This is a genomic window from Bradyrhizobium sp. HKCCYLS1011 (assembly GCF_051167795.1).
Classification (GTDB): Bacteria; Pseudomonadota; Alphaproteobacteria; order Rhizobiales; family Xanthobacteraceae; genus Bradyrhizobium.
Genome location: NZ_JBNPTT010000016.1, coordinates 52479 through 105205 on the forward strand (window position 1 = coordinate 52479; position 52727 = coordinate 105205).

The window sequence follows — 52727 nt, forward strand, 5'->3', positions numbered from 1 at the left end:
TTGGCGTCCAGCGCAAGGAACGGCGGAGCGCGGATTTCATTGGCGCGAGCCCACCTCGACAAGAGAGCCTCCGCATGGACGACTTCGGTAGGCCGACATGTCTTGCCGACCTGTCTTGCAATGTCGCGGCGGAGGCGACCGGACGCACGCTCGCGGTGCGGCCTGTACAATTCGACGGCTGATCGCGGCATGCAGGACATGCTGAGCTATCTGATCGCGCGCGACACCATGCATCAGCAGCAGTGGCTTGCCATCATCGAGGATCTCGGTGGGGCCAATCAGCGTCCGATTCCGAACAGCTTCGATCGCAGCAAGCAAGCGACGGAGTTTGCCTACATGTTCATGGGAACGCGCGGAATGGCGCGCCGCCTGAAGCCGGGCGCTACTGCGAAGGTCCGTCGCTCCATGGTAACGGGCAGTTTACCATGCGTCCCGGGTTCGAGCGGCGGGGCGGGGTTCCGAATCGGTTCCGAATCTTGGGCCGCACGTCAGTGCGGCTCAGCGCGAGCAGATGAATCAGGAACCGAGGAGGAATGCGCTGACTTGATTCGGGGTGGTGCCGGCGACTCCGGCCCTCGGACCCGCACGCATAGCCGATCTGGCGCAATGGACCTGGCCTTGGCGATCTGGCCGCCGGAACATCGGAACTTAGCATCAGGGCCAAAGTTCCACTGGTATCAAAACGTTAGCGGACGGTTCTTTGGCGCCGACAGCTGCAGAGGCGGTTCCCAGGCGGTTGCAAATGCGGCTCACACAAGCCACGGGAGCGGATGTCAGAATAGAAAAAAGTAAACTTGAGGTTGTTGGCAACCTCCGGTAACATCCGGATACCCATGATGGTCATCATGCGCTAGACATGATGTAGCCCTCTTGGGCGTTTCCTCCCTGGACTTGGGCCGCCTGCACTTCAGGCGGCCTTTCTTTTTGTTTGCTCTCATTCGTTCTCGGCCGCTTGCCGTCCATCGCAGCCGCGCTTGTTTTGTGGAAGTCAGGAAGACCGGAGCGGATTCGCCATAAGGCAGGATTGGCGAGACCTATCAATTCGATCAGTCCGTCCAGGTCGCTTGTGAACGGGCCTCTGGTGAAAGCGTCTGAAGATTTCTCTTTCGTTTTTTCAGAAATCGTGTTTTACTGCTTGCATCCCGCCTCGTCGCGGAGGGGCGTATCGCGGTCGTCACGAACGTGGAGGCGGGGAGCGGTGGGTGTGTCGGATTGCAGCGCGTCTCTCGCGCGGACGAACAATTCGGCATGCACGGTCAAGTCGCGCGGTCCTGATACTCCGACGCTAGTATCACGTTTGCGACGACGTTCACGCGTCGTGCAGGCAACGGTGTCCAGAAAGCCCGGCGCACCGGGGAGAACGCGAAGCAGCCGTTAAAGCCATCGCGCAGGGAAGGTCGGGATGCCTCGGCCAAACCTGTGGTTCCTGCCGCCTGCATTTTCTTTCGCAGGCGGGCCACGGGCGCGGTCAGCGCCCGGCCTTCCCTGCGCCCTCTCGCTTTCAAGAGGGTTCCGTCTGTCAAAGGCTCGGGCGCGTTGCGCGGCGAGGTCGCGAACGGCTGCCGTCCCGATCACGCGTTCATCATCGTCGTGCAGTGCAATGCCTTATGATTTTCGGCTTAGTTGATCCGGCTGCGCAACTCGTGCGAAGAGTCGGGAGCGCACGTCAGTTGCCAAGAACAAGCCGCATCAAATGGCGGCGACCCGGAGGAAGAGACATGAAGCTCAAGACCATCGTGATGGGCTGCGTTGCTGCGTCATCTCTGATGCAGAGCGACCTCGTATCGGCGGCCGACATCGACATTTCCGCGCACGACATTGGCGGTCAGGTGACCGGCACCAATGGCCCTGAAGCCGGCGTCTGGGTGATCGCCGAGACCAAGGATCTGCCGACCAAATATGCCAAGGTCGTCGTCACCGACGACCAGGGGCGCTACGTCATCCCCGAGCTTCCCGATGCGAGCTACAAGGTCTGGGCGCGAGGCTATGGACTTTCGGACACCGCGCAGGTCGACGCGCGACCTGGCAGGACGATCGATTTCAAGGCGCAGCCGGCAGCATCTGCTGCGGCAGCCGCGCAGCTTTATCCCGGCATGTACTGGTATTCGATGCTCGATATCCCGAAGCCGGAGGAATTTCCCGGCACCGGCGACAAGGGCAACAAGATCGTGGAGACGATGAAGTCCCAGGCGCAGTGGGTGGATACGGTCAAGAACGCCTGCCAATCCTGCCACGCGTTGGGGTCTCGCGGCATCCGCGAGGTGCCCAAGACGTTCCTGGAAGGGCACAACTCACAGGACGCCTGGGCGATCCGAACGCAGGCCGGCCAGGCCATGGAATACATGGCCACAGTGCTCGGCAGCATGGGGCCCGACAGAACCTATGCGATGTTCGCGAACTGGACCGACCGCATTGCCGAGGGTGAGCTGCCGTTCGACAAGCCGGAACGGCCGAAGGGCGTCGAGCGCAACGTCGTCTACACGATGTGGGACTGGGCCTCGCCGACTCACTATCAGCACGATGCGATCTCGACCGACAAGCGCAATCCGACCGTAAACGCCAACGGATTGATCTACGGCTCGCCGGAGGAGAGCACCGACCTGATCCCGACGCTCGATCCGGTCAAGAACGTCGCTTCGACCATCACCGAGCCCTATCTCGATCCCAACACGCCGTCATCGGCGGATGCACCGCGCGGCACCTCGGCCTATTGGGGCGACGAGCCGATCTGGGACGGCCACACCAGCATCCATAACGTCATCATGGATGAGCAGGGCAAGGTCTGGTTCACCGCGCGGCTGCGGCCGCCGCAGAATCCTGACTACTGCAAGCAGGGCTCCAGCCATCCGTCGGCGCAGGTCGACCCGCAGGCCACCTCGGTACGCCAGCTGTCGCGCGTCGATCCCGCCACCGGACAATGGGATCTGATCAACACCTGCTTCTCGACGCATCATCTCTATTTCGGCCATGACCCGAACGACACGCTGTGGATGAGCGCGGGCGGCCCCGGGCTCGGCGGCGGTGTCGTCGGCTGGCTGAATGTCAAACAATTCCGCGAGACCCGTGATGGCGTGGCTTCGCAAGGCTGGACGCCGCTGGTGATCGACACCAATGGCAATGGCAAGCGGGATGCCTTTGTCGGGGCTAAGGATCCGCTGGATCCGGCCAAGGACAAACGTGTCGTCGCCTCCTTCTACGGCGTGATGCCAAGTCCGGTGGACGATTCGATCTGGGGCCAGTCGATGGATCGGGGCTTCTCGCGGATCGACCAGCCGGGCTACATCATTCGCGTGGTGCCGGGGCCGGATCCGGCCAGGACCGCGCTTGCCGAAATCTATCAGCCGCCGGAGGGCACGTTCGGTCCGCGCGGCATCGACATCGGACTGGACGGTCTGGTCTGGACGGCGCTCTCCAGCGGACACCTCGCAAGCTTCGACCGTAGCCTGTGCAAGGGGCCATTGAACGGGCCGACCACGGCCGAGGGCAAGCAATGTCCGGAAGGCTGGAAATTGTATCGGATGCCCGGCCCGCAGTTCAAAGGCCTGGACCCCAGGGGCAGCGCCAATCACGCCTATTATCTCTGGGTCGATCGATTCAACATTCTCGGCCTCGGCGCCAACGTGCCGATCGCAACTGCCAATGGCGGCGAGTCGCTGCTTGCCCTCGTGAACGGCGAATTCGTCACCTTGCGCGTGCCGTATCCGCTCGGCTTCTTCACCAAGAATGTCGATGGCCGGATCGACGATCCCGCAGCCGGCTGGAAGGGGCGGGGCATCTGGACCACCTCGGGCACCCGCGCCAACTTCCACGGCGAGGGTGGGAAGGAAGCCTATCCGAAAGTGTTCAAGGTCCAGATGCGACCTGATCCGCTCGCCCATTGATCTCTGACCATTCAGATGGAGTTATTGATGACAAATACATCTCGACGCGATCTTCTCACGGCAGCGACAGGCGCGGCGGCAGCTGCGGCGCTTGCGTCGGAAGTGCGGCCTGCGGTGGCGCAGGCCGGTGCGAAGCCGATCTTTGCGGTGCCGGCGACCACGATTCCGATCGTGGGCGAAGAGGGCGTGTTCCCGGTTCGCCGCATCTATTGCATCGGCCGCAACTATGCGGCGCATGCGATCGAGCGCGGCTCCGATCCGAACCGGCAGCCGCCCTTCTTCTTTCAGAAGCCGACGGACGCCATCCAGAACGTCGCGATCGGCGAGGTCGCCGACCACCCGTATCCGTCCCTGACCAAGAACTATCACCATGAGGTCGAGCTGGTCGCGGCGTTGAAATCGGGCGGCACCAACATCCCGCCTGAGAAGGCGCTCGACCATGTCTATGGCTATGCGCTCGGCCTCGATATGACCCGGCGCGACCTGCAGAACGGCATGGCGGCGGAGAAGAAGCCCTGGGAGATCGGCAAGAGCTTCGATCATGCCGCGGTGCTCGGCCCGATCCATCCGGTCGCGAAGGTCGGACATCTGGCCAAGGGCGCGATCTCGCTCGCGGTAAACGGCACGGTGCGTCAGAACTCGGACCTGGAGAAGATGATCTGGAGCGTCGCCGAGCAGATCTCCAAACTGTCTGAAGCCTTCGAGCTGAAGGCCGGCGACATCATCTATTCCGGCACGCCAGAGAATGTCGGCCCCGTCGTGAAAGGCGACGTGCTGTTGTGCAAGCTCGAGGGCCTGCCGGACATGTCGATCAAGATCGTCTAGGCTCGCATTTGGAGTGTCCATCGGAGCTGCCGACAAAAAACGCCCCGCTTGCTGGAAGAGCAAGCGGGGCCCAAGTCGTCAGGAAGGAACGCTTCAGAAAGGGCCGCCGACCGGCGACCCTTCGTATTGAGCAGCGGTGGCTACGCTGCTTTCGCTTTCGCCACGTGGGTGGCGATCGCATCCATCAGAGCCGGCGACAGGCAGTCATAAGGTTCGAGCCCGAGCTCCTTGAGCCGCGCCCTGATCGCACCCATCTGCTCCGGCTTGACACCGGACTCGATGACCGAGGAGACGAACGCAGCGAAGCCAGGCGCAGCCGAACCTTCTTCCTGGAACAGCTCCGGATGAATGAAGTCGAGGCCGTAGAACGGGTGGCCCGTGTTCTCGATCCGGCCGTACATATGCGTGCCGCATTCCCGGCAGGCGTAACGCTGGATCACCGCTGAGGGATCGACGATCTGCAGCTTGTCGCCGTTCTCAAGCACGGTCACGTTCTGCCGCGGCACCACCGCGACCACGGAGAAAGTGGCGCCTTGCGGTTTCCAGCACTTGGTGCAGCCGCAGGCGTGGTTATGGGCGACATCGCCCTTGATGCCGACCTTCACCGGCCTGTCGTGGCACTTGCAGACCAAGGTGCCGCCGGCAAAGTGCCCCGAGCCCTGTCTGACACCGTTGTCGACCGATGGATGGATGTGAACAGTCATGACGCAATCCTCCTAGTGCTTGCCGTTGGTGATTTAGAAGACGACGACGGAGCGGATCGACTTGCCCTCATGCATCAGGTCGAAGCCTTTGTTGATGTCTTCGAGCTTGAGCGTGTGGGTGATCATCGGATCGATCGCGATCTTTCCGTTCATGTACCAGTCGACGATCTTGGGAACGTCGGTGCGGCCGCGCGCCCCGCCGAACGCGGTGCCCTTCCAGACACGGCCGGTGACGAGCTGGAACGGACGGGTGGCGATCTCCTTGCCCGCCTCGGCGACACCGATGATGATGGAGACGCCCCAGCCGCGGTGACAGGCTTCCAGCGCCTGCCGCATGACCGTGGTGTTGCCGGTGCAGTCGAAGGTGTAGTCGGCGCCGCCGTCCGTAAGTGCGGTCAGATGCTGGACGATGTCGCCCGAGATCTTCTTCGGATTGACGAAATGGGTCATGCCGAAACGGCGGCCCCATTCCTCCTTGCTGTCGTTGAGGTCCACGCCGATGATCTTGTCGGCACCGACCATCTTGGCGCCCTGGATCACGTTGAGCCCGATGCCGCCGAGGCCGAACACCACCACGTTGGAGCCGGGGGTGACCTTTGCAGTGTTGACGACCGCGCCGACGCCGGTGGTCACGCCGCAGCCGATATAGCAGCTCTTGTCGAACGGCGCGTCCTCACGGATCTTCGCGACCGCGATCTCCGGCAGCACGGTGAAGTTCGAGAAGGTCGAGCAGCCCATATAGTGGTAGATGGTCTGGCCCTTGTAGGAAAATCGCGAGGTGCCGTCCGGCATCACGCCCTTGCCCTGAGTGGCGCGGATCGCGGTGCAGAGGTTGGTTTTCTGGCTCAGACAGCTTTTGCACTGGCGGCATTCCGGCGTGTAGAGCGGAATCACGTGGTCGCCGGGCTTGACCGACATGACACCTGCGCCGACCTCGCGCACGATGCCGGCGCCCTCATGTCCGAGAATCGATGGGAAGATGCCTTCGCTGTCGAAGCCGTCCAGGGTATAGGCATCGGTGTGGCAGATGCCGGTGGCCTTGATCTCCACCAGCACTTCGCCGGCCTTCGGACCTTCGAGGTCGAGCTCGACGATCTCCAGCGGCTTCTTGGCTTCGAAAGCAACCGCGGCGCGCGTTTTCATCTCTTCAACTCCTATTCTTTGCTGGGACCGCCGACAGCCGTTCGAGGCCGCGATCCCCCATCAATGTTTGCCCATGCAGGAATTTTCAGCCTGAGTATAGGCCTCAGGCTTCTCTTCGTGACTGGCAGGACGTGCACGTCCCCACGCATCATTAGCGCGGGCGCGCAAGTACACATAGATGTCGTCCATGTAGCAGGCGACATTTGGGTTATCGCCAAACGCCGGCATGACATTCTCCTGCGCGGTGCTGATGTTCTTGCGACCGCTGGCAACGACTCCAAGAAAATCGCCATAGCTCATGGTCTTCAGCGAATCCTTCAGCGCCGGCGCGTAAGTCGACCCCATTCCGTCCGGCCCGTGGCAGACGTGACATTCCGAATGGTAACGGCGGTAGCCCGAATAGGTGTACCAATCGACGGCCCCATCAGCGGCGATCTTGTAGGTCGGGTTTCCGTCCTTGTCGAAGTACTTCCCGTCCTCGGACTTCACGGCAGCCGGATCACCGGACCCATCGGCAAAGGCGCGTTCCGTCAAGGCCATTCCACCGGCTGCCACGCATATAGCGGCCACCGCGATAAAGATATTACGCAAAGCTTGGTCCTCGAATTTCGGGGCAAGGCAGACCGGCGCATGGACCAGGTCCATGCGCCGGAAGCAGCCATCCTCAGTTTACTGCGGCAGGGAGAACACGGTCAGCGTGCCACCGAGCGCGGTGTAGTTCGAGAGCGCAGCATAGCCACCGACTGCACCGAGACCTGCGGTCGGATCGGTCAGGCCAGCCGCGAGGCCGATACCGGCCCAGCCACCGACACCCGACAAGACGGCGACATATTGCTTGCCGTTGTGCTCATAGGTCGTGACGTTGCCGATGATGCCGGACGGAGTCTTGAACTTGTAGAGCTCCTTGCCGGTCTTGGCGTCGACCGCCTTGAGGTAGCCTTCGAGCGTGCCGTAGAACACCACGCCACCAGCGGTCGCGAGTGCACCCGACCACACCGAGAACGGCTCCTTGTTCGACCAGACGATCTTGCCGGTCTTGCCGTCCCAGGCAATGAAGTTGCCCATGTTGGTGTCGCCCTGAGGCGGATACATCGACAGGGTGGCGCCGACATAGGGCTGCCCCGCGGTGTAGCTCACCTTGAACGGCTCGTAATCCATGCAGACATGGTTGGTCGGCACGTAGAACAGCTGCGTGTCAGGAGAGTAGGCTGCAGGCTGTTCGTCCTTGCTGCCGAGCGCCGCCGGACAGACCCCCTTGGTGTTGTGATCCTCGCCGTTCTGGTCGGTCGAATATTGCGCGACCACCTTGGGACGGCCGTAGGTCGGCGAGTTCTTGTCCATGTCGACGCCGGTGGTCCAGTTGACCTTCGGGTCGTACTTCTCGGCGACCATGAGCTCGCCGGTCGCACGATCGAGCGTATAGCCGAGGCCGTTACGATCGAAATGCGTCAGCAGCTTGCGCGCCTGTCCGTTGACCTGCTGATCGGACAGGATCATCTCGTTGACGCCGTCATAGTCCCATTCGTCGTGGGGCGTCATCTGATAGACCCACTTCGCGACACCCGTGTCCGGGTTGCGCGCGAAGATCGTCATCGACCACTTGTTGTCACCGGGACGCTGCTTCGGATTCCAGGTCGAAGGATTGCCCGAACCGTAATAGACGAGATCGAGCTGCGGATCATACGACGCCCAGCCCCAGGTGCAGCCGCCGCCGATCTTCCACTGATCGCCCTGCCAGGTCTTCAGGCTCGAGTCCTTGCCGACCGGCTTGCCGAGCGCAGTCGTGCTGGCGTCGAACAGGATCTGGTCATCAGGCCCTTCCGAATAGGCCTTCCAGGCCTGCTTGCCGGACTTGATGTCGTAGGCTGTCATGCTGCACTGGACGCCGAACTCGCCGCCGGACGTGCCGACCAGGACCTTGTCCTTCACCACCAGCGGAGCGGAGGTGCCGGTCTGGCCCTTGGAGGGATCGCCATTGACTGCGCTCCAGACCAGATTGCCGGTCTTGGCATCGAGCGCGATCAGCTTGTCGTCGGCCTGATGCAGGAAGATCTTGCCGTCGCCGTAGGCGAGACCGCGATTGACCGTATCGCAGCACATCACCGGAATGACGTTCGGATCCTGCTTGGGCTCATAGCGCCAGACGATCTTGTTGTCCTGCGACAGGTCGAGCGCGTACACCTTGTTCGGGAACGGCGTATGCACATACATCAGGTTGCCGATGATGAGCGGGCCGCCCTCGTGACCGCGCAGCACGCCGGTCGAGAAGGTCCAGGCGACCTGCATCTTGCCGACGTTCTGGGCGTTGATCTGGTTGAGCTTCGAGTAGCGGGTGTTGGCGTAGTCGCCTGCCGGCATCACCCAATCTTTCGGGTTCTGCGACATTTTGACCAGTTCATCACTGGCCCATGCGCCACCCGCGGCAAGTGCCGCGACCGACGTCAGACAGGTTGCGAGCAGTACTTTTCGCATCGTCCATCCTCCCATTTTGAACACAGGTCCGCACGACGCGGCCCAGTCTCTTCTTCAGCGGCAATCCTTATCCAGTTCGAAATCGGGAAACTTGCCCAAGAGCGAAGCCGCTTTGCTCAAGAGTGAACCGAAACGAAGTTTTTGGGAACGATTTTACTTTGCTGGACCGCAACATAGGGCTGCATTTCTATTGTGCGGAGCATCAATGAACGTCCATGCTCAGCCTTCGCCCGAAGGTTGATCGTTCTTCTTGACGGCTTGGAAATGAAGGCGGAGGATTGTTCAGGGACTTGCGTTGCGGCACAACAGGCGCGAACGGGCTCAACCAGCCGGCCAGACGAAGAGGCTGCCAAAAAAAGGGAATATTTTGGCTTCACTTTTGTCACCCGCCTTCTCTGCGGCGGGCCGTTGCGTTCGATCTTCAAATCGGTGGATGGACATGCCCGATACGATCCGCTCGCTCAGCACCACGGGCCTGACGCCCAAGAGCCAGATCCAGCGTTGGTCAGACGCACTGACCGATTTGTGCGGCCGATTTGATGTTGACCCGCTAGAGGGAACATCATTCGACGGGCGCATCAACTACACCCTGATGTCTCGACTGAAGCTGTGCCAGATCGAGGCGAGTCAACATCGGATCGCGCACACGCTCGCACGGTCTCGCTCCACCGAGCATCCCTATATCAAGATCCTGTTCCAGACCTACGGCACCTCCTATTTCGAGCAGGACGGCCGGCACATCGAAATCGGACCTGGCGACTGCCTGGCCTATGACGTGTCGATGCCGCATACGATCGTCAGCCCGGCTCTGACCCGTCATGAGGTCGTGATCGTACCCAAGGAGCTGCTGCAGGAGCGCGGCTTTCGCCTCGACAAGATGGTGGCATGCAAGCTGTCGGCCCGCAGCGGAACCGGGCGGATCGCGCACGACGTGGCGCATGCCGCGTTTGACGAGGCCACCAAGCTCTCGCCGCACAGCGCCGTCGGCGTGGCCGAATCGCTGATCGATCTGCTGCTGTTGCCGCTGCGCGAAGCCGACGCGATGTTCGATCGCGGCGGCCCCGAAGCGATCTATATCCGCGCCCAGGCGTTCATCCGCGAGCATCTGCGCGATCCTGATCTAACTATTGACCAGATATCTGCAGCCCTCGGTTGTACAAAGCGTTACCTGCACATGGTGTTCAGCGACCGCGGCATGACGGTCAGCGATTATATCTGGCGGGCGCGGTTGCAGCACTGCCGCCAGGAACTCGAGACGCAGTCGGGAAAGACAATCACGGACGTGGCGTTCTCATGGGGCTTTTCGAGCTCATCCCATTTCAGCCGCGTGTTCCGAAAATATTTCGGCGTCGTCCCGTCTGCTGTCCATAGAGCCGCAGCACGGTGATCACTGGCGCGTTCGCCGCCGAGCCTGCCCGTCTCCCGATCGTCTGCACAGGCCCGCGAAGGGGGCGCTATTGCGCGCCGCTCTGAAGCACCTTCTGGAATGCGTCGCCCAGAATCGCGGGCTCGCGCGGCGGCAGATAGGTGAGGCCGGCCGCGCGGCCGAGCTCGGCCAATGTGCCCGACGCCTGCAGCTCTGTGAGCGCACCGTCGACCGCTGCCAGCAGCTCCGGATTGCCGGCGAGCCCGACATAGCCGCGGTTGGCGCCGATCGGATAGAGATAGCCGGAGCCCATCAGTCTGGTGTCCGCGTGAGCGGCGCGATAGGCGTCGAAACGCCTGATGTCGAGCAGGGTGGCGTCGAACCTGCCTTGCTCCAACTCGCCGAGCAGATCGTCGCGGCCGGGCACGAGATGGGTGATGTTGTCGATCAGGCGGCCCTTGTCGAAGGTCATCAGGATTGCGTCGGCAAGCGTCCCGCTCTCGATCGCGATGCGCAGGCCAGCGAGATCGCCGATCCCGGCAATCGGCCGCTGCTTCGCATCGGGACCCAGCACCACGGTCAGGGACGAGAACATGTAGGGCTTGCTCGGCCTGAGCACGCCGAGTGCCACCCGTCGCCGCCGATCCTCGCGGGTAGCGCCATCGAAGTCGGGCAGCTTGGCGGTCTTCACACCGGGCACGACCAACGCGTCCTGCGTCAAGGCGTAACTGCCGACCAGCCCGCAACGGCCGTCGGATAGCAACGCATTGGCTTCGAGCGCAGGGCTCGAGTCCTCGTCAAGCTTGCTCTCGAACCACTGGATCTCCAACGGACGGCCCAAGCGATCGGCGACAGCCTGCGCCAGCGCGAGGTCGAAGCCGCTTCCGGGCTTGCCGCGGTGATGAACCGAGAGCGGGGGCAGATCCTCGTCCAGGCATACGCGTAACGCCGGGTCAGCCGCATGCGCCGCCGTCGTCGCGAGGACCAGGGCGGCCGCACAAGCCGCGCGCCATGGCTTCATTGCGCCCTCCGGCTCGACACGTAGGCCCAGAGTGCTGCGATATCGTCGTCGCTGAGAATATCGCCCCAGGGCGGCATACGGCCGTTCTTGCCCTGCTTCACCGTCGTGACGAAGCGTGGCTCATCATCCGGAAATCGGCGCAGGTCAGGTGTGATGGTGCCCGCATTGACCATGTTGGGGCCATGGCAGTGCGAACATTTCTGGGCAAAGGTCATCTTGCCCTGGTCGATCTTGGCGTGCGCGTCGCCGCCATCCTGTTGCTGGGCGATCGCGACCGTCGATAGCGAGGCCACGAGTACCGCGACGGCGGCGCATTGCGCCGCCGCCCACATGAACGCATTCGTCTTCACGAGCATTCCACGCTTAGTTCTTGACCGCAAAGACCCAGAGCGAGCCACCCGCCGGGACATTGGCCAGGCGCTCGTCGCCGGAGAACAGCGAGTAGACGCCGCCGTAGCCCGAGGTCACAGCGACGTACTGCACGCCGTCCTGCTGCCACGTCACCGGCTGGCCTTCGATGCCGGAGCCGGTCTGGAATTGCCAAAGCTTCCTGCCGCTGTCGGCGTCGAAGGCTTCGAACTCGCCGGTCAGCTGGCCGGAGAAGACGACGCCGCCGGCGGTCGACAACACGCCGGAGAAGCGCGGAATATCGCTCGGCTGCTCCCACTTGGTCTTGCCGGTCAGGGGATCGATCGCCTTGAGTTGGCCACGCGGACCATTGCCCCATTCCCAGAGGTCGGTCAGGTCCATGCCGAGATACCATTCGCCGGCCTTGTAGGTCGCGGGCTCCGTCTTGTAGTGGCCGCCGAACACCAGCGTGTTGGCGTAGGCCAATCCGGTCTGCGGATTGAACGACATCGGCTCCCAGTTCTTGCCGCCAAGGATCGACGGAAAGACCACCACCTTCTTGCCCTCGCGCGCATCCCGCGTGACATCGGTCTCGATCGGCTTTCCGGTTGTCATGTCGATGCCGGAGGCCCAGTTGACCTTCACGTAAGGATTGGCCGCCAGCAGCTTGCCGTTGGTGCGATCGAGCACATAGAAGAAGCCGTTGCGGTTGGCGTCCATCAGCACCTTGGTGGGCTTGCCTTCGACATTGATGTCGGCGAGCACCATCTCGGCGACCGAGTCGTAGTCGAACGGGTTGTTCGGTGAGAACTGGTAGTGCCACTTGATCTTGCCGGTCTTCGGATCGAGCGCCAGCACCGAACAGGTGTAGAGGTTGTCGCCAGGACGCACGGCCGCGTTGAACGGGCCGGGATTGCCGATGCCCCAATAGACGGTGTTCAGCTCAGGATCATACGACCCTGTGATCCAGGTCGAGCCGCCGCCGAGCTTCCAGGTGTCGCCTTTCCAGGTATCGCCGCCGGGCTCGTCCGGTGAGGGCACGGTGTGGGTGCGCCACAAATGCTTGCCCGTGGCGGGATCCCAGCCGTCGATGAAGCCGCGGGTGCCGAACTCCGCCCCCGAAATGCCGGTCAGCACGACGCCGTCGGCAACCAGCGGCGCCACCGTCATCGAATAGCCTTCCTTGATATCGGCCGCCTTCTGCCGCCACAGCTCCTTGCCGGTCTTGGCGTCGAGCGCGATCACATTGGCATCGAGGGTCGTGCGGAACACCTTACCATCGAACAGGGCGGCGCCGCGATTGATGATGCCGCAACAGACGATGCGCGCAGTCTCGGCGGGATATTCGATTTTGCTTTTCCAGATCTGCTTGCCGGTCTTGGCATCGATCGCCATCGTCGCGTTATGCGTCGTGACGTAGATGACGCCCTGGTACACCAGCGGCTGCGACTCCTCGCTGCGATCGTCGGCGAAGCTGTAATTCCAGACCGGGACGAGATTCTTGGCGCTGTCCTTGTTGATCTGCGTGAGCGGGCTGAACCGTTGCAGGTTGTAGCCCATTCCGTAGTTGAGAACGTTTGAGGTATCTGTCGCACCCTTGACCAACTGATCGGCGGTCTGTGCGTTTGCGCCAAACGATGCACACATCGCGAGGCCAGCGGCCAGCGCAATCCGTTTCATTCATTTCCTCCCGAGTTTTTTTCTGCGCGCCTATTCTGACGCTGCATGGGCAACACTCTGCCCAAAACCAAAAACGCGTCAACACGAAAACGCAGGCAGCAATTTTCGCGGCCGCCAGCGATGTTCTGATTCGCTTCTGCCTGCGGCTCCAACTCTGCCCGCGGCTCTAACTCGTTGCGTTTATGAGAGAACGCCATGGTATTGATAATACCATTTGTATGCTGCAGTGCGGCATGAAGCTTGCTTTCTCAGAATCTGCCGGAGAAGCAGAGGAGAAAGTGGATGAGACAGACGATCCTTTGGCTCGGTGTGGTCGGTTGCCTCGGTGGAGTTGCGAGTGCGCGTGATCTCGGCCAATGGGGTGCAGTCGATCCGGCGCTGCGCGAATGGTATCAGGCCTTGATGCAGCCAGATGTCCCGACCGCGTCATGCTGCGGCGAGGCCGATGCCTATTTCGCCGACGAGATTCATGTCCGGCAGGGCAAAACCTATGCGGTCATCACGGATGATCGGCCCGACGAGCCGCGCGGCCGACCGCACATCGCCATCGGGACCGAGATCGAGATCCCGATCAACAAAATGAAATGGGACAAAGGCAATCCCACCGGCCACGGCATCGTCTTCCTCAGCCGCAACCGGTATGTCTTCTGCTACGTGCAGCCGGGCGGTGCGTAGGAGGAGCGCGCTCTGCGAGCTCCGCTTCGCGAGGGCCGGAGCTTCAACGGCGGAGCCGAAGGTTTGTCGAGCTGTATTGCAGCTCGCGGTTGCGAAGGTGCGGGCCCGCCGTGGCCCTTGACGGCGCCTCCCTCGCGCTGACACGATCATAGCAGATGCTGCGACATGAAATCCTGCGTTCGTGACAACACCGACGCGCGGAAACTAATGGAGATGAGCTATGATGTTGCGCCACGCGCTTGCGTCGTCCGCGATCGTTTTGATGTGTGCAGGTTTGCCGGTGCAGGCGGCGCCACACAAGGCGGACCCGGTCAAGCTATTTGATACTGATAATGACGGAACCCTTGACCTTCAGGAAGCCAAGAAGGCCGCCGCGGCCGCATTCGCAAAGCTGGACGTGGACCACGAGGGGACGCTCGACGCCCGCGAGCTGCGCGGCAGGTTGGGCGGCAAGGATCTGAAAGCGGGCGACCCCGACCATGACGGCACGCTTACCCTGGACGAGTACCTCGCCGTGGTGACGGAGCGGTTCAACGCGGCCAACACCGACAACGACGGAACCCTTGATGCCAAGGAATTGGCGACGCCAGCGGGCCGCAAGCTCTTGCAGTTGTTACGATAATGCGGCTCTCCGATTCGAACTATCAATCATCGTGAGGGTGCCAGACTTGCGTTCGCCCAAATGCGGCCCTAGCTTCAAGCCCGGCGTGAGCATCGCGCCAGCAATGACAGCGTGAACTTGGGAGCTTGAAATGGCCTGGAGAACTCCGAAAATTGTCGAAGTGCCGGTGGGCATGGAAATCAACATGTATGCCTGCGCAGCGCGCAAGTAATACCTGCAAATAGCGTCTAAGCGGGTCTGCCAAGCCTGATCGAACCTGACCGGTTCAAGACGGCTTGGCAGATTTCGTTTGGCTATCCCGCGCTCGAGTGTCAGGCGTTCTGGTTGTCGAAGAAATAGAGATCGACGCCGCCATCGGCGAAATTCGAAAGATCTGCCGCGGCAGCTTTGCCCTCTGCCGATCCCATGCCGGCTTTCAACGCGTCCATCGTATCGAACGTCAGCGTCGCAACGAGATGCAGGTTGCTCGAGCCCCCCGGTGCGGCAACCGCGCCGCGGCTGATGTCATAGGCCTTGAGACCCGGGATTTTCTTGGCTAGCGGGATGTGGACATCCGCATAGTGCTTGTCGAACGCTTCGGCGCTTTTTGGTGTTTTATACAGCACGAGAACCTTCGCCATCCGTTCATCCTCCCATTTGATTTTCGGTTGTAATGGTTGCTACCTTCGCAGTCCTCGCCGTATGGATCAAGCGCCCGCGCGCTGGCCGTGGATCGCGGATCTGTGATACGTTGCGGCTGCCGACTTCAATGCAGAAATTATCGATCGGCACGAGCTCAGGCCTATTCGTCGAGCCTGACCGCCAATGTTCAGCTCTTTGAGCGGTCACGCCTGACATTGGCCTGGGGCAGGGCAGGCCTGGGGGCGTCCCGTTGTCGCTCCGGCGGCTCTGATCTCACCAGTCTTGAGTGCCGCCGAGCGCGGAGTATCTTTGGCCTTGGTTTCTGATTTCAGGTTGCGTCCGGTCTTTGAGTCCTGATTCCGTGAGCAGTTAGAAACCCGATCGCCTCCAAATCGTATTCCAGTATAGAATATGGTTGGTTCCAAGGATTGCAGACATGAGCCCGATCGATCTCGTCATCACCATCTGCGCCGTTCTTTCGCCGACCACCTGCGAAGAGACGCACCTCGTGTTCACCGACGGCGGCTCGCTGCGCCAATGCGCAATGCAGGCACCGCCCTATATCGCGCAATGGATCGGCGAACACCCGAAATGGACCGCGGTGAAGTGGCGCTGCGAATATCCGCACAGCAATGACAAGGCGTAAGCGACGAGCCGTGTCGGGCGCATTCGATCTCAGTTCGTGCAGTCCTTCAGATCCTTGTCGGCGATCGAGACGACCGCATCGGCCTTGATCTCGATATCGCGTACAACGCACTGTTTCGACCCGGCATAGCTGACCTTGGCGTCGTAACGCCCGGGCTCGATGCCGGTGAGTCGCAGCCGCTCGTCGTGGTCCACCTCCTTGTCCTTATCGTTGAGTGTCTGGTTGGGACCCCAATTATTCTGACCCGCCGGCGACAGCTGAAACCCGGTGATGGTTGCTGTGGTCAGATTCCACAGCCGAATGCCCTTGCCCTGCGCGAGCAGGGCGCAGGGCACCGTCAAACATAAGGCTGCAGCGACTATCAGTGTCCTTGGCATCACGTCCTCCGAGCTCTCGTTCTTGTTGGCCTCTCATGATCAATGCGCGTCACGATCCCGCAACATTCAAGCGCGCCAGATCGGCCTTGATCGCCATGATCACCGCGTCCGTTCGGACTGCACGCGGCGTCTCGATCGGGACCGTATGGAGCAGCCGGGCCGGGCGCGAGGACAGAAAGAACAGCCGGTCGCCGAGCCGCGCCGCGTCGTCGAGGCTATGCGTGACGAGCAAGGTGATCATCGGTCGACTGCCGACGAGGGAGGCGATCTCCTCGCGCAGGCGCGCGGCCAAGGCGTCGTCGAGCGACGCCAGCGGTTCGTCCAGGATCAGAAAGTCGGGCTCGACCGCGAAGGCGCGTGCGATGGCCACCCGCCGGGCAAGGCCGAGCGACAGCTCGCCCGGGTAATGCTCGCGATGCGCGCTCAATTCGAGCACGGCCAAGATGGCGTCGAGTTTCGCCGCTTCGATGTCGGGCGCTGCCAGCCGGACGTTTTGTTCGACCGATCGCCAGGGCAACAGCCGCGGCTCCTGAAACACCATCGCGAGCCGGGCACCCTCGGGGCGGGAAATATGGCCTGCGAAATCATGGTCGAGCCCGGCAAGGATCCGCAGCATCGTGCTCTTGCCGCAGCCGGATGGTCCGACCACGACGCCGACTTCGCCGGAATCAAGCACGAATTCGATGGCCGCGAGCACCTCATGCCGTTTGCCGGCGGCGCTCGTGAAGCTCTTGCTGATGATATCGACCTCAAGCCGCACGAAGCCGCCACCGGGATGCGCGCCGCTCAAATGGCTGCACGAGTAAGGTCTCGATCACGAGCACGACCGCCGCAAAGCTCAAGGAATAGGCCAGCAGCAGCGGAATATCGAACAGCTGGAAGGCGACACCGATCTCGAAGCCGACGCCGTTCGGCCGCCCCAGCAGTTCTGCAACCAGTACGATCTTCCAGACCAAGGACAGGCCCGACCGAGCCGCGGCCGCGATGTAGGGCGCCAGCTGCGGCAGCAGCAAGTGGCGAAAGCTGCGCCAGCGCGAAAACACGAACAATTTCGCCATCTCATCCAGCGCCGGGTCGAGCGCACGCGCGCCTTCGCGCAAGGTCACGACGGCGGTCGGCAATTTGTTGATGGCAATGGCGCTGATGGCTGCGACCTCGGTCAGTCCTGCCCAGATGTAAGCGAGCACGATTACCACCAGCGCCGGAAGGTTGAGCAGCAGGATCAGCCAGGGATCGCCGAGGCGATCGGCGAGCCTGACCCGGCCCATCAGATATCCGATCACAGAGCCCAGGGCCATTGCGAGCGTGAAGGCGAGCATGACACGGGCGAGCGTCGCGCCAAGATGCAGAAACAACGCGCCGGACCTGGCTTCTGTGATCATGACCGCGAGCACGCTCGGAGGCGGCGGCAGCTTGCCGCTACCGCCGAGTGCGGCTGCAATCCACCAAATGGCGAGCAACAGCGCAATGGATGCCAGCCGCAGCACCTCAGTCCCTCGGATCAGGATTGTAGTAGGTGCCGGGGCTGAGCTGCTCTGCGGGTCCGACCAGATCGCGCCCGCCGATCTCGGCCAAGACGCGATAGAGCACGCGGCCATCCGCTTCTTCGTCGACGATTGTCCGCCGCGGAATACCGTCGCGGTAACGATCGCGATAGGCGTGCAGGGTCGCCGCGTCAGCCGCACCGGTGAGCGGTGCGATCGCGTCCCATTCGGCGTCGGAGCTGGCGAGGATGTCCTTGGCCTTTGCGGTTACCTCCAGGAAGCGGGCCACAAGCTCCCGATGCGCCTTGGCCCAGTCCTCGTCGAAGACATAGCCGACCATCGCGACCCGTCCCCTGGCGCCGAATTGCGGCAGCAGGTCTTCGATACCGATCAGGCGGCGAAAACCCTTGGCTTCAAGCGCGGCACAGAAATTCCAGTAGTTGATGCCGGCGTCCATTTCGCCCTCGGACAATTTCGCCGCGAGCAAAGGCGGCGCGCCATAGGTGATCGTCGCCTGCGACTTCAGATCCAATCCGCCCCGCTTGGCGGCGGCTTGCAGCAACAGCCAGCTTTTGTCGAGCGGCCCGCCGGCCACCGCAAGCTTGCGGCCTTTCAAATCCGCCAGTGTTCGGATCGGCGAGGACGGCGGGATCATGACGGCGCCGAGCGCGCTGGAATAGGGATAGAATTGCAGCTTCGCACCCAGCGCACGTTCGCGCGAGACCCAGAGCCAGTCCGAGACCATGAGGTCGGCATTGCCCGCGCGCAGAGCGATCTTGCCTGCTTCGGGGCTTGCGAGTTCGACGGCGTCGATTGTGAGGTCTGCCTCCTTGTCGAGACCGTGGGCGCGGATGACGGCCAATTCCCAGGCGAACGTCCCGGTCTTTTGCACTGCAACCTTGATCGTGTCGGCGGCGCAGCATGCCGAGATCGGGGCGATCGCGCAGATGAAAATGCCAACCAATAGACGAAGAACTTGCTTCATGAGGCCGTGAGCCGTTTCCTTGGAGATCGTCTTTTCAGATCACCACTCATAGCATAGCTTCACGCAAGTGCCGCGGAGGATCATCCTGATGTCGACTATCTCACTACGACCGATTGTCGCTGCATTGGCCGTCGTGATCGGGATGGTTGCGGCCGCGCGTGCCGAGGATCTCAACGACTATCCGACCTCGGCGCGGGCCGAATATGTCTTCGGCTGCATGAAGGCCAACGGCGAAACCCGCCAGTCGATCGAGCAATGCTCTTGCTCGATCGATGTGATCGCCTCGATCCTTCCTTACGAGCGCTATGTCACCGCCGAAACCGTGCTGAGCATGTCGCAGGTGCGCAGCACGCTTGGCTCGGAGTTCCGGACCTCCGAACAGGCGGCGAGCGCGCTCAACGATCTCAGGCGGGCGCAGGCCGAAGCGGAAGTCAGGTGTTTCTGACGTTCGTGCATCCCTCAGCTGCCTGAGCCGTCGACCGGCCAGTCGTGCTCGAACACGTGGCCCTGGGTATCCCTGGCCTCGGCGCGGAACCGCTTGGCACCATTCGACACGTAAGTGAAGCGGATGTTCGGATCTTCCGAGATCGAGATGCCTCCCTCCATCGCGAGCACGAGATTGCCATCCTCTGACAGCTGCAGCTGATCGATGAAGAAGGCCGGGATGTACAGCTGGGTCAGCTGGTCCATCTGGAGCCCGGAATTGTTGGGGTGCCCGATCATGATCTGCGCTTCGCGAATGCCGCTCGATGCGCCGTCCGCGGCCTGTGCGAACTGGCGATAGCGCATCTGGCCGATATGGGCCTTGGCTTCGTCGGGATTCTTCGCAGCCGGTGCCGAGCAGCCGCCGGACGCCTTCACAAAAGTCTTGATCACATAAAGCTGGCCGTCGCTCAGCTCGGCGACCGCGTGCACGTTGGTATAGTTATTGACACGCACCCGCGTAGAGATCGCCGTCACATTGGCGTCGGAGCCGAGCGTGAACTTCGCGGCCATCGGCGCCGGGTTCTGGTCGATCACCAAAGTGATCGTCTTGATGCGGCGGCTGTCGACCGGACCAAGCTTGCTGCGCAGGGTGACGGGAACAAGCGAGGCATCTTCCGCCCGTGCCGGCATCTCGATCGCCAGCACATCGCTGCCGTCATTCATGGGCCGGTTGGCAAAGATGTCCTGCACCAGACCCGGCCAGGGATCATAGCTCTGGTCGCGCGTTTCGTCGGCTTTTGCAGGTGCGAAGGCGATCGTGAGAAGAGCGCCGAGCAGCGCGGCACGAAAGAGACTGAGGCCTGTCATGTCGCGTTCCTCCGGAGGTCGTGACGTGAACTCACAATATAGCGTGGTATCGCGTTCATTCCCATTCAAGTTCCGAAAATGCCGCCGTGGCGTTACGCGCGTGATAGTCGTCGAACAACGCCCAATTCGGCCGTTCCGACACGGCCGCCGTGGCGGCCTCGGCGATCGGCCGGCCGCGCGCGATCAATCCCCGAATGTCGGCGGCCAATGTGTCGAGGTAACGGCGCTCATCCACCAGCGCCGCCGGCCATGGGCTGATCGGCCCGTGTCCAGGGACGACGCGCTGCGCCGGCAGCGCGGACAGCCTTGCCATATCGCCAAGCCACCCGCGGAGGCTGCCATCGACAACCGGAATATGGTGCAGGAAAACCAGATCGCCGGCAAACAAGGTCCGGCTTTGCTCGTCGTAGACAGTAAGGTCGCTGTCGCTATGTGCGGTATTCCAGGCCTTCAGCGTGATAGTCCGACCGCCGAGATCAAGAGAGAGGCTGTCATCGACCAGTGTCGTGGGAGGAATGAGGCGGACGTCATCGATCAACGCCGCGCCCATGATCCGCCTGAAGGCCTCAATATAATGAGGCCCGCGCGCGGCCAAGGCGCGTGGCAGGTTCTTGGCGCCGACGAACGTCGTTCCATCCTGCGCGAAGGCGGCATTGCCGAACACATGATCCGGATGGGCGTGGGTGTTGATGACGTAGCGGATCGGCTTGTTGGTGCGGGCGCGGATCGCGGCGAGGAGTTCTTGTCCTTCGCGAACGCTGCCGCCGGTGTCGATCACGGCAACCGCCTGATCGCCGACGATGAAGCCGACATTGGCGATGCCGCCCTGGTTTTCGGCCGTCATCAGCGCAATCTGGCCGATGTGAACGTACACGCCCGGCGCGATCTCGTTGACTTCGATTTTCCGCTGTTCCGCGCGTGCTCCGGCGGTCAGCGCGACGGCGAGCAGGGCGGCCAAGCAGGCGGAGAGGCGAGCCATCATCCCGTTCCCGTCGTTGTCTTCCCATGCCGTGATAGGTGTGCGGCCAGTTGGCGATGTTTGCGGCGCAGCAAGTGGTCACATCTTCGCGATAACAGTGGCTGTTGCGTAGCAACGGCGCTCAGCCTAGCATTTTCCAAAATATTCGGATGCGCCTCACCGGGGATGGAAACAAGAATGATCAGACGTCAAAACTATGTCCGCTTTCTACCGGCTGTCGCGGCCATCGTCACTTTGCTCGCGCCATATGCGGCGCGGGCACAAAGCAGCGATGGCACCGATCTGTCGATCGAACTGGTCGATCCCAAGGTGCTGAGGGTCTGTGCCGATCCGCGCAACATGCCGTTCTCCGACGAGAAGGGCGAGGGATTTGAGAACAAGCTGGCGGAGCTGTTCGCGGCGAAGCTGCAGAAGAAGCTCGATTATACGTTTTTTCCGCAGGCCACGGGGTTCGTGCGGATGACGCTCGGCTCGCATCGCTGCGACGTCATCATGGGATTTCCCCAAGGCGACGATCTGGTCCAGAGCACCAGTCCCTATTATCGAACCTCCTATGCCATCGTGACCCGGCAGGGCTCCGATCTGGATGACGTCGCCACGCTGGAAGACGCCAAGCTGAAAGGCAAGCATATCGGGATCGTCGCGGGGACGCCGCCGGCGACCAATATGGCCTTGGCCGGCCTGATGACGACAGCAAAGCCCTATCCGCTGATGATCGACACCCGCGTCGATTCCTCGGCGGAAGCCATGATCAACGATCTGAAATCCGGCAATATTGATGCCGGCGTGCTGTGGGGCCCGATGGCCGGCTATTACGCCAGGCAGGCGAACCCGCCTTTGCATGTGACGCCGCTGGTCAACGAGACCTCGGGACCGAAGCTGGTCTATCGTATAGCCATGGGTGTGCGCGCCGCGGATCAGAACTGGCGGCGGCAGCTCAACAAGCTGATCCAGGAGAGCCAGCCGGAGATCAACCAGATCCTGCTCGCTTACGGCGTACCGCTCTTGGATGAGAGCAATCATCAGATCACCGCGGAGGCGGCGACCAAGTCGCCATGAGCGACCGGCGGCTTTACATCGCGTTCGCGGTCCTACTGCTGAGTGCGCAGGCACATGCAGACGATCGCGCGCGCGAGCCCGAGGGCTATCGCACGGAAAACTATCGTGCGCCGGTGCCAGCGACGCTGGCCGGCGCGCGCGTGCTCTCGACGGAGGAAGCCGAAGCGATCTGGCGCGCGAAATCGGGTGCCTTCGTCGACGTGCTGCCGCGTCCGCCCAAGCCGAAGAGCCTGCCTGCAGGCACGGTCTGGCGCGACCAGCCGCGGCGCGACATTCCCGGCAGCATCTGGCTGCCCGATACCGGCTACGGCATTCTCGCAGCCGCAACCGAGGACTATTTGAAGCGCGGGCTCGAGCGGATGTCCGGCGGCGACCGGGGCAGGTTTCTGGTGTTCTACTGCCTGGCCGATTGCTGGATGTCGTGGAATGCGGCCAAGCGCGCGCTGTCTTATGGCTATACGAACGTTGCCTGGTATCCCGAAGGCACAGACGGCTGGGCCGCCGCTGATCTGCCGCTCGCCGACGTGCAGCCCGAGCCGCGGCCGGAGGAGTGAGCGGAGGCTGGCGCGGCGGTCTCCGTGTGCTCCCTCTCTCCCCGTTCTTACGGGGAGAGGGTTGGGGTGAGGGGCAGACGCAGCAGTGGTGCAAGTAGTTAGACCCGTACCCCCTCACCCGGATTGCATCTGGCGATGCAATCCGACCTCTCCGCGCAAGCGGGGCGAGGTAAGAAAGTGCGCGGCTTGATCGGCAAAAAATGTGTGCATGCCCTAACGGTGCGAGAGAACGGTGCGGCGAGGCAGCTGCGACAGCTAGTGCATTTCCGCTGGTCGCATCGGCGGGCACCAGCCAACTACTCCATATCCTGCTGGATCTCGCGCGCGAGCGCGAACAGGCGCTGGTCGATCGCGGTCGGCACTTCGCAGACGAATTTCATCACGCGCCGGCGATCCTCGAAAATGCGCGTCTCCCAGGTCAGCTGATTGCTGAGCTCATCGACCTTCGCCTGATCAGGCGAGGCCGAACTCTGCAGCTCCTGCAGCGTGGTCGTATCGGCTCTGACTTTGTCGACCGCCTCGCGCTGCCTGCGCATCGTGCGCTCGAGCCCGTTCATGACCGAGGTCCGTTGCGCATTCAGCGTGTCGAACAGCCCGGCGAACAGCAGCTTGCCTTTGCGGGTCTTCTCATCGGGCGAGCCGGTGAGGAAATCCGCGATGTCCTTCTGGGCCTCTTCCATCGGGGTGCGTCGTGCCGCCAGCTTGCTTACCAATGCGGAAACCTTCGGGTCGTCTTTCCAGCTGGTGCCGACATCGTCGAGCGACGGCCCGGTCCAGACGGCGGCGACGGAAATCTCCGGCACCTTGGCCTGCTGGCAGGGCCAGTCCGGATAGCGCGGGTCGGCAGCGACCGCCGCTCCCGTCGAGGCGAGGGATGCAAATGCCACTGCAATCAGAAACCGCCGGCTCATGTTTCGCCTCCTGGTGCGCGCCGGACGAAGCCGCGCGACGGATCGTAGGCAAGGATCGCCCCGATCATAAAGGCAGCCGTGCAGCCGGCGACCACGGCAAGCGAGATCCAGTTGATCTTGCCGTAGAGCGCGAAGCGGATGAGTTCGACCGCGTGCGTGAACGGATTGGCCTCGCAGACATAGGCGAGCCACGGGCTGCCTTCCTCGACTCGCCAGAGCGGATAGAGCGCGGAGGATGCAAAGAACATCGGAAAGATCACGAAGTTCATGACCCCGGCGAAGTTCTCGAGTTGCTTGATGCCCGAGGAGATCAGCATGCCCAGCGCGCCGAGCATCAGGCCGGACAGGATCAGCGCCGGCAGCACGGTCAAGTAACCGATCGGCGGCGGCGTAATGTCCCAGAACCAGGCGATCAGCAGGAACGCGTAGACCTGCAGCACCGAGACGGCGGTGCCCGCAAGCAGCTTGCAGAAGAGAAGATACCAGCGCGGCAGCGGGCTCACCAGCAGCGTGCGCATGTTGCCCATCTCGCGATCGTACACCATCGACAGCGAGGACTGCATGCCGTTGAACAGCTGGATCATCGCCATCAGGCCGGGCGCGATATAGACCTCGTAGAGGATGTAGGTCTCGTAGGGCGGGATGATGGAAATGCCGAGCACCTGCCGGAAGCCGGCGGCAAAGATGAACAGCCAGACCAGCGGCCGCACCAGCGCGGAGACGAAGCGCTCGCGCTGATGCAAGAAGCGCAGGCCCTCGCGCCAGACGATCCCGGTCAGGCAGGTGACGTATTCGCCGGCCGAAAAGCCGCTCCGCGACGGATTAATGGCAGTGACGCTCATGGTTCAGAACTCCGTGCCGGGCTCGCCTGCCGTGGTCAGGCGCGCAAACGCGGCGTTGAGGTCCGAGGCGCCGGATTCGGAGACGACGCGCTGTACAGGCCCTTGCGCCAGCACGCGTCCCTGATGCAGCACGACGAGATCATCGTTTGGTGCAATCTCGTCGAACAGATGCGTGGCCCAGAGCACGCCGATGCCTTGGTCTGCGACCAGCTGCCGGACATGGCCGACGATGTCGGAGCGTGCCTTGACGTCGAGGCCGACGGTCGGCTCATCGAGCAGCAAGAGCCGTGGCCGGTGCAATAGCGCCCGGGCGATCTCGAGCCGCCGCATCTGCCCGCCGGAAAGATCACGCGCCTTGTTGCCGGTCCGGTCGGAAAGCCCGATCCGGGCCAACAGCTCGTCCGCACGCACGCGTGCGTCACGGCGCGAGATGCCGTGCAGGGCGGCGTGATAGAGCAGGTTCTGCATCAGCGACAGGTCGAGATCGAGCGTGCGCGGCTGGAACACGACCCCGAGCAGCCGCAAGGCCTCGCTCGGTGCCTTGCCGATGTCATGACCGAAAATGCTGATGTGTCCGCTTTGAACGGCGAACAGCCGCGTGATCAGCGAGAACAGCGTGCTCTTGCCGGCGCCGTTGAGCCCGAGAAGTGCCGTGAAGCTTGCGGGCTGCACATCAAAGCTGACGTCGTTCAGCGCCTTGCGTGCCCCGTATGAATGGCTGACGCCGGCAATCGAGAGCGCAGCAACAGCGCCTTGCGCGGGCTGCTCCCCAGCATTGGATCTTTGGTCAAGGGCTGAAGCGTCGCGCGTTGTCATGGCTGTGCAATCGTGATGCCCCAGGGCAATTCGCCGACCTGGATGGTCTTGATCACCTTCTGCGCGGCGACGTCGATGACGGAAACGTCGTTGGAGACGCCGTTGGTCACCATGAGATATTTTTCGTCGGGGGTGAACGCCAAGTGCCAGACGCGCTGACCGACCAGCAGATATTTCTTGACCTCATGGCTGGTGGCGTCGACGACCGCGACGCGGTTGGCCGGGCCGAGCGCGACGAAGCCGGTCTTGCCATCCTTGGTGATGCTGATCCCGACTGGCTGGATGGCCTCGCTGCGCAGGCCGGGAATGGCGAATTTGATCTTGCCGGTCACCTCGCGTTTGGCCGGATCGATGATCGAGACCGTCCCGCCGATCTCGGCGGAGACCCAAAGCTCAGACCCATCCTGCTTGAACTCGGCGAAGCGCGGCCGCGCATCCACCAGCACGTTGGCGACGATCTGGCGCGTTCCGGTGTCGATAAAATGCGCCATGTTGGTGGTCTCTGACGTACAGATCAGGAACTTGCCGTCAGGGCTGACGGTCATGCCCTCGGGCTCCACCCCGACCTGGACGTCGCCGATGCGCGCGCGCTTCTGCAGGTCGATGATGGTGACGGTGTTGTCGTTCTCATTGGCGACGTAGAGGGTCTTGCCGGCGGCATCCTGGGTGAACAGCTCGGGATCCGGACCGGAGGGCAGGGTGTCCGTCACCTCCTGCGTCTTGGTATCGATCAGTTGGATCGTGTCGTCGTCGCCGACCGCGACCATGACGAACTTGCCGTCGCGGGTAAACTCGATGCCGCGCGGCCGCTGCCCGACCTTGATGGTCTTGGTGACGGTCCAACTGTCGGTGTCGATCACGGAGACCGTATTGCCCTTCTCGTTGGAGATATAGGCGACGAAAGCGGACACGGGCGCGGTTGGCGCGAGCCACAGCGCGCCAGCCAGTGAGGTCGAGATGCATGTTGCAACGAACTTGTTGGCCGACATCTTCGGAATACGCCTCACTGCAATTTACATTTCGTTTCGGGGCGATCGACGCCGAGCGTGTCGAGCTCGGAGAACTGGTGCAGGAAGCCCTCCTGCGGCGAGACCGAGACGATCATGCGCCCGTCGGCCAAGAGAATGGGCTGGCGAAGCTGCAGGTTCCAGTCGCGCAGGGTCAGCCTGGTGCCCTTGAAGGCGGCGATCGAGAAATTCGGTCCCTTGATGAAGTCGCTCAGCGCCTTGGCATCGCCTGAGTTGGTGCGCGAGGCCGCTTCGCCGATCATCCGCACGGCCGTCCAGGCCTGCATGTCCAGCGCGTTCATGCGACGCGACGCCAGCTTCACGAAGCGGTTCTGCAGCTGCGTTGCGCCCCACTGGTCCTGCGCAGGGTCCCAGCTGGTTGGCTTCAGTCCGGCCGAGCCGGCCACCGGGCGCGGATCCCAGGTCCGATAGGGCAAATAGGAGGCAAAGACCTCGCTTTCGTCGGCCGCGACCAGCACGTCATAGCTCGGAGCCCGCTGCGTGAACACCGGCATCTGCCGCTGGATCAGGGTGACGCCGCTATCTGTGCGGCGTGCGCCGCCGGTGTCCTCGAAGGTGCGCTCCTCGACGATCTTGGCGCCGAAACGGGTGGCGGCGCGGCGCAACGCATCGGCGAACAACTTGTCGTTGTCGTGTGAGCCGGTCACCAGCAGCCAGCGCTTCCACTGCTTCCACACCAGATATTGCGCGAGACCGTCGGCGAGCATGGAGCGAGTTGGCGCGACATGAATCACGTTGGCGCGGCAGTCCTGCTCGCGCAGGCGGTCGTCGGTGGCACCGACATTGAGCAGCGTGACACCGCGCGCGCGCAATGCGTCCGCAACCTTCAACAAGGCATCGGCGGGCAGGTCGGCCAGGATGAAGCTGGCCTTGGTGGCAAGATCGTTGGCAGCTTGCGCAGGATCTTCTTCATCCTTCACACGGCGATCGAGCAGCGTGAAGCGCTGGTTGAGAAACTTGCCAGTGGTGTTGTTGTCCTCAATCGCGAGCCTTGCGCCGGCGACTCCGTCGTCCGCGGCCGGCTGGTCGACCGGTGACAAGGTTTGCGGCACGGTTGCGCGACCCAGGTAACCGATCGCAATGTCGACCGGCTCCGCCGCCACGGCAGATGTTGCAAAGGCGGCAAGGCCGATCGCGCCGATCAGCAACCGGATTGCAGGTCCTCCCAATGTTCCCTCGCTTCTCCTGGAGCGTTTCTCCTTGCAAGATGAACGAATTGGCCTAGCTTGCAACCCCACTTTCGTTTGCACGACGCTATTTCGGATCACGACCGTGAAATTGGCCGCCTTATCGACTTTGTTGATGCTGCTCGTTGCGGCCCCGCTGCGCGCCGAACCGCCGAAGGTCGTGGTCTTCGACTTCGAACTGATCGATACCAGCCTGCAGGGCGAGGTGCAGGGACCCCGGCAGGACGAGGCGGCGCGCATGGCCCGGGCAGCGGAGCAGCTGCGCCAGGCGTTGGAGCAGTCCGGCCGATATCGCGTGGTCGATCTCGGCCCGGTCAGGGATGCGGCGCACAACAGCAATCTCCAGGCCTGCGGCGGCTGCGACGTCAAGCTGGCCGCGCAGTTAGGGGCCGATCTCGAGATCACCGGCGTCGTGCAGAAGGTCTCCAACCTCATCCTCAACATGAACATCTATCTGCGTGACGTTCACACCGGCTCGCCGGTTGCGGCGATGAGTGCCGACATGCGCGGCAATACCGACGAGTCCTGGTCCCGCACGATGGATTGGCTGGTCCGCAATCGGGTGCTGGCGCCGAACTACGGTGCGCCGCAGGCGCAGTGAATCAGGAGCTGGCGAATGGTGATCAGGGCGCGGGTGATCACCGCTTTTTGGCCGGCCGCGAGACGCCTTCAGCTGCCGAGCCGTGCTGCGTGCCAGCGCAGATGATCGCACATGAAGGTGGAGATGAAGTAGTAGCTGTGGTCGTAGCCTTCCTGCCGGCGCAGCAGCAGCGGAATGTTGGCCTTTTCGCAGGCGGCCTGCAAAAGCTGCGGCCGGAGCTGCTCGTTGAGGAACTGGTCGGCATCGCCATAATCAACCAGGAGATCGGAGAAGCGCGCGCCGTCTTCAATCAGCGCGACGGCGTCGTGCTTGCGCCAGGCCTGCTTGTCATCGCCGAGATAGCCACCGAGCGCCTTGTTGCCCCACGGCACCTGGGAGGGTGCGACGATCGGCGCAAACGCGCTGGCCGCGCGATAGCGATCGGGATTGCGCAACGCCACGGTCAGCGCACCGTGTCCACCCATCGAGTGGCCCATGATCGATTGACGGCGGGAATCGATGGGGAAATGCGTTGCGATCACGCTCGGCAGTTCCTCGGTCACGTAGCTCCACATGCGATAATTGCGCGCATAGGGCTCCTTCGTCGCATCGACATAGAAGCCGGCGCCAAGACCAAAATCATAGGCGTTGTTTGCGTCGCCCGGCACGCCTTCGCCTCGCGGGCTGGTGTCGGGCGCGACGAAGACGAGGCCGAGCTCGGCGCAGGCGGCGCGGAATTCACCCTTCTCGGTGACGTTGGCGTGCGTGCAGGTCAGGCCGGACAGATACCAGACCACGGGAAGCTTGGCGCCTTCGGCATGCGGCGGCACGAACACCGAGAAGGTCATCTCGGTCTTGGTTTCGGCGCTGGCGTGCCGGTAGACGCCCTGCGTGCCGCCGTGGGATTTGTTGGTGGAAACCGTCGTAAGCGTCATCGTTGATATCCTGTGAGGGGAGGGCGGCCGCGTGGATCAGCCGACGCCATGCGCGATCGCGAGACGGACCAGCTCGCCGGAGGTTTTCACCCCGAGCTTGTGACGAATGATCGAGGCGGTGTTGGCGACGGTCTTGTAGGAGGACTGAATGAGCCAGGCGATCTCCGACAGGCTCTTGCCGGCGCTGAGCAGCCGCAGGATCTCCATCTCGCGCGGATTGAGCTTCGCAAGCGGACTCTGCGCAAAGGTCGGGCCGGCAAAGGCGATGCTGCGCGCGATCGCGGGCGGCAGATAGGTCTCTCCGCGCCCGACCTGGCGGATCGCCTCGACCAGATCGTTGGGATCGCCGCTCTTCGAGACATACCCCTTGGCGCCGACGTCGATGGCACGTGCCGCGAAAGCCGGATCGTCGTTCATGCTGAACATGATCAGCCGCGCACCCGCCTCGTGCGCGAGGATGCGGCGTGCGAGTTCGAAGCCCGAGACGGTCGGCAGGTTGATGTCGATGACGGAAACCTCCGGGCGCTCGGCAAGGAAGGCCTGCTCACCGCTTTCGGCGTCCGAGGCTTCGAGCAGCACCACATCCGCCTCGCCCGAGAGCACGGCGCGGCAGCCAGATGCGACAATGGGATGATCATCGACGATCAGAACGCGCATGCCTTGGGTTCCCACAGTGTTGCATCGCTTGTTGCAGTGCATCAAAGGTGCATCGCGTGCAATGTCGTGCTTGGATTAGATCGCCCGCCGATTTGTCTGTCAATGTCGGCGGGCTAAGTGAAACCAGACGCATCGCGGATCAACAAATGTGGCACAATTTGTCCTTGCGCGCGCGGATCAACCTGCTGCTTGCACTGGTGCTGACGCTTGGACTTGCGGTCAACATCGGCAGGCTGGTTTGGGAGGCCGGTCCGCGCGTGCGCGCGGAGGATCAGAGCGTGATCCGGCTGGCGCGCGGCTTCGTCGAGACCATCGTCACGGGGCTGAACGAAGCACAGGATCCGGACGCACAACTGAAGCGCATCGTCGGCGATCTGAGCCAGCTTCGTCACGTCAGCGTCACCAGGCAGAATGCTTCGCTGGTACAGAGCACCGATCGCTCGGGTGAAGACATGCGGGCGGCGCCGGATTGGTTCGTCGCGTTGGTGCATCCGGCGAAAACATCCGTCGTCGTTCCCGTTATGATTGCAGGACAGCCGGACAGGTTGGTGATCACGTCGCATCCCGACGATGAGATTGCCGAGATCTGGGACGGCATTCTGACCCAGCTTGTGGTGGGATCGGTCATCGCGACCGTTTTGTTCCTGATCACCATGCGCGTCGTCGATCGCGCGCTGTCGCCACTTGCCGACCTGTCGCGGGCAATGGCCGAGATCGAGGGCGGCGCCTATGACGCCCGGGTGAAGCCGGGTGGATCGCCGGAGCTCGCCGCAATCTGTCAGAAGCTCAATCATCTCGCTGCAACTTTGGGGGAGGCGGTGGACGAGAAGCGGCGCCTCGCGGAACGTACGGTGTCGTTGCAGGATCACGAACGCAAGGAGATCGCCCGCGAATTGCATGACGAATTCGGGCCACACCTGTTCGCGCTGCGCGCGCATGCCAGCGCCCTGATGCGGCTCGCCGAAGCCGGCGCGGTCGATGTCGCGGCGATGCGCAGGCACGGGCAGGCGATCCTCGACCAGGTGAACGCCGTTCAGCAGTTCAACCGCCGTATTCTGGAGCGGTTGCGGCCGATCGGGCTCGCTGAGTTGGGTTTGCGCGAGGCCTTGGGGGCGCTCGTCCGGCTATGGCGAGAGGCGCGGCCTGAGGTTGCGATCAAGACCCGGATTTCGGATGCGCTCGGCGCGCATGGCGAAACCGGCGATCTGACGATTTATCGCGTGGTGCAGGAATCGCTCACCAACGTGTTTCGCCACGCTGAGGCGACCGCCGTCGATGTCGCCATCGAGCCGGCGACGCCGGAGAGCTACCTACGTGGCGGCCGCAGCTACACGCGTGTTTGCATTCGCGACGACGGCCGCGGATTGTCGCCCGATCACAAGCTCGGCTTCGGCTTGACCGGCATGCGCGAGCGCTTGCTTGCGCTCGGCGGCAACCTGACTGTCGCGTCGGTCGAGCGCGGGGTTGTTGTCGAAGCCATCGTTCCTGCGGACGCGGCCTGATGCCGACCTTTCCTGGCGAGCGATCCCAAACGTCCGCGCAGGAACCATCATTGGATCAGCGAATTTGACGAGCAAGACGCGGCAGGCGTGACCCGTATTCCCGGGCCAGTGACTGCCTTTGCTTTGCGGTGATCAGATGATGAAGAGGTTGATCGCGTTAGGCCTCCCCGTCTTGCTGGCGGCGTGGCCTCTCCATCACGCGCTGGCGCGCGACGATGGCCGCTATGCCAACTCGCCCCTGAAGGCCTGGTTCGATAGTTTGAAAAGCGGACGCGGACCGTGTTGTTCGGACGCCGACGGTCTTGCTGTGTCCGATCCCGACTGGGACATGCAAGGCACGCATTATCGGGTGCACCTCGATGGGGAGTGGATCGTCGTACCGGACGATGCCGTCATCACGGAGCCCAATCGCTCGGGCCGCACAATGGTGTGGCCGATCAAGGGCTCGCTCGGCACCTCGATCCGCTGTTTTATGCCGGGGAATCTCAGTTGAACGAGCGGGACTGCCCGCGCGATGACCGACCTCGATCGGAACAAGGAGCTGAGTCCTCGCGGGCAACGGCGCGGGATCGGGGCCACCATGCTGATCGCGGTGATTGCAGCCCTCGTCATCGTCGCGGCCCTGTTCTGGCTCGCGCCGTGGCGCAACCAGACCGCGAGCGACAGCGCCAACAGCTACACGTCGACCATCGGCCAAGGCGCGGGCGGGCCGACCGGTCCGGCGCCGACCATGCCGGGGCAGGCTGCGCCGAACGACAGCCGCAAGCGTTAGCGATGGCCGGCCTCTGCAACGGCGGGCTGAATCGGCGCTAACTTGCTTGGAACTACATCCCGTGCTGGACATTGCTGTCTCGGGTCGCGTCTACAGGACGTGCCTGCACGGCCTAGCCTCGCTGCGCCAGCCCCGGAGGGGCGGGCCGTGCACCGCCTCTCGGGTGAGATCGTGTTCATGGACCAGCCGACGGACGAAAAGCTGAGTGAGCGGGCTCATCAGCTCTGGGAACAGGCCGGCCGGCCCGAAGGCCGACAGGATGAGTTCTGGTATCAGGCCGAGCAGGAGCTGCGGGAGATGGAGCGGCTGCGCGAGCAGGCCGAGGCGCCGCCGCCGACCATCCTGCCCGGTTGAGCTCCTGTAATCGAACGTCATTTCCGACGTGGCCAGGCTCCTCCGCGATCAGGCGGTGTGGCCAGGATCGACGTGGTCAGGCGTCTTCTTATTGCGTTGCGGTGTCATCTTCGCCGGATCGGGTCCGCCGGGAACGCCGCGCGGGCCGAGCTGGTCACGCTGAATATCGTCTTCCGAACGTTCGGGTTCGCGGCCGTTGGGCTCAACTGGTCTGATCATGCCGATGGTCCTTCCCGGTGGATGTCAGGAGCAATGCGCCGCTGGGCTGCGTGTTCCGAAGCGCCGAAGCACAGGACATTTGGAACGGCCGATCCTGCTCTGCGTCTGCAGTGCCGAGAGCCACGGAGATCGATGCCCGTGCGGAACCATGTCGAGGAGAATCCCATGAAGGTCTCTGACGTGATGACCACTGACGTTCAGCTTTGCACCCCCGACGACACGTTGAAGGATGCCGCCGAGGCGATGGCGGCGCTCGATATCGGACTGTTGCCGGTCACCGATCATGACCGTCTGGTCGGTATGATCTCCGACCGCGATATTGCCGTGCGCGCTGTCGCCGCCGGCCGTGGCCCGGAAACCAAGATCCGTGAGATCATGACGCCCGAGGTCAAATACTGCTTCGACGATCAGGAGCTCGAGGACGTATCCTGGAATATGGGCGATATCCAGGTGCGGCGATTGCCGGTGCTCAATCGCGACAAGCGGCTGGTGGGCATCATCTCGCTCGGCGATATCGCGCGCACGCGTGACGGCGATGCGACGGCTGCCTCTCTCAATCAGATTTCGCGGCCGGGCGGCCAGCATTCGCAAGCACTTTGATTCGCCGCGCGACCACATCGATCCAGCGTTGTCAGCAGGAGCGCCTGATGTCCGATTATCCTCGCCCGCCATTTCCGCCGCAGTCGCAGGACATGCCGGGGACGAGCGCGGCGATGCAGCCGCGTCCCGATTGCGGCGAAAGCAGCTACAAGGGCTGTGGCCGCCTGCAGGGCAAGAAGGCCGTCATCACCGGCGGGATAGTGGGATCGGGCGCGCCGTCGCGATCGCCTATGCCCGCGAAGGTGCCGACATCCTGATCGCCTATCTCAACGAGCATGAGGATGCCAAGGAAGTGAAGGCGTTGATCGAGAAGGAAGGACGAAAGGTCGTCCTCGTCGCGGGCGACTTGCAGGATCCTGCCCATTGTCGCGCGGTGATCAAGCGTGCAGTCGAAGAGCTCGGCGGCATCGACATTCTCGTCAACAACGCCGCGCATCAGGCGACGTTTGCGGACATCGGCGATATCTCTGACGAAGAACGGGAGGCGACCTTCCGCACCAACATCCACGCGATGTTCTACCTGACCAAGGCTGCTGTGCCGCACATGAAGCCGGGCAGCGCGATCGTGAATACCGCGTCGGTCAATTCGGACATGCCCAATCCCAGTCTGCTCGCCTATGCAACCACCAAAGGCGCGATCCAGAATTTCACCGGAGGCCTGGCGCAGATGTTGGCGGAGAAAGGCATCCGCGCCAATGCGGTCGCGCCCGGTCCGATCTGGACGCCCTTGATCCCTTCCACCATGCCGGAAGAGAAGGTGAAGAGCTTCGGCCAGCAGGTGCCGATGAAGCGCGCCGGACAGCCGGCCGAGCTTGCGACCGCCTATATGATGCTTGCCGACCCGCTCTCCAGTTATATGTCGGGGACCACGGTCGCCGTGACCGGGGGCAAGCCGTTCATTTGAACGCTGAGTGCTGTTGGATTGCTTGTGCAGCTTGAGATCAGGAGCCCTCAAGCTCGTTGAAGGCTTCGCGCGTTGCGAAACGTGCTCGATGAGCGCACGCTGTATGATCGCGAATGCGCCTTGCAAGATCTCATGCGGAGGTCTCGCGTGCGCGGTGCAGCCCCGACGACATCTCGCGCCACCAGGCGTCGAGCGCGTCTCGCGACGGCTGCAAGGTCGTTCCGCAATTGGCCGTGAATGCCTGCCATTCTGCGACGCATTTCTCAGGAACGGCTGTCAGGACCGGTATTCCCGATACAATCGCTTGGGCGAGTTCATCGCGCAGCCCGCCACCGGCCGCTTCCTGCTTGGCGAATTTGTTGACCACAATCAGGTCGACCCGGGCGTCAATCGCCCGCTGAACGGCCACTGCGGCCTCGGCAAGACCGCCGGCGTCGAGCGTGCACGCCATGGCGCCGCTGCCGAGCGGCTGACAGATGGAGATCGCATGACCGTCCGCCAGATCGATTACTTCCATGCCGGTTTTCTTGCCGACGGCATCGCGGACATTGTTCTGGACGACACCGCCGACGCGAACACCCTGGCGCAGCAGTGCTTGCGCGAAATCCGAGAGTAGGCTGTCGGCATCGTCGGTCGGTCCATAAAGCACGGCCGCGAGGGGACCGAGATCGAGGTCAGCAGGATCTTGGATCATGGCGTCGCCTCCGCTTGCTTTGGCGTCATACGCTTTGCCGGCTCGGCGAGCCCGGAGATGTGATCGTCACGACGACGCTACGCGACCCGTCGCAGGTCTGCAACTGATGGCGTGCGCAATCGATGCTTATGCAACTGATGCGCCGATTCCCGGGCCGCGGCGGTATTGCTCGATCTCCGTGAAAAGCCCGCGGCCAACAATGTCAGGCCGCGGGCTTTTGAGACGCTTGCGGCTACTCGGCTGCCTGAACGAGGGGAAGCGCGGCCGCTTCGATCGCCACCGCGACCGACTGGATGATTGCGGCGAAACGGACCGCGGTCTGGATCGTGGCGGCGCTTACTCCGGCATCGTTCAGCGCCTTCTCATGCGCATCGATGCAGGTGCCGCAGCCGCTGATGGCGGAGACCGCCAGCGACCACAGCTCGAAATCGGCCTTGTCGACGCCCGGGTTGGCGATCACGTTCATGCGCAGCCGCGCCGGCATCGTGGCGTAGTCCTTGTTCGAGGCAAGGTGCACGAAGCGGTAATACACGTTGTTCATGGCCATGATCGCGGCCGCAGACTTTGCTGCCGCAAGTGCAGCCGGCGACAAGTGCTCGACGGCAGCCGCTTCCAACGCAGCCACGACAACCGGATTGCGGGTCGCGATCGCGCAAGCCACGAACAGGCCGTATTTCGCCTGCGGCGACAGGGTCTCGTCCGACGCCATCGACGACAGGTTCAACCTGACGTCCTTGGCGAAGTCCGGGATCTGGTCCTTCAGCTGGTCGATCGACATGATCAGGCGACCTTCAGCGTCGCACCGCCCACTTCACGGTTGCAGGGGCAGAGCTCGTCGGTCTGCAGCGCATCGAGCACGCGGAGCGTGTCCTTCGGGGCGCGGCCGACGTTGAGGTTGGTCGCATAGACGTGCTGGATCGTATTGTCGGGATCGACGATGAATGTGTACCGATAGGCGACCCCGTCCGGCGAACGCACGCCGAGACCATCGACCAGAGTGCCCTTGGTGTCGGCAAACTGCCAGATCGGCAGCTGGTGCAGGTCCTTGTGGTCGCGCCGCCAGGCCAGCTTGCAGAACTCGTTGTCGGTCGAACCGCCGAGCACGACGGCATCGCGATCCGCGAAGTCCTTCGACAGACGCGCGAATTCCGCGATCTCGGTCGGGCAGACGAAGGTGAAGTCCTTGGGATAGAAGAAGATGATCTTCCACTTACCGGGAAAGCTGCTTTCCGTCAGGGTTTCGAAGGCGCTCTCGCCCTTCTCCTCCTGGAAGTGAAAACCGGGCTTCACGCCGACGATTTCGAACGATGGTAACTTACTTCCAATTCCGAGCATGGTGCACTCCAAGAAATTACTGCGCTGCAATAGCGAGGCGTATTGTGCATTGCAAGCGATATGCCATTCACTTGCAACATCAGTGGATTGTCAGGAAAACAACAATCGGCAGCGTTATGCTGCCACTGCGTATTGTTGGCGTGTAGACCTGGAGAGGGCACACCGTTCCAGGCACCTCGGCCATGCATCAAGCGCATGCTGCAGTGCAGCTGCCGGGTGATCCGACGACGCGCTGATGAGTTGGTCTCGCTCCCGAAACTCGAAGGGAGAGAGCGGGCATGCAGGAATTGGTCGAGCGGATCTCCGGCCTGGCACCACAATGGGTGGTCGGACCTGGTTTGATTGCGGGCGCCATCATCGGCGCACTCTTGATCTACAAGGTCATCCGCGCGCTGGTGAGACGGACCATCGGTGCACGGAACTCGATCCTGCTGCCGATCCTGCAGCGAACCGCCGGACCTGCTCGCCTTGCTCTCTGTCTGATTGCCGTTGCGTTGGTCCTGCCGCTGGCGCCGCTGAGCGACGGCTGGCGACCGGCGCTGACGCATGTTTTCGCGGTCGCGACCATCGCGCTGATCGGCTGGATCACGATCCGCGTCGTCGATCTCGCCGCGACGCGCTATTTGCAGCGCTTCCGCAACGACATTGCCGAGAACTTCCTGGCGCGCAAGCATGTCACCCAGGTCCGGGTGTTCAAGCGCGTCACCGATACCCTGATCATCGTCGTCGCAGTATCGACTGCGCTGATGACGTTCGATTCGGTCAGGCAATATGGGGTCAGCCTGTTCGCCTCGGCCGGTGCCGCCGGTGTCATCGTCGGTCTCGCAGCGCGGCCGCTGCTCAGCAATCTGATTGCCGGCGTGCAGATCGCTGTCACCCAGCCGATCCGGATCGAGGACGCCGTGATTATCGAAAACGAGTGGGGCTGGGTCGAGGACATCGCCTCTACCTACGTTGTGATCCGGCTGTGGGACTGGCGGCGGATGGTGGTGCCGCTGTCCTATTTCATCGAGCGCCCGTTCCAGAACTGGACGCGCGATGCAGCCTCCTTGATCGGTTCGGTGATGTTGCATGTCGATTATGCGGCCGACGTGCCCAGGATCCGCAAGCGGCTCGAGGAGATCGTGAAGCAATCCAAATTGTGGGATGGCGCGGTGGTCAATCTGCAGGTCACCGACACCGACTCGCGCACCATGGAATTGCGTGCGCTGGTCAGCGCCCGCAACGCGCCTCAGGCCTGGGATCTGCGCTGCGAAGTCCGGGAGAAGCTCATCGCCTTCCTGCAGAAGGAGATGCGCGACGCGCTGCCGCGCGACCGCGCCGACATCTCGCCACCGCTTGCCGTGTACGAGGATCAGGCGCCGACGCGTTACACCGGCGCATCGCACTGAACGCGCGTTATCGGGCAGCGCTGCTCGCGAGCGGCCAGGCGCCGATGATGCGGAAGCGCGTGGCCGGATCGGATTGACGGAACAGGGCGATCGAATCGACGGCGAGCCGCGCGAGGCCGATCTCCGCAAAGCGTGCCTGCAGCATCGACAGGATCGACTCGCGACGCGCGGCCTCGAGCCGGCACGTCAATGTCATATGGAAGCGGAATTCCTCCATGACGTACGGGTAGCCCCAGGCATCGAGATATTCAAGCTGGCGCGGCGGCAGCGCCTCCGGTCGTCTGCGCGCGCGATCCTCTGACGTGATCGGCGCGCGGAAGGCGTCGAAGGCGCGGACGCAATCCGCTGCGAGTGCCTGAAGCGCGTCAGATCGATCGCCTGGCACGACCGCAATAAAGCCGCTGATCGCCGCCACCACCGGTCGGATGATCGGGATCGTGCGCGGCCTTGCTGCGAAGGCCGCGCACGCTGCGATCAGGTCAGCTTCGCTCTTTCCCATGGCGAGTCCGAACGGCGCTTTCAACGTCGCATGGAAGCCATATTTGCGCGCGTCTTCGGTCAGGTCGCGCCAGTCGGGGACGGCTTTCACAATCCGATCGGCAAATGCCACGTCACGACCGCTTCTTGCGTCATAACCGAGCAGAGCGTTGCCGAAGCCATCGAGCGGGCTCGCTGTGGGCGCATAATAGATCGCATAACGTGGAAATTGGGCCATTGTCGTCGACTTACTCCGCGGCCGCCGCGCGAGCGTATCGTGACGCTGTGAGCCGGTCTGCTTCAGTCAGGTAAGTCAGACGGCCGTTAGAGATCGCGGCGACGATGCGCGGCCGCATCGGCAATCGATCGTCGACCAGGATGATGTCCGCGCGGCGACCATCGGCAATCGTGCCGCGGTCGGACAGGCCCGCCGCGCGTGCTGGTCCGCCCGAGACAAGGTCCCATGCGCGAGCCAATGGCAGCACGCCGTCGGCGGCGAGGCGAAAGGCGGCAAGCAGCGGCGCCGGATAGTAATAGTCGGAGGCCAGCACCGAGCAGAGGCCTTTTGCGATCATGTCGCTCGCCTTGGTCCAGCCCGTGTGGCTGCCACCGCGCACGACATTCGGGGCGCCATAGACGATCGCATCGCCGCCCGCTGCTGCTGCCCGCGCCGTCTCCTCATTGACCGGGAACTCAGCAATGGTCACGCCCTGCGCGCGGTAGGCCTTGCGCATAGCCGGCGTATCGTCGTCATGCGAGAGCATCCGCACGCCGGCGTCGCGAGCGATGGTGGCCAGGCGCGCAATCGACGCAGGCACCTCATCGGCGCGCGAGACGATTTCGGCCACCAACCGATCGAAGGCCTCGCCGGATAGCCCGGTCCGGTCGACCATGCGCTGGCGCTTCTGCGGCTTATCGAGGGAGGCGAGCGTCGAATCCATGTGATCGTTGAAGGCGAAGACGTCTATCCGCCCCGCTGCCAGCCACTGTCCGATCTCCGCCTCGGCATCGAGATTGTAGGTTTCGTGACGCAGATGGAAACGCGTGTCGGCGGCAAGCTGCGGCCGCAAGGCTTCGATCGCTTCGAGCAGGCGGCGTGCATTGTCGCCGCTGCGGAGGCCGGGCTCCCACGACCAGGTCGTCGCGTGAAATACTGTGGTGATGCCGTTCGTGATCGCCTGGCGGTCGCTGTCGATCAGCGCCACGTCGACCGGGAAGCCGACGCCGGGACGCGGCTCCATCTGGCGCTCGAACGCGTCGCCATGCAGATCGACGATGCCGGGAAGAACGAGAAGCTCGCGCGCGTCGAGTTCGAGATCAGACCCGCGGCGGATTGTGCCGATTCCGGCGACCTTACCTTGGGCAATTAAGAGAGATGTTTCGACGAATTCGTCGCCGAGCAGTGCCCGGCCACCTGAGACAATGAAATCAGTCATGAGAGGCACTTTGCCGCACCCGGTCTCTGACGTCGAGTGCTGACTCATATTTGCTCAGAAAATCACCGATCGCCAACTGCCGGAAGTCCGGCAATGCCGCGCGCAGCGCCTCGTGATCCCAATCCCACCACGCCAGCCGGACAAGCCGTTCGGCGATCTCTTCCGGAAAGCGACGTTTGATTGGGCGGGCGGGATTGCCGGCGACGATCGTATAGGCCGGCACGTCCTTGGTGACGACGGCTCCGGCCGCAACCACCGCGCCAGTCCCGATGCTGCGGCCGGGCAGCACGATCGCGCCATGGCCGATCCAGACATCGTGACCGATCTTCACGTGATGTTGCTTGCGCCAGGCAAAGAACTCGGCGTCGTCGCTTTCGCCAGGAAAATAGGCGCTGGCGCGATAGGTGAAGTGGGCTTGCGTCGCCCGATGCATCGGATGGTTGCCGGGATTGATCCGCGTCATCGCCGCGATCGAGCAGAATTTGCCGATGCTCGTATAGGTGATCTGGGCGTCGTTCACCACGTAGGAGTAGTCGCCCATCGTGACGTCGAGTAGCATCGTGCGTGCGCCGACTTCGCAATAAGCGCCAAGCGTCGAGCCCTGAACGCTGGCGCTGGAATCGATGGTAGGGGCTATCCCAAGCATTTTGCCGGCCATCTCGATCTCTATTACCTCTTTACCTGCTGCGGATCCCGTCTTCTATCACGGTAATGACGGTGAGGTGACAAGTCCGTGACGTGTGCTCGCGGCGTGTGGATCGTCCTGCGACGCAGTGGGACTGTCACATAACTGTAGAATCCCGGCGCTAGCGGAGTCCGGAAGCGAACCGGTCCGGAGAACCCAATGCTGGTGGTAGATGGTCTGACGTGCCGTTTCGGCGCGAAAGCCGCAGTTGACAACGCATCCTTCTCCATCATGCCGGGCAGCTTCGTCGGCGTCATCGGGCGCTCCGGCGCCGGTAAATCAACTCTCTTGCGGTCGATCAATCGGCTGAGCCCCGTCAGTGGCGGTCGGATCCTGTTCAAGGATGTCGATGTCACCGCGCTGCGTGGTCGTGAGTTGCGGCAATGGCGCGCCCGCTCGGCGATGATCTTTCAGCAATTCAACCTGGTCGGCCGACTCGATGTTCTGACCAATGTTCTGATGGGACGGCTGGCGCATATCCCATCCTGGCGCTCGCTGGCGCAGCTCTGGCCTGGGCAGGACGTTGCGGTCGCCCTCTCGGCGCTCGAGCAGTTCGATATGGCCGCGCTGGCGGCTCAGCGCGCTGACCAGCTCTCCGGCGGTCAGCAGCAGCGCGTTGCCATCGCGCGCGCCCTGGTGCAGGAGCCTGAGCTCATTCTCGCCGACGAGCCGATCGCCTCGCTCGATCCGCGCAATACCAAGATCGTGATGGATGCGCTTCTACGCATCAACAAGCATTTCGGCATCACGGTGATCTGCAACCTGCATTCGCTCGATCTGGCGCGCGGCTATTGCGACCGCCTGATCGGCATGGCCACCGGCCGCGTCGTCTTCGACGATGTGCCTGTGGCGCTGACGCCTCAGATCGCTCGCGAGCTTTACGACCTTGAAGCCGACGAAGTGATGGATGCGACGCTTCCTTCGCCAGCCGAAACCGTTCCGGCCCTCGGCCAAGCGGCCGTGGCCTGATTGTCCGTGTTTCCAAAGTGGCCGTTCATGACGAGCGGCCGTTTTAGGAAAAATCGAGTCCCACCTGATCCCAGAGGATACATCATGATCAACCGTCGAGTCGTTCTGGCCGGCATGGCGTCCATCGCATTCACTGCGTCCGCTTCCGCGGAAGATTGGCGTGCGAAATATCCCGAAATCACGTTCGCGGCGATCCCCTCCGAGAACGGTTCCGGCGTCGTCGAGCGCTATACGCCGTTCGTCAACTATCTCTCCAAGGAGCTCGGTATCAAGGTGACGCTCCGAGTCGCCAACGACTACGCTGCGGTGATCGAAGGCCAGCGCGCCGGCAACATCCATATCGGCTATTATGGCCCAGCGTCGTTTGCTCGCGCCCGTCTCACCGGTGTCAAGACCGATGCCTTCGTGATCGACGTTAATTCCGACGGTTCGAAGGGCTATTACTCGGTATTCTACGTTCTTGCGAACAGCCCCTATCACAAGGTCGAGGACCTCAAGGGCAAGAACCTCGGCCTCGTCGATCCGAACTCGACGTCCGGCAATAACATGCCGCGGTTCAAGCTGAACCAGCTCGGCCTTGACCCCGAGACCTATTTCTCCAAGGTGGTCTTCACCGGCAGCCATGAGAACGCGGTGCTGGCTCTCGCCCAGGGTACGGTCGAGGTTGCCGCCAATTGGTGGAACAGCGAAGACGATTCCAACCTGACCCGTATGCTCACCAAGAACATGGTGAAGACGGCGGACGGCAAGCCGATGACGAAGGATGACTTCCGCATCATCGTCAAGTCCGACATGATCATCAACTCGCCTTACGCTTATCTGTCCGACCTGCCGGATGACATGAAGGCTGCGATCAAGCAGGCGTTCCTGGATGCCGCGCAGAAGGATCCGGAAGCCTACAAGAAGCTGTCCGACGGCAAGAACCGTCCTTGGGAGCCGATCACGAACGAGGACTACAACAAGACGATCGAGCTGATCAAATTCGTCGACAGCCTGCGCAAGAAGGCGTCCTGACGGGTCATAGGCGTTCCAGGGCCGGGTCGATCGGACCCGGCCTTTTTCCTTTGCTGCCGCGCGGGCCCGCAATGACATCCGCTGTCTCCATTCTTCCCAGCCAGCAACTGGACGCGCTCAACGCGGAGTATCGCGGCGCTATCGCGCGCAAGCGGCTCCGGTTCTACGTCGCAACCATCCTCTTCATTGCGCTGCTTGTGCTGGCCGGCATCGGCGCCGAAGTGAACTTCCGGACCTTCTTTACCTATTTCGGCAATTTCGTCAGCTATTTCGATCGTATCCTGAAGCTCGATGACGGCAGCCGGGTCTGGACCAATATTCCAGAGTGGTTCTGGGGCTTGAAAAAGTGGCTCAAGCTGCTCGGCGAGACGCTCCTGATCAGCTATGTCGGCACCTTGACCGGGATGGTGTTTGCGTTCTGCCTCAACTTTCTGGCTGCTGAAAACACCTCACCAGCTCCCTGGCTGCGCTTTTTGGTCCGACGTCTTTTGGAGTTCGCCCGAACCGTTCCGGGTATCGTGTTCGCGCTGATCTTCGTCATCGCGTTCGGCCTCGGGCCAATGGCCGGCGTGCTCGCGATCGCAGTTCATTCGACTGGCGCGCTTGGCAAGCTGTTCTCGGAAGTGGTTGAGAATGCCGACATGAAGCCGGTCGAAGGCATCCGTTCGACCGGGGCGAGCTGGTTGTCCTCGATGCGGTTTGCGGTCTTGCCGCAGGTCATCGCCGGCTTCGTCAGCTACACGCTGTTGCGCTTCGAGATCAACGTCCGCGAGGCCTCGGTGATGGGTTTCGTCGGCGCCGGCGGCATCGGGCAGGAGCTCGTGGTTGCAATCCGCAAGTTCTATTATTCCGATGTCAGTGCGATCCTGGTGATGATCGTGGTCACGGTTTTCCTGATCGATATCAGCACCGGTTGGCTGCGCGCGAGGCTGTTCGGCGCGGAGGCGCGCACATGAGCCAGCTGGAACGGCCGGATCCACAGCAGCTGCGCGGCCGCTATCCTCACGTCTTTGACCGGCCCATGGCCGCGCGCCTCGCAACGCCGCTGATGCTGGTGCTCGCGCTTGCGATCTTCGGGTTCGGTCTGGTCGATCTGGAATTTTCCCCGAGCCGGATGCTCTCGGGACTTAGCCAGCTCGGCTGGATCGCACGGATGATGCTGCCGCCGGATCCCGGTTCATCGCTGCCGCTTTATCTCAAGGCGCTGGGCGAGACGCTCTCGATCGCCCTGTTGGGGACGACGCTCGCGGCACTCGCAGCGCTGCCCATCAGCCTGCTTGCCGCACGCAACGTCGTGCCGTCCGCGATCTTCCGTTTTCCGGTGCGGCGGATATTCGACACCATCCGCGGCGTCGACCAGCTGATCTGGGCACTGGTCTGGATCAATGTGGTCGGGCTCGGCCCGTTTGCCGGCGTGCTGGCCATCGCGATCTCCGACTTCGGCGCGCTCGGCAAGCTGTTCTCGGAGGCGATCGAAGCCGCGGACCGGAAGCAGGTGGAAGGCATTTGCGCCGCCGGCGGCAGCAGGTTGCACGAAGTCCGCTTCGGCCTGATTCCGCAGGTTCTGCCCGTGATCGCGGGGCAGGTGCTCTATTTCATCGAGTCCAACACCCGTTCGGCGACAATCATTGGCATCGTCGGCGCTGGCGGCATCGGCCTGCAGCTTGCGGAGCAGATCCGCGTGCTCGAATGGCAGACCGTGTCGTTCCTCATCCTGATGATCCTGGTGGCGGTTGCGGCGACCGACTGGATCTCCGGCAAGCTGCGCTTTGCCATCATCGGCCGCCGCGCCGTCGCGTAGCCTATGAACCTGCGATCTCGAACGTGACGCGCTCGGCGGCGAAGCGCGAGCGCTTGGTGACCAGCGGCTTGCCGTCGGCATCGACGTCGGTGCTGTCGACGACCAGCACGGGCCGCCCAAGTGCCAGGTCGAGCCGCGCAGCGTCCGTGGCCTCAGCGATGGCGGCGGTGATCCTGGTCGCGCCGCGACGATAATCGCGGATGCCGTAATGCGCGAGCAGCGCAGTCATCGAGCGGGTCGAGGCAAAGATGCGGCCCGCATCCGGAAACCGCTCCGCCGACAGCCAGGATGTGCTGACGCAAATCGGGATCTTGTCGGCGAAACGCAGCCCCTCGATTCGCACCAGAGGTGCGCCGGTCTTCAGTCCGAGCTCCCGCGCAAGTTCCCGTGATGCCGGCTCCTGCGATTCCGCAATCAGCTGGCCGCGCGGCTCGCGGCCCTCAGCGCCGACGATCTCGGAAAACCGCGTCCGCGAGCTGAGCGGGTAGGCCAGGCGCGGCGTTTCGACATAAGTGCCGCTGCCGCGCGCGGCGCGCACCAGCCCGCGTTCGGCGAGCGCTGCCAGCGCCCGCCGCACGGTATGGCGGTTCACGCGATAGATCTCGGCAATTTCGGTTTCGCCCGGCAGCCGTGCGCCGGCCGCAAAGCGGCCCTCGGCGATGTCGCGTTCGATTCCATCGGCGACCTGACGCCACAGGGCCACTCCAGAAACTGCATCCTGCATGCTCATCGCCGCGTCTCGTCGGAGGTGGTGAAAATCACGCCCATGTCATCAGACCGTCATTGCGCGGGCTTATCAAGTTGTCTAGTATCATAGACAACTTGAGGCCGGCAAGATCGGAAAATGGCGATGAAGGCAGAGGCGATAAAGGACAGGCGCAAGGCCGCGATGAGTGTCCTGGCGCATGCGCCGGCGGTCGATATCGCCGCACGATTGCAGCCGATGGCGCTGCCGGCGCACGAGGAGCTGCGCGCGCCCGAGAACGGGCTGGTGATGGTCCGCGGCCGGATCGGCGGCGATGGGGCGCCGTTCAATCTCGGCGAGGCGACGGTGTCGCGGGCGGCGGTGCGCTTGGCCAGCGGCGAGGTCGGCTTCGGTTATGTGCTGGGGCGCGACAGCGAGAAGGCGCGGCTGATCGCGCTGTGTGACGCGCTGATCCAGGCCGACAGTCATGGCGATGCGGTCGAGATGCAGGTCGTGTTGCCGTTGCGCCAGCGCATGCTGTCGTCGCGTGAGCAGAAGGCGCGCGAAGCGGCGGCAACGAAGGTGGAATTCTACACCATGGTGCGCGGGGAGGGCTGAATGGAGGCGATGATCTCAGATCTCCCGGCGGGTTTTCCCGATACGGTGCTCTCGGCGCAATCGACCTTCCGCGCCGTCATGGAGGCCATGGCGCGGCCCGGCACCATTCAGCGTGTCGCCGCCAGTGTCGGTGTGCCGTCCGGCCTGACGCGCGCCGCGGCAGCGCTGGCGCTGACCTTGTTCGATCACGATACCCCGATCTGGCTGGATCCAGCTTTGGCGGCTGGATCCGAGGTTGCGACATGGCTCAAATTCCACACCGGCGCGCCGGTCGTGGCCGGGACGGCGAAGGCGAGCTTTGCGCTGATCCGAGACGGCGCTTTGTTGCCTGATCTGGAATCATTTGCGCTCGGCAGCGGCGAATATCCCGATCGTTCGACGACGCTGATTCTGCAGGTTGCGCGCCTGGGCGAAGGACGCTCATATGAGTTGCGCGGCCCCGGCATCGACGGCACGGCAACGCTGCGTGCTGCGATTGCGCCGGACGATCTGTTTGATCGGCTTGCGATCAACGAAGAGCTGTTTCCGCGCGGCATCGATGTCGTGCTGGTTCATGACGACGGTATGGTTGCGATCCCGCGCACGACGCGGCTCGTCGTGGCGGGAGGCTGATCATGTATGTCGCAGTCAAGGGTGGCGAGCGCGCGATCGAAAATGCGCACCGGCTGCTTGCGCATGAGCGGCGCGGCGATCGCGACGTTCCGGAGATCTCGCTGGCGCAGATTGCCGAGCAGTTGGGGCTGGCGGTCGATCGCGTGATGGGTGAAGGCTCGCTGTATGATCGTGAGCTCGCGGCGCTGGCGATCAAGCAGGCGCGTGGCGACCTGATCGAGGCGATCTTCCTGGTGCGCGCTTTCCGTGCCACGCTGCCGCGGTTCGGTGTGACCGAGCCGGTCGATACCGGTCAGATGCGGGTGCAGCGTCGTGTTTCCTCGACATTCAAGGATATTCCCGGTGGCCAGGTGCTCGGGCCGACGTTCGACTATACGCATCGGTTGCTCGATCCGCAGCTTGCTCATGGCATCGAGCCCGCGCCGCCGGCCGTCGGCGAAGCATCGGACGCGTCGACGCCGCGGGTGACCGATATCCTCGGGCGCGACGGGCTGATCGAGCCGTCGCCGCAGGCGCAAGCCGATGCTGATGTCGGCGATCTCACGCGCGAGCCGCTCGGCTTTCCTGCCGAACGCGATCTGCGGCTGCAGAATCTGGCGCGCGGCGATGAGGGCTTCCTGTTGGCGCTCGGCTATTCGACCCAGCGGGGCTACGGCCGCAATCATCCCTTCGCCGGCGAGATCCGCTTCGGCGAGGTTGAAGTCGAGTTCCTGGCGGAGGAGGTCGGCTTCGCGGTGCCGCTCGGCTCGATCGAACTGACCGAATGTCAGATGGTGAACCAGTTCAAGGGCTCGGCCACCGAAGCGCCGTGCTTCACCCGTGGCTATGGCCTCGCCTTCGGGCAGAGCGAGCGCAAGACGATGTCGATGGCGCTGGTCGATCGCGCTCTGCGCGCACGCGAACTCGGCGAGGACGTCATCGCGCCTGCGCAGGACGAGGAATTCGTGATGTCGCATTCCGATAACGTCCAGGCGACCGGCTTCGTCGAGCACTTGAAGCTGCCGCACTATGTCGATTTCCAGTCGGAGCTTGGGCTGTTGCGCAAGCTGCGCAAGGAGTTCGAGGAGGCGAATGCGGCGCCCTCGTTGCAGGAGGCAGCGGAATGAACGCCCCAACCTATAATTTCGCCTATCTCGACGAGCAGACCAAGCGGATGATCCGCCGCGCGATCCTGAAGGCGATCGCGATTCCCGGCTATCAGGTTCCGTTCGCGAGTCGCGAGATGCCGATGCCTTATGGCTGGGGCACCGGCGGCGTCCAGGTGACCGCCGCGATTCTCGGGCCTGCCGATGTGCTGAAAGTGATCGACCAGGGCTCGGACGACACCACCAATGCGATCTCGATCCGCAAGTTCTTTGCCAAGACCGCCGGCGTCACCACGACGACCTTGACCGAGGCTGCAACCGTGATCCAGACCCGGCATCGCATTCCGGAGGCACCGCTGCGGGCCGGACAGGTGCTGGTGTATCAGGTGCCGATCCCGGAGCCGCTGCGCTATTTGGAGCCGCGCGAGACCGAGACGCGGCGCATGCATGCGCTGGCCGAATATGGCCTGATGCATGTGAAGCTCTATGAGGACATCGCGCGCTTCGGTCACATCGCGACGGCCTACGCCTATCCGGTCAAGGTCAATGCGCGCTACGTGATGGATCCGTCGCCGACGCCGAAATTCGACAATCCCAAGATGGACAATTGTCCGGCGCTGCAGCTGTTCGGTGCGGGGCGCGAGAAGCGGATCTACGCGATTCCGCCTTATACGTCGGTGGTGTCGCTCGACTTCGAGGACCATCCGTTCACGCGCTACAAGTTCGACGCGCCTTGTGCACTCTGCGGTGCGGCGGATTCTTATCTCGACGAGATTGTCACCGACGACAAGGGCAGCCGAATGTTCGTCTGCTCTGATACGGATTACTGCGAAGGCCGCCAGGCGGCCGGGCATCGTGGCAGCCAGGCCGCCGCTCCGCACGAGGAGGCCGCCCATGGTTGAGGCGTCCGGCATGTCAGATCAGCCGCTGCTCGTTGCGGAGGGGCTTGCAAAAACCTATGGGCGGCTCGTCGCCTGTCGAGATATTTCTTTCACGCTGTATCCAGGCGAGGTGCTCGCAATCGTCGGCGAGTCCGGCTCGGGCAAGTCGACCCTGCTGCAGATGCTGTCGGCGCAGCTTGCGCCGAGTGCCGGCCGCGTGTCCTACCGCATGCGCGATGGCGTGCTGCGCGACCTTGCGGCGCTGGGCGAGGCCGAGCGCCGCTTCCTGTTCCGGACCGATTGGGGCTATGTCCACCAGGACCCAGCGCAAGGCCTGCGCATGGCCGTCTCGGCAGGTGCCAATGTCGGCGAGCGGTTGATGGCGGTCGGCTGGAACAATTATGGCCGGATACGCCAGACGGCGTCTTCGTGGCTCGACCGGGTCGAGATCGATGTCGCCCGCATCGACGATGCTCCGCGGACCTATTCCGGCGGCATGCGCCAGCGACTGCAGATCGCGCGCAATCTGGTCACCGAGCCGCGGCTTGTCTTCATGGACGAGCCGACCGGTGGGCTCGACGTCTCGGTGCAGGCGCGTCTGCTCGATCTGATGCGCAGTCTGGTCAATGAGCTGGGACTTGCGGCCGTTGTCGTCACGCACGACCTCGCGGTCGCGCGGCTGCTGTCACACCGCGTGATCGTGATGAAGGAAGGCCGCGTGATCGAGACCGGCCTGACCGACCAGGTGCTCGACGATCCACGCGAGCCCTACACCCAGTTACTTGTGTCTTCGATCCTGCCGCCATGAGGTCGACGCTGATGTCCGTGATGATTGCCATCGAGAGCGCGGAAAAGACCTTCACCATGCACCTGCAGGGCGGCATCCGGCTGCCCGTGGTGCGCGGCGTGTCATTCCAGGTCCATGCCGGCGAGTGCATGGTGCTGTCCGGTCCCTCCGGCGCCGGCAAGTCGTCGATCCTGAAGATGATCTTCGGCAACTACCGCTGCGATGGCGGTCGTATCGGGGTTCGGCACCAGGGTGTCGTCCTGGACCTCGCGCGGGCCGAGCCGCGTGCGATCTTGAATGTCCGCCGCCATACGATCGGCTATGTCAGCCAGTTCCTGCGTGCGGTGCCGCGTGTGCCGGCGCTCAACGTCGTCGCCGAGCCCTTGATCGCGACCGGCGCGCCGCGAGAGATCGCGCGCGAACAAGCCGCAAAGCTGCTGCGTCGTCTCAACATCCCCGAACCTCTCTGGAGCCTGCCGCCATCGACTTTCTCCGGCGGCGAACAGCAACGCATCAACATCGCGCGCGGCTTCATTTCCGACCTGCCGATCCTCCTCCTGGACGAGCCGACCGCATCGCTCGATGCCGCCAATCGGTCAGTCGTTGTGGAGCTGATCGAGGCCAAGAAGAAGGCGGGCGTCGCGATGATCGCGATTGTCCATGATGATGACATTCGCCGGCAGATCGCTGATAGCACCGTGGACGTCACGGCATTTGCGGCAGCAGCATGAACAGGACAGACATAGCATGGCCTTAAGCAATTCCGAGAACGTGATCGGCAATGCCAGGGTTGTCCTGGCCGACCGCGTCATCGAGCAAGGCTGGGTGGCAGTCGTCAACGGCCAGATTGCCGCGATCGGTGAGGGCGTGAGCCCTGCGGGAAGCGAAGACGCCGCGGGAGACCTGATCATGCCCGGGCTCATTGAACTGCACACCGATCATCTGGAAGCACATTTCGTCCCGCGACCGAAGGTGTTCTGGGACCCGATCGCCGCGGTGATCTCTTATGATGGGCAGCTCGCGACGGCCGGCATCACCACGGTTCTGGATTCTCTGCGGGTCTGGAGTGAGGAAGGCACCAGCGACGTCGAAGGCCGGGCCGCCATGCTGGCCGACGCGATCGGATCAGCTCGCGATGGCGGCCTGTTGCGGGCGGACCATTTTCTGCATTTGCGCTGCGAGATCCCGATGCCGACCGTGGTCCGTGAAGCCTCGGAGCTCGCCGGCCGTCCGGACGTGCGGTTGATGTCACTGATGGACCACACGCCGGGGCAACGGCAGTTCCGCGACCAAGGCAAGCTGCGCGACTACTATCGCGGCAAAGGCGGCGGCAGGACCGATGCCGAGCTCGACATTCTGTTCGAGCGCCGGTTCGCCTATCAGAAAGCCTATGCGTCCGACAATCTGCGCGAGATCATCGCGCTGGCGCGGAAGCACAATGTTCCGCTCGCCAGTCACGATGATACGACGGAGGAGAACGTCGCCGATGCGATCAAGGATCGCATTTCGGTGGCGGAGTTCCCTACGACGATCGAAGCTGCGCGCGGGCTGCATCAGGCTGGCATCTGCATCCTCATGGGCGCGCCGAATGTCGTGCGTGGCGGCTCGCATTCCGGCAACATTGCCGCGCTCGATCTCGCCCGCGATGGCCTGCTTGATATCCTCTCGTCCGACTACGTGCCCTCGAGCCTGTTGTTGGGCGCGCTGCAACTGCCGCAGCGCGTGCCTTCGATCGACCTCGCTGCCGCTGTTCGCACGGTGACCAAAGCGCCGGCGGAAGCCGTCGGTCTTGCGGATCGCGGCGAGATCGCACCCGGCAAACGCGCGGACTTGATCCGGGTGCATATTGCCGGCGCCGTTCCGGTTGTTCGCAGCGTGTGGCGCGAAGGAATTCGTGTCGCATGAGCGAGACGTCAGCCCCCTCGACCGACATTCCGCTCAAGCTTGGGCCCGGCCGGATCGTGCTGGTGGTCGGACCGAGTGGGGCTGGCAAGGATACGCTGATCAATCTGGCGCGTGCCGAATGTGCCGGCGATGACCGCGTCGTTTTCCCGCGACGCGTCGTCACGCGGCAGGCGTCGACGTCTGAAGACAACGACGAATTGGATGAGACGGCGTTCCGGCTGGCTTTGGCGCGGGATCAGTTCGCTGTCCATTGGGAAGCGCATGGACACTTGTATGGTCTACGGCGTGACATTGACGGCGATATCCGCGCCGGCCGAACCGTCGTCGTCAACGTCTCGCGCCGCGTGGTCGCGGCATTTCGCCGCGCCTACGCGCATGTGGTGGTCGTCGCTGTCACAGCACCATCGGACGTCCTCGCCGAACGGCTGGCGCAGCGGCATCGTCCGAGCGATGGTGATCTTGACGCGCGACTTCATCGGGCCGTCTTGGAAGATCCGTTCGTCGCAGATCTCACGATCTGCAATGTCGGCGATGCGAAGCTGCACGCCACCACGCTGCTAGCGATGATTACACCAGGGTTTGGCGGAGCAGGGCCAGCTTGAGCGGAAGGGATGCAATGTCCACCATCACCACGATCGAGCAGCTCGAAGCCATCTACGGCAAGACAGGCCTGACATCGACTGTGAAAGTCGCCGATCGGGTAACGCCGCACTACCGTGTCATGATCGAGAAATCGCCTTTCGTGGCGCTCGCGACCTCTGGACCCGAGGGACTGGACTGCTCGCCGCGCGGCGATCTGCCCGGTTTCGTCCGTATTCACGATGACAAGACGTTGATGATGCCGGATCGCCGCGGCAACAACCGCATCGATTCGCTGCGCAACATCGTACGTGATCCGCGCATCGCGCTGCTGTTCCTGATTCCAGGATCCGGCAACACCTTGCGTGTGAATGGACAGGCACAGTTGTCAGCTGATCCCGAGCTGCTTGCCTCGTTCAAGATCGACGGCAAGACCCCGCGCAGTGTTCTCGTCATGACCGTCGACGAGGTCTACTTTCAATGTGCACGCGCCATTGTGCGTTCCGATTTGTGGAACCCTGATAACCGCGTCGACCCTAAGGACCTGCCGACGCCAGGTCAGATCCTGGCCGATATGAGCGCAAAGCAGGTCGATGCGGAGCAGTATGATCGCGAGTGGCCGGAGCGCGCCCAACAAACCTTGTGGTGACGGCGTTGGTTCCGTGTGAATTCCAAGATCGGAAACTATATCAGGCGGCTACGTCCAGAAGCCGCGACGAGCCTCTGATCAGGACCTTTCGGCCCGCCTGCGTCAGCGCAGGCGTGCCCTCGATCATCGCCACAAGTCCTGCAGCTACGAGCTGATCAACCATCAGGCCGCTGAGCCTGCGGCGTTCGCGCACAGGAAGCCGGAGCGCCTTGAGCGTCTCCCACTGATCCTGCGTTAAGTCGTGATCGGTTTCCGCGTTCATGCTGCCTCGAATGCGTGCTGCGTTGCGGGCCTCTTACCTACGCCGCATGACGAAGATGCGACCATCATGCATCGGTATTTGCGCAGGCTTCTTCAATATGCGTTGATGCCGCAGAGCTTAATTCAAATTCTCATGATCGGTCGCACCGCAATGCGGGATGTGTGGCAAACAGGTCGATACGCGAACGCCGATGGTTAATATCTTGAATGGAAGGACTCGCATGTCTGAGAGAGACTACAACGGTAACTTAGCTGTCACATCCCCGTGTCAAACGGCGCCATGAATCGACCCGAATCGGCTGGCGCGTCCGCGCCGCAAGGCTCCCATGGATTCGCCACCCTGACCGAGGAAAAGCCGCAGGCAACATTGAGCCGCAGGACGTGGCTCCGAGGTCTCGGCGGCCTTGCGGTCAGCATGATGATTGCCGGCGCGGCGATTTACGCGCTGACGCGTGCGATCAAGAAGCTGGATATAGCTCACGCGTTGGCGATCGCGGAAGACACGGATACGCGGTTAATCGCGCTGGCGCTGCTGCTGATCATCATGTCCTACGCCAGCCTGACGCTCTACGACTTGCTTGCGCTTCGGACCATCGGCCGACGCGATGTTCCGTTTCGCATGGTGGCCCTTGCGAGCTTCACGAGCTATCCCATCGCCCATGGCATCGGGGCCGTCGCTTTGATCGCCCCGGTGATTCGCTATCGAGTCTACTCCCGCTACAAATTGGGCGCGATCGACATCGCGAATGTCAGCTTCCTGACCGGTCTCACTTTCTGGCTCGGCAATCTGACTGCCCTTGGGCTAAGCCTCATGATCGATC

General features: G+C 62.9%; 62 protein-coding genes and 1 pseudogene (1 of these 63 only partly in view). 33 read left to right on the forward strand and 30 right to left on the reverse strand.

Annotated features, from left to right (window positions below; all coding sequences use genetic code 11):
• The first annotated feature begins 198 nt into the window (after positions 1-198).
• The 3 genes from ACQR1W_RS37600 to ACQR1W_RS37610 all read left to right on the forward strand — a co-directional run bounded on the left by ACQR1W_RS37600 (position 199) and on the right by ACQR1W_RS37610 (position 4706).
• A complete protein-coding gene (locus tag ACQR1W_RS37600; protein WP_434855585.1) occupies positions 199-792 on the forward strand; it encodes a manganese catalase family protein in 594 nt (197 codons plus the stop codon).
• 926 nt (positions 793-1718) lie between these two features.
• A complete protein-coding gene (locus tag ACQR1W_RS37605) occupies positions 1719-3881 on the forward strand; it encodes a carboxypeptidase-like regulatory domain-containing protein (protein ID WP_434855495.1) in 2163 nt (720 codons plus the stop codon).
• 27 nt (positions 3882-3908) lie between these two features.
• On the forward strand, positions 3909-4706 hold the full coding sequence (locus ACQR1W_RS37610) for a fumarylacetoacetate hydrolase family protein (RefSeq protein WP_434855496.1): 798 nt from the start codon (positions 3909-3911) through the stop codon (positions 4704-4706).
• Positions 4707-4846: 140 nt separating this feature from the next.
• Here the strand turns inward: ACQR1W_RS37610 and gfa are convergent, their stop codons facing one another.
• The 4 genes from gfa to xoxF5 all read right to left on the reverse strand — a co-directional run bounded on the left by gfa (position 4847) and on the right by xoxF5 (position 9025).
• Positions 4847-5410 (reverse strand): S-(hydroxymethyl)glutathione synthase, encoded by a 564-nt coding sequence (gene gfa, locus ACQR1W_RS37615; protein WP_434855497.1) that lies wholly within the window; start codon positions 5408-5410, stop codon positions 4847-4849.
• A gap of 33 nt (positions 5411-5443) precedes the next feature.
• Positions 5444-6553: an S-(hydroxymethyl)glutathione dehydrogenase/class III alcohol dehydrogenase gene (locus ACQR1W_RS37620; RefSeq protein ID WP_434855498.1), complete on the reverse strand. Its 1110-nt coding sequence runs from the start codon at positions 6551-6553 to the stop codon at positions 5444-5446.
• A gap of 60 nt (positions 6554-6613) precedes the next feature.
• Positions 6614-7093, reverse strand: coding sequence for a c-type cytochrome, methanol metabolism-related (locus ACQR1W_RS37625; protein ID WP_434855586.1), 480 nt, complete (start codon positions 7091-7093; stop codon positions 6614-6616).
• A 129-nt stretch (positions 7094-7222) separates the two neighbouring features.
• Complete coding sequence (gene xoxF5 / locus ACQR1W_RS37630; protein ID WP_008971533.1) at positions 7223-9025, reverse strand: lanthanide-dependent methanol dehydrogenase XoxF5; 1803 nt, start codon at positions 9023-9025, stop codon at positions 7223-7225.
• Between the two features lie 439 nt (positions 9026-9464).
• Here xoxF5 and ACQR1W_RS37635 point away from each other — a divergent pair, with 439 nt between their 5' ends.
• A complete protein-coding gene (locus ACQR1W_RS37635; protein ID WP_008971534.1) occupies positions 9465-10412 on the forward strand; it encodes a helix-turn-helix domain-containing protein in 948 nt (315 codons plus the stop codon).
• Positions 10413-10479: 67 nt separating this feature from the next.
• On the opposite strand, the gene ACQR1W_RS37640 is transcribed toward ACQR1W_RS37635, so the two are convergent.
• The 3 genes from ACQR1W_RS37640 to ACQR1W_RS37650 are packed head-to-tail and all read right to left on the reverse strand — an operon-like array spanning position 10480 to position 13440.
• A complete protein-coding gene (locus tag ACQR1W_RS37640; protein WP_434855499.1) occupies positions 10480-11412 on the reverse strand; it encodes a substrate-binding periplasmic protein in 933 nt (310 codons plus the stop codon).
• Complete coding sequence (locus ACQR1W_RS37645) at positions 11409-11768, reverse strand: c-type cytochrome (protein WP_434855500.1); 360 nt, start codon at positions 11766-11768, stop codon at positions 11409-11411. The genes ACQR1W_RS37640 and ACQR1W_RS37645 overlap by 4 nt, the downstream gene beginning before the upstream one ends.
• Before the next feature lie 7 nt (positions 11769-11775).
• Entirely contained in the window at positions 11776-13440 is a 1665-nt protein-coding gene (locus tag ACQR1W_RS37650) for a methanol/ethanol family PQQ-dependent dehydrogenase (RefSeq protein WP_434855501.1), read from the reverse strand.
• A gap of 282 nt (positions 13441-13722) precedes the next feature.
• On the opposite strand from ACQR1W_RS37650, the gene ACQR1W_RS37655 reads away from it, so the two are divergent.
• From ACQR1W_RS37655 to pqqA, 3 genes are all read left to right on the forward strand, one after another.
• Positions 13723-14115 (forward strand): hypothetical protein, encoded by a 393-nt coding sequence (locus ACQR1W_RS37655; protein ID WP_434855502.1) that lies wholly within the window; start codon positions 13723-13725, stop codon positions 14113-14115.
• 262 nt (positions 14116-14377) lie between these two features.
• The gene (locus ACQR1W_RS37660; RefSeq protein ID WP_434855587.1) at positions 14378-14737 is read left to right on the forward strand and encodes a calcium-binding protein; all 360 of its coding nucleotides are present in this window, start codon (positions 14378-14380) and stop codon (positions 14735-14737) included.
• 130 nt (positions 14738-14867) lie between these two features.
• Positions 14868-14948, forward strand: coding sequence for a pyrroloquinoline quinone precursor peptide PqqA (gene pqqA / locus ACQR1W_RS37665; RefSeq protein WP_083841505.1), 81 nt, complete (start codon positions 14868-14870; stop codon positions 14946-14948).
• Positions 14949-15048: 100 nt separating this feature from the next.
• Here the strand turns inward: pqqA and ACQR1W_RS37670 are convergent, their stop codons facing one another.
• Complete coding sequence (locus ACQR1W_RS37670; protein WP_434855503.1) at positions 15049-15357, reverse strand: EthD family reductase; 309 nt, start codon at positions 15355-15357, stop codon at positions 15049-15051.
• Positions 15358-15794: 437 nt separating this feature from the next.
• Here ACQR1W_RS37670 and ACQR1W_RS37675 point away from each other — a divergent pair, with 437 nt between their 5' ends.
• A complete protein-coding gene (locus tag ACQR1W_RS37675; RefSeq protein ID WP_008973907.1) occupies positions 15795-16004 on the forward strand; it encodes a hypothetical protein in 210 nt (69 codons plus the stop codon).
• Positions 16005-16033: 29 nt separating this feature from the next.
• Here the strand turns inward: ACQR1W_RS37675 and ACQR1W_RS37680 are convergent, their stop codons facing one another.
• The 4 genes from ACQR1W_RS37680 to ACQR1W_RS37695 are packed head-to-tail and all read right to left on the reverse strand — an operon-like array spanning position 16034 to position 18850.
• A complete protein-coding gene (locus tag ACQR1W_RS37680; RefSeq protein ID WP_434855504.1) occupies positions 16034-16381 on the reverse strand; it encodes a hypothetical protein in 348 nt (115 codons plus the stop codon).
• A 49-nt stretch (positions 16382-16430) separates the two neighbouring features.
• Positions 16431-17141: an ABC transporter ATP-binding protein gene (locus tag ACQR1W_RS37685; protein ID WP_434855505.1), complete on the reverse strand. Its 711-nt coding sequence runs from the start codon at positions 17139-17141 to the stop codon at positions 16431-16433.
• Entirely contained in the window at positions 17131-17868 is a 738-nt protein-coding gene (locus tag ACQR1W_RS37690) for an ABC transporter permease (RefSeq protein WP_434855506.1), read from the reverse strand. Before ACQR1W_RS37690 ends, ACQR1W_RS37685 begins: the two co-directional genes overlap by 11 nt.
• A 1-nt stretch (position 17869) precedes the next feature.
• Complete coding sequence (locus ACQR1W_RS37695) at positions 17870-18850, reverse strand: ABC transporter substrate-binding protein (RefSeq protein ID WP_434855507.1); 981 nt, start codon at positions 18848-18850, stop codon at positions 17870-17872.
• A gap of 88 nt (positions 18851-18938) precedes the next feature.
• On the opposite strand from ACQR1W_RS37695, the gene ACQR1W_RS37700 reads away from it, so the two are divergent.
• Positions 18939-19295, forward strand: coding sequence for a hypothetical protein (locus ACQR1W_RS37700; protein ID WP_434855508.1), 357 nt, complete (start codon positions 18939-18941; stop codon positions 19293-19295).
• Between the two features lie 14 nt (positions 19296-19309).
• Here ACQR1W_RS37700 and ACQR1W_RS37705 read toward each other — a convergent pair whose 3' ends face one another.
• Positions 19310-20143, reverse strand: coding sequence for a quinoprotein dehydrogenase-associated SoxYZ-like carrier (locus tag ACQR1W_RS37705; RefSeq protein ID WP_434855509.1), 834 nt, complete (start codon positions 20141-20143; stop codon positions 19310-19312).
• Positions 20144-20198: 55 nt separating this feature from the next.
• The gene (locus ACQR1W_RS37710; RefSeq protein WP_434855510.1) at positions 20199-21122 is read right to left on the reverse strand and encodes a quinoprotein relay system zinc metallohydrolase 2; all 924 of its coding nucleotides are present in this window, start codon (positions 21120-21122) and stop codon (positions 20199-20201) included.
• A 177-nt stretch (positions 21123-21299) separates the two neighbouring features.
• On the opposite strand from ACQR1W_RS37710, the gene ACQR1W_RS37715 reads away from it, so the two are divergent.
• Both ACQR1W_RS37715 and ACQR1W_RS37720 read left to right on the forward strand, forming a co-directional pair.
• Positions 21300-22181, forward strand: coding sequence for a substrate-binding domain-containing protein (locus ACQR1W_RS37715; RefSeq protein WP_434855511.1), 882 nt, complete (start codon positions 21300-21302; stop codon positions 22179-22181).
• Positions 22178-22735 carry a PQQ-dependent catabolism-associated CXXCW motif protein gene (locus ACQR1W_RS37720; protein ID WP_434855512.1) on the forward strand — a complete coding sequence of 186 codons (558 nt, stop codon included), beginning with the start codon at positions 22178-22180 and terminating at the stop codon, positions 22733-22735. The genes ACQR1W_RS37715 and ACQR1W_RS37720 overlap by 4 nt, the downstream gene beginning before the upstream one ends.
• A gap of 296 nt (positions 22736-23031) precedes the next feature.
• Here the strand turns inward: ACQR1W_RS37720 and ACQR1W_RS37725 are convergent, their stop codons facing one another.
• The 5 genes from ACQR1W_RS37725 to ACQR1W_RS37745 are packed head-to-tail and all read right to left on the reverse strand — an operon-like array spanning position 23032 to position 27501.
• Complete coding sequence (locus tag ACQR1W_RS37725) at positions 23032-23646, reverse strand: hypothetical protein (RefSeq protein ID WP_434855513.1); 615 nt, start codon at positions 23644-23646, stop codon at positions 23032-23034.
• On the reverse strand, positions 23643-24488 hold the full coding sequence (locus tag ACQR1W_RS37730; protein WP_434855514.1) for an ABC transporter permease: 846 nt from the start codon (positions 24486-24488) through the stop codon (positions 23643-23645). Before ACQR1W_RS37730 ends, ACQR1W_RS37725 begins: the two co-directional genes overlap by 4 nt.
• A gap of 3 nt (positions 24489-24491) precedes the next feature.
• The gene (locus ACQR1W_RS37735; RefSeq protein WP_434855515.1) at positions 24492-25304 is read right to left on the reverse strand and encodes an ABC transporter ATP-binding protein; all 813 of its coding nucleotides are present in this window, start codon (positions 25302-25304) and stop codon (positions 24492-24494) included.
• A complete protein-coding gene (locus tag ACQR1W_RS37740) occupies positions 25301-26293 on the reverse strand; it encodes a YVTN family beta-propeller repeat protein (RefSeq protein WP_434855516.1) in 993 nt (330 codons plus the stop codon). The genes ACQR1W_RS37735 and ACQR1W_RS37740 overlap by 4 nt, the downstream gene beginning before the upstream one ends.
• Before the next feature lie 14 nt (positions 26294-26307).
• Positions 26308-27501 carry an ABC transporter substrate-binding protein gene (locus ACQR1W_RS37745; protein WP_434855517.1) on the reverse strand — a complete coding sequence of 398 codons (1194 nt, stop codon included), beginning with the start codon at positions 27499-27501 and terminating at the stop codon, positions 26308-26310.
• Positions 27502-27634: 133 nt separating this feature from the next.
• On the opposite strand from ACQR1W_RS37745, the gene ACQR1W_RS37750 reads away from it, so the two are divergent.
• Positions 27635-28120, forward strand: coding sequence for a DUF3280 domain-containing protein (locus tag ACQR1W_RS37750; protein ID WP_434855588.1), 486 nt, complete (start codon positions 27635-27637; stop codon positions 28118-28120).
• 68 nt (positions 28121-28188) lie between these two features.
• On the opposite strand, the gene fghA is transcribed toward ACQR1W_RS37750, so the two are convergent.
• Both fghA and ACQR1W_RS37760 read right to left on the reverse strand, forming a co-directional pair.
• On the reverse strand, positions 28189-29034 hold the full coding sequence (gene fghA, locus ACQR1W_RS37755; RefSeq protein ID WP_434855518.1) for an S-formylglutathione hydrolase: 846 nt from the start codon (positions 29032-29034) through the stop codon (positions 28189-28191).
• A gap of 36 nt (positions 29035-29070) precedes the next feature.
• A complete protein-coding gene (locus ACQR1W_RS37760; RefSeq protein WP_008973890.1) occupies positions 29071-29691 on the reverse strand; it encodes a response regulator transcription factor in 621 nt (206 codons plus the stop codon).
• Positions 29692-29837: 146 nt separating this feature from the next.
• Here ACQR1W_RS37760 and ACQR1W_RS37765 point away from each other — a divergent pair, with 146 nt between their 5' ends.
• From ACQR1W_RS37765 to ACQR1W_RS37780, 4 genes are all read left to right on the forward strand, one after another.
• Positions 29838-31193, forward strand: a complete 1356-nt coding sequence (locus tag ACQR1W_RS37765) for a histidine kinase (protein WP_434855519.1) — start codon at positions 29838-29840, stop codon at positions 31191-31193.
• Between the two features lie 136 nt (positions 31194-31329).
• Complete coding sequence (locus ACQR1W_RS37770) at positions 31330-31686, forward strand: hypothetical protein (RefSeq protein ID WP_434855520.1); 357 nt, start codon at positions 31330-31332, stop codon at positions 31684-31686.
• Positions 31687-31707: 21 nt separating this feature from the next.
• Positions 31708-31965: a hypothetical protein gene (locus ACQR1W_RS37775; protein WP_434855521.1), complete on the forward strand. Its 258-nt coding sequence runs from the start codon at positions 31708-31710 to the stop codon at positions 31963-31965.
• Between the two features lie 177 nt (positions 31966-32142).
• The gene (locus ACQR1W_RS37780) at positions 32143-32319 is read left to right on the forward strand and encodes a DUF2934 domain-containing protein (RefSeq protein WP_434855589.1); all 177 of its coding nucleotides are present in this window, start codon (positions 32143-32145) and stop codon (positions 32317-32319) included.
• A gap of 48 nt (positions 32320-32367) precedes the next feature.
• Here ACQR1W_RS37780 and ACQR1W_RS37785 read toward each other — a convergent pair whose 3' ends face one another.
• Entirely contained in the window at positions 32368-32538 is a 171-nt protein-coding gene (locus ACQR1W_RS37785) for a hypothetical protein (protein WP_434855522.1), read from the reverse strand.
• 165 nt (positions 32539-32703) lie between these two features.
• Between ACQR1W_RS37785 and ACQR1W_RS37790 the strand changes: the two genes are divergently transcribed.
• Positions 32704-33138, forward strand: coding sequence for a CBS domain-containing protein (locus ACQR1W_RS37790; RefSeq protein WP_434855523.1), 435 nt, complete (start codon positions 32704-32706; stop codon positions 33136-33138).
• 47 nt (positions 33139-33185) lie between these two features.
• Positions 33186-34042 (forward strand): annotated as a pseudogene (locus ACQR1W_RS37795) (SDR family oxidoreductase).
• Positions 34043-34172: 130 nt separating this feature from the next.
• On the opposite strand, the gene ACQR1W_RS37800 reads toward ACQR1W_RS37795, so the two are convergent.
• From ACQR1W_RS37800 to ACQR1W_RS37810, 3 genes are all read right to left on the reverse strand, one after another.
• Positions 34173-34736: a DUF2478 domain-containing protein gene (locus tag ACQR1W_RS37800; RefSeq protein WP_008973882.1), complete on the reverse strand. Its 564-nt coding sequence runs from the start codon at positions 34734-34736 to the stop codon at positions 34173-34175.
• Between the two features lie 232 nt (positions 34737-34968).
• Positions 34969-35514 (reverse strand): carboxymuconolactone decarboxylase family protein, encoded by a 546-nt coding sequence (locus ACQR1W_RS37805; RefSeq protein ID WP_434855524.1) that lies wholly within the window; start codon positions 35512-35514, stop codon positions 34969-34971.
• Positions 35515-35516: 2 nt separating this feature from the next.
• On the reverse strand, positions 35517-36071 hold the full coding sequence (locus tag ACQR1W_RS37810) for a peroxiredoxin (RefSeq protein WP_008973880.1): 555 nt from the start codon (positions 36069-36071) through the stop codon (positions 35517-35519).
• A 278-nt stretch (positions 36072-36349) separates the two neighbouring features.
• On the opposite strand from ACQR1W_RS37810, the gene ACQR1W_RS37815 reads away from it, so the two are divergent.
• Positions 36350-37462, forward strand: a complete 1113-nt coding sequence (locus ACQR1W_RS37815) for a mechanosensitive ion channel family protein (protein ID WP_434855525.1) — start codon at positions 36350-36352, stop codon at positions 37460-37462.
• 7 nt (positions 37463-37469) lie between these two features.
• Here ACQR1W_RS37815 and ACQR1W_RS37820 read toward each other — a convergent pair whose 3' ends face one another.
• The 3 genes from ACQR1W_RS37820 to ACQR1W_RS37830 are packed head-to-tail and all read right to left on the reverse strand — an operon-like array spanning position 37470 to position 40033.
• Positions 37470-38177: a DUF1045 domain-containing protein gene (locus ACQR1W_RS37820; RefSeq protein ID WP_434855526.1), complete on the reverse strand. Its 708-nt coding sequence runs from the start codon at positions 38175-38177 to the stop codon at positions 37470-37472.
• Between the two features lie 10 nt (positions 38178-38187).
• The gene (locus tag ACQR1W_RS37825; RefSeq protein ID WP_434855527.1) at positions 38188-39375 is read right to left on the reverse strand and encodes an alpha-D-ribose 1-methylphosphonate 5-triphosphate diphosphatase; all 1188 of its coding nucleotides are present in this window, start codon (positions 39373-39375) and stop codon (positions 38188-38190) included.
• On the reverse strand, positions 39368-40033 hold the full coding sequence (locus ACQR1W_RS37830) for a DapH/DapD/GlmU-related protein (protein WP_434855528.1): 666 nt from the start codon (positions 40031-40033) through the stop codon (positions 39368-39370). Before ACQR1W_RS37830 ends, ACQR1W_RS37825 begins: the two co-directional genes overlap by 8 nt.
• A 186-nt stretch (positions 40034-40219) precedes the next feature.
• Here ACQR1W_RS37830 and phnC point away from each other — a divergent pair, with 186 nt between their 5' ends.
• The 4 genes from phnC to phnE (ACQR1W_RS37850) all read left to right on the forward strand — a co-directional run bounded on the left by phnC (position 40220) and on the right by phnE (ACQR1W_RS37850) (position 43844).
• On the forward strand, positions 40220-41029 hold the full coding sequence (gene phnC, locus ACQR1W_RS37835; protein WP_434855529.1) for a phosphonate ABC transporter ATP-binding protein: 810 nt from the start codon (positions 40220-40222) through the stop codon (positions 41027-41029).
• 84 nt (positions 41030-41113) lie between these two features.
• Positions 41114-42043: a phosphonate ABC transporter substrate-binding protein gene (gene phnD, locus ACQR1W_RS37840; protein WP_434855530.1), complete on the forward strand. Its 930-nt coding sequence runs from the start codon at positions 41114-41116 to the stop codon at positions 42041-42043.
• A 71-nt stretch (positions 42044-42114) separates the two neighbouring features.
• Positions 42115-42999 carry a phosphonate ABC transporter, permease protein PhnE gene (gene phnE / locus ACQR1W_RS37845; RefSeq protein WP_434855531.1) on the forward strand — a complete coding sequence of 295 codons (885 nt, stop codon included), beginning with the start codon at positions 42115-42117 and terminating at the stop codon, positions 42997-42999.
• Positions 42996-43844 carry a phosphonate ABC transporter, permease protein PhnE gene (gene phnE, locus ACQR1W_RS37850; RefSeq protein ID WP_434855532.1) on the forward strand — a complete coding sequence of 283 codons (849 nt, stop codon included), beginning with the start codon at positions 42996-42998 and terminating at the stop codon, positions 43842-43844. Before phnE (ACQR1W_RS37845) ends, phnE (ACQR1W_RS37850) begins: the two co-directional genes overlap by 4 nt.
• 1 nt (position 43845) lies before the next feature.
• On the opposite strand, the gene phnF is transcribed toward phnE (ACQR1W_RS37850), so the two are convergent.
• Entirely contained in the window at positions 43846-44574 is a 729-nt protein-coding gene (phnF, locus tag ACQR1W_RS37855; protein ID WP_434855533.1) for a phosphonate metabolism transcriptional regulator PhnF, read from the reverse strand.
• Positions 44575-44694: 120 nt separating this feature from the next.
• On the opposite strand from phnF, the gene phnG reads away from it, so the two are divergent.
• Genes phnG through ACQR1W_RS37900 form a run of 9 tightly spaced genes read left to right on the forward strand, consistent with a single transcriptional unit; the run spans position 44695 to position 51645 of the window.
• Positions 44695-45147, forward strand: a complete 453-nt coding sequence (gene phnG / locus ACQR1W_RS37860) for a phosphonate C-P lyase system protein PhnG (RefSeq protein ID WP_434855590.1) — start codon at positions 44695-44697, stop codon at positions 45145-45147.
• On the forward strand, positions 45148-45759 hold the full coding sequence (phnH, locus tag ACQR1W_RS37865) for a phosphonate C-P lyase system protein PhnH (protein ID WP_434855534.1): 612 nt from the start codon (positions 45148-45150) through the stop codon (positions 45757-45759). It begins immediately after the preceding gene.
• Positions 45760-45761: 2 nt separating this feature from the next.
• Positions 45762-46865 (forward strand): carbon-phosphorus lyase complex subunit PhnI, encoded by a 1104-nt coding sequence (locus tag ACQR1W_RS37870; protein ID WP_434855535.1) that lies wholly within the window; start codon positions 45762-45764, stop codon positions 46863-46865.
• On the forward strand, positions 46862-47746 hold the full coding sequence (locus tag ACQR1W_RS37875) for an alpha-D-ribose 1-methylphosphonate 5-phosphate C-P-lyase PhnJ (protein WP_434855536.1): 885 nt from the start codon (positions 46862-46864) through the stop codon (positions 47744-47746). The genes ACQR1W_RS37870 and ACQR1W_RS37875 overlap by 4 nt, the downstream gene beginning before the upstream one ends.
• Positions 47739-48533: a phosphonate C-P lyase system protein PhnK gene (phnK, locus tag ACQR1W_RS37880; RefSeq protein ID WP_434855537.1), complete on the forward strand. Its 795-nt coding sequence runs from the start codon at positions 47739-47741 to the stop codon at positions 48531-48533. Before ACQR1W_RS37875 ends, phnK begins: the two co-directional genes overlap by 8 nt.
• An 11-nt stretch (positions 48534-48544) precedes the next feature.
• Positions 48545-49243 carry a phosphonate C-P lyase system protein PhnL gene (phnL, locus tag ACQR1W_RS37885; protein WP_434855538.1) on the forward strand — a complete coding sequence of 233 codons (699 nt, stop codon included), beginning with the start codon at positions 48545-48547 and terminating at the stop codon, positions 49241-49243.
• Between the two features lie 16 nt (positions 49244-49259).
• A complete protein-coding gene (locus tag ACQR1W_RS37890) occupies positions 49260-50417 on the forward strand; it encodes an alpha-D-ribose 1-methylphosphonate 5-triphosphate diphosphatase (RefSeq protein WP_434855539.1) in 1158 nt (385 codons plus the stop codon).
• The gene (gene phnN / locus ACQR1W_RS37895) at positions 50414-51019 is read left to right on the forward strand and encodes a phosphonate metabolism protein/1,5-bisphosphokinase (PRPP-forming) PhnN (protein ID WP_434855540.1); all 606 of its coding nucleotides are present in this window, start codon (positions 50414-50416) and stop codon (positions 51017-51019) included. Before ACQR1W_RS37890 ends, phnN begins: the two co-directional genes overlap by 4 nt.
• Before the next feature lie 14 nt (positions 51020-51033).
• Entirely contained in the window at positions 51034-51645 is a 612-nt protein-coding gene (locus tag ACQR1W_RS37900; RefSeq protein ID WP_434855541.1) for a pyridoxamine 5'-phosphate oxidase family protein, read from the forward strand.
• Between the two features lie 40 nt (positions 51646-51685).
• Here ACQR1W_RS37900 and ACQR1W_RS37905 read toward each other — a convergent pair whose 3' ends face one another.
• Complete coding sequence (locus ACQR1W_RS37905; protein WP_008973861.1) at positions 51686-51907, reverse strand: hypothetical protein; 222 nt, start codon at positions 51905-51907, stop codon at positions 51686-51688.
• A 417-nt stretch (positions 51908-52324) separates the two neighbouring features.
• On the opposite strand from ACQR1W_RS37905, the gene ACQR1W_RS37910 reads away from it, so the two are divergent.
• Positions 52325-52727 carry the start of a lysylphosphatidylglycerol synthase transmembrane domain-containing protein gene (locus ACQR1W_RS37910; protein WP_434855591.1) on the forward strand. Its footprint extends 506 nt past the window's final position, so 403 of the gene's 909 nt are visible here — the first part of the coding sequence; it begins with the start codon at positions 52325-52327; its stop codon lies beyond the right edge, outside the window.

Bases quoted from the DNA above. Each gene is read 5' to 3' on its own strand.
- ACQR1W_RS37600 (WP_434855585.1), top strand. From the start codon at position 199: ATGCTGAGCTATCTGATCGCGCGCGACACCATGCATCAGCAGCAGTGG.
- ACQR1W_RS37605 (WP_434855495.1), top strand. From the start codon at position 1,719: ATGAAGCTCAAGACCATCGTGATGGGCTGCGTTGCTGCGTCATCTCTG.
- ACQR1W_RS37610 (WP_434855496.1), top strand. From the start codon at position 3,909: ATGACAAATACATCTCGACGCGATCTTCTCACGGCAGCGACAGGCGCG.
- gfa (WP_434855497.1), bottom strand. From the start codon at position 5,410: ATGACTGTTCACATCCATCCATCGGTCGACAACGGTGTCAGACAGGGC.
- ACQR1W_RS37620 (WP_434855498.1), bottom strand. From the start codon at position 6,553: ATGAAAACGCGCGCCGCGGTTGCTTTCGAAGCCAAGAAGCCGCTGGAG.
- ACQR1W_RS37625 (WP_434855586.1), bottom strand. From the start codon at position 7,093: ATGGCCTTGACGGAACGCGCCTTTGCCGATGGGTCCGGTGATCCGGCT.
- xoxF5 (WP_008971533.1), bottom strand. From the start codon at position 9,025: ATGCGAAAAGTACTGCTCGCAACCTGTCTGACGTCGGTCGCGGCACTT.
- ACQR1W_RS37635 (WP_008971534.1), top strand. From the start codon at position 9,465: ATGCCCGATACGATCCGCTCGCTCAGCACCACGGGCCTGACGCCCAAG.
- ACQR1W_RS37640 (WP_434855499.1), bottom strand. From the start codon at position 11,412: ATGAAGCCATGGCGCGCGGCTTGTGCGGCCGCCCTGGTCCTCGCGACG.
- ACQR1W_RS37645 (WP_434855500.1), bottom strand. From the start codon at position 11,768: ATGCTCGTGAAGACGAATGCGTTCATGTGGGCGGCGGCGCAATGCGCC.
- ACQR1W_RS37650 (WP_434855501.1), bottom strand. From the start codon at position 13,440: ATGAAACGGATTGCGCTGGCCGCTGGCCTCGCGATGTGTGCATCGTTT.
- ACQR1W_RS37655 (WP_434855502.1), top strand. From the start codon at position 13,723: ATGAGACAGACGATCCTTTGGCTCGGTGTGGTCGGTTGCCTCGGTGGA.
- ACQR1W_RS37660 (WP_434855587.1), top strand. From the start codon at position 14,378: ATGTGTGCAGGTTTGCCGGTGCAGGCGGCGCCACACAAGGCGGACCCG.
- pqqA (WP_083841505.1), top strand. From the start codon at position 14,868: ATGGCCTGGAGAACTCCGAAAATTGTCGAAGTGCCGGTGGGCATGGAA.
- ACQR1W_RS37670 (WP_434855503.1), bottom strand. From the start codon at position 15,357: ATGGCGAAGGTTCTCGTGCTGTATAAAACACCAAAAAGCGCCGAAGCG.
- ACQR1W_RS37675 (WP_008973907.1), top strand. From the start codon at position 15,795: ATGAGCCCGATCGATCTCGTCATCACCATCTGCGCCGTTCTTTCGCCG.
- ACQR1W_RS37680 (WP_434855504.1), bottom strand. From the start codon at position 16,381: ATGCCAAGGACACTGATAGTCGCTGCAGCCTTATGTTTGACGGTGCCC.
- ACQR1W_RS37695 (WP_434855507.1), bottom strand. From the start codon at position 18,850: ATGAAGCAAGTTCTTCGTCTATTGGTTGGCATTTTCATCTGCGCGATC.
- ACQR1W_RS37700 (WP_434855508.1), top strand. From the start codon at position 18,939: ATGTCGACTATCTCACTACGACCGATTGTCGCTGCATTGGCCGTCGTG.
- ACQR1W_RS37705 (WP_434855509.1), bottom strand. From the start codon at position 20,143: ATGACAGGCCTCAGTCTCTTTCGTGCCGCGCTGCTCGGCGCTCTTCTC.
- ACQR1W_RS37710 (WP_434855510.1), bottom strand. From the start codon at position 21,122: ATGGCTCGCCTCTCCGCCTGCTTGGCCGCCCTGCTCGCCGTCGCGCTG.
- ACQR1W_RS37715 (WP_434855511.1), top strand. From the start codon at position 21,300: ATGATCAGACGTCAAAACTATGTCCGCTTTCTACCGGCTGTCGCGGCC.
- ACQR1W_RS37720 (WP_434855512.1), top strand. From the start codon at position 22,178: ATGAGCGACCGGCGGCTTTACATCGCGTTCGCGGTCCTACTGCTGAGT.
- ACQR1W_RS37725 (WP_434855513.1), bottom strand. From the start codon at position 23,646: ATGAGCCGGCGGTTTCTGATTGCAGTGGCATTTGCATCCCTCGCCTCG.
- ACQR1W_RS37730 (WP_434855514.1), bottom strand. From the start codon at position 24,488: ATGAGCGTCACTGCCATTAATCCGTCGCGGAGCGGCTTTTCGGCCGGC.
- ACQR1W_RS37735 (WP_434855515.1), bottom strand. From the start codon at position 25,304: ATGACAACGCGCGACGCTTCAGCCCTTGACCAAAGATCCAATGCTGGG.
- ACQR1W_RS37740 (WP_434855516.1), bottom strand. From the start codon at position 26,293: ATGTCGGCCAACAAGTTCGTTGCAACATGCATCTCGACCTCACTGGCT.
- ACQR1W_RS37750 (WP_434855588.1), top strand. From the start codon at position 27,635: ATGCTGCTCGTTGCGGCCCCGCTGCGCGCCGAACCGCCGAAGGTCGTG.
- fghA (WP_434855518.1), bottom strand. From the start codon at position 29,034: ATGACGCTTACGACGGTTTCCACCAACAAATCCCACGGCGGCACGCAG.
- ACQR1W_RS37760 (WP_008973890.1), bottom strand. From the start codon at position 29,691: ATGCGCGTTCTGATCGTCGATGATCATCCCATTGTCGCATCTGGCTGC.
- ACQR1W_RS37765 (WP_434855519.1), top strand. From the start codon at position 29,838: ATGTGGCACAATTTGTCCTTGCGCGCGCGGATCAACCTGCTGCTTGCA.
- ACQR1W_RS37770 (WP_434855520.1), top strand. From the start codon at position 31,330: ATGATGAAGAGGTTGATCGCGTTAGGCCTCCCCGTCTTGCTGGCGGCG.
- ACQR1W_RS37775 (WP_434855521.1), top strand. From the start codon at position 31,708: ATGACCGACCTCGATCGGAACAAGGAGCTGAGTCCTCGCGGGCAACGG.
- ACQR1W_RS37780 (WP_434855589.1), top strand. From the start codon at position 32,143: ATGGACCAGCCGACGGACGAAAAGCTGAGTGAGCGGGCTCATCAGCTC.
- ACQR1W_RS37785 (WP_434855522.1), bottom strand. From the start codon at position 32,538: ATGATCAGACCAGTTGAGCCCAACGGCCGCGAACCCGAACGTTCGGAA.
- ACQR1W_RS37790 (WP_434855523.1), top strand. From the start codon at position 32,704: ATGAAGGTCTCTGACGTGATGACCACTGACGTTCAGCTTTGCACCCCC.
- ACQR1W_RS37800 (WP_008973882.1), bottom strand. From the start codon at position 34,736: ATGATCCAAGATCCTGCTGACCTCGATCTCGGTCCCCTCGCGGCCGTG.
- ACQR1W_RS37805 (WP_434855524.1), bottom strand. From the start codon at position 35,514: ATGTCGATCGACCAGCTGAAGGACCAGATCCCGGACTTCGCCAAGGAC.
- ACQR1W_RS37810 (WP_008973880.1), bottom strand. From the start codon at position 36,071: ATGCTCGGAATTGGAAGTAAGTTACCATCGTTCGAAATCGTCGGCGTG.
- ACQR1W_RS37815 (WP_434855525.1), top strand. From the start codon at position 36,350: ATGCAGGAATTGGTCGAGCGGATCTCCGGCCTGGCACCACAATGGGTG.
- ACQR1W_RS37820 (WP_434855526.1), bottom strand. From the start codon at position 38,177: ATGGCCCAATTTCCACGTTATGCGATCTATTATGCGCCCACAGCGAGC.
- ACQR1W_RS37825 (WP_434855527.1), bottom strand. From the start codon at position 39,375: ATGACTGATTTCATTGTCTCAGGTGGCCGGGCACTGCTCGGCGACGAA.
- ACQR1W_RS37830 (WP_434855528.1), bottom strand. From the start codon at position 40,033: ATGGCCGGCAAAATGCTTGGGATAGCCCCTACCATCGATTCCAGCGCC.
- phnC (WP_434855529.1), top strand. From the start codon at position 40,220: ATGCTGGTGGTAGATGGTCTGACGTGCCGTTTCGGCGCGAAAGCCGCA.
- phnD (WP_434855530.1), top strand. From the start codon at position 41,114: ATGATCAACCGTCGAGTCGTTCTGGCCGGCATGGCGTCCATCGCATTC.
- phnE (WP_434855531.1), top strand. From the start codon at position 42,115: ATGACATCCGCTGTCTCCATTCTTCCCAGCCAGCAACTGGACGCGCTC.
- phnE (WP_434855532.1), top strand. From the start codon at position 42,996: ATGAGCCAGCTGGAACGGCCGGATCCACAGCAGCTGCGCGGCCGCTAT.
- phnF (WP_434855533.1), bottom strand. From the start codon at position 44,574: ATGAGCATGCAGGATGCAGTTTCTGGAGTGGCCCTGTGGCGTCAGGTC.
- phnG (WP_434855590.1), top strand. From the start codon at position 44,695: ATGAAGGCAGAGGCGATAAAGGACAGGCGCAAGGCCGCGATGAGTGTC.
- phnH (WP_434855534.1), top strand. From the start codon at position 45,148: ATGGAGGCGATGATCTCAGATCTCCCGGCGGGTTTTCCCGATACGGTG.
- ACQR1W_RS37870 (WP_434855535.1), top strand. From the start codon at position 45,762: ATGTATGTCGCAGTCAAGGGTGGCGAGCGCGCGATCGAAAATGCGCAC.
- ACQR1W_RS37875 (WP_434855536.1), top strand. From the start codon at position 46,862: ATGAACGCCCCAACCTATAATTTCGCCTATCTCGACGAGCAGACCAAG.
- phnK (WP_434855537.1), top strand. From the start codon at position 47,739: ATGGTTGAGGCGTCCGGCATGTCAGATCAGCCGCTGCTCGTTGCGGAG.
- phnL (WP_434855538.1), top strand. From the start codon at position 48,545: ATGTCCGTGATGATTGCCATCGAGAGCGCGGAAAAGACCTTCACCATG.
- ACQR1W_RS37890 (WP_434855539.1), top strand. From the start codon at position 49,260: ATGGCCTTAAGCAATTCCGAGAACGTGATCGGCAATGCCAGGGTTGTC.
- phnN (WP_434855540.1), top strand. From the start codon at position 50,414: ATGAGCGAGACGTCAGCCCCCTCGACCGACATTCCGCTCAAGCTTGGG.
- ACQR1W_RS37900 (WP_434855541.1), top strand. From the start codon at position 51,034: ATGTCCACCATCACCACGATCGAGCAGCTCGAAGCCATCTACGGCAAG.
- ACQR1W_RS37905 (WP_008973861.1), bottom strand. From the start codon at position 51,907: ATGAACGCGGAAACCGATCACGACTTAACGCAGGATCAGTGGGAGACG.